We start from the raw sequence: 57,671 nt of genomic DNA, 5'->3' as shown, positions 1-57,671 counted from the left end.
GCCCAATCCTGCATCATAGGCGCTGAATTTCAGGGCGATGCCCCGTGCCGCCGCTTTCCTTTGGCGGGAAGGGGCGGCAAGGTGATCCGCAGGGAACAGGGACTGCGGGACACTCATGGCGATCACGGCAAGTATCTATCACCTCACGCATTACCGCTACGACCGTCCGGTGCTCCTGGGTCCGCAGGTGATCCGCCTGCGCCCGGCGCCGCACAGCCGGACGCGGGTGATCTCGCATTCGCTGAAGGTCGCGCCCGGTGGGCATTTCGTCAATCACCAGCAAGACCCCTTCGGCAACTGGATGGCGCGGTTCGTCTTCCCCGAGCCGGTGACCGAGTTCAAGATCGAGGTCGACCTGGTGGCCGACATGACGGTCTACAATCCCTTCGACTTCTTCGTCGAGGATACCGCCGAGCACTGGCCCTTCGAATACGCGCCCGATCTCAAGAGAGACCTCGAGGCCTATCTCAAGCCCGACCCGGTCGGGCCGGAACTGGCGGCCTTCCTCAAGACGGTACCGCGCGACAAGGTGCGCTCGGTCGATTTCGTGGTGAACCTGAACGCCAAGATCTCGGGCCATGTGAACTATACCATCCGGATGGAGCCGGGGGTTCAGACGCCCGAGGAGACGCTGTCGCTGCAAAGCGGGTCCTGTCGGGATTCGAGCTGGCTGCTGGTGCAGGCGCTGCGCCACTTCGGCTTCGCGGCGCGGTTTGTCTCGGGCTATCTGATCCAGCTGAAACCCGACCTCAAGTCGCTCGACGGGCCCTCGGGCACGGATGTCGACTTCACCGACCTGCACGCCTGGGCCGAGGTCTATCTGCCGGGGGCGGGCTGGATCGGGCTGGACCCGACCTCCGGCCTCCTGACCGGCGAGAGCCATATCCCGCTGGCGGCGACGCCGCATTACCGCAGCGCCGCGCCGATCTCGGGCGGGTTCTCGGCGGCGGGCACGCCCGAGGTGCAATTCGCCTTCGACATGAAGGTCTCGCGGGTGGCCGAACATCCGCGCATCACCAAGCCGTTCAGCGACGAGGCCTGGGAACAGCTGAACGCCCTCGGGGCGAAGGTCGACAAGGCGCTGGAAGAGGGCGACGTGCGGCTGACGATGGGCGGCGAGCCGACCTTTGTCTCGATCGACGACTTCGAATCCGACGAGTGGAACACCGCCGCCGTCGGACCGACCAAGCGGGTGCTGGCCGACAAGCTGATCCGCCGCCTGCGCAACCGTTTCGCGCCGGGCGGTTTCCTGCATTACGGGCAGGGCAAGTGGTATCCTGGCGAGACGCTGCCAAGGTGGACCTTCTCGCTCTACTGGCGCGACGACGGGCAGCCGGTCTGGCAGAACCCCGAGCTGATCGCCGACGAGGGCGAGGAATTCGGCGCCGACAAGGAGCAGGCGCAGGAGCTATTGCGCGAGATCGCGGCCGAACTGGATGTGCCCGAGGACAATATCTTCCCGGCCTTCGAAGATCCGGCGGAGTGGCTGGTGAAGGAAGCCAACCTGCCCGAGAACGTGACGCCGGATAACTCCAAGCTGAAGGACCCCGAGGAGCGGCACCGGCTTGCCACCGTCTTCAACCGGGGCCTGACCGAGCCGGTGGGCTTCGTGCTGCCGGTGCAGCCCTGGCAATCGGGTCGGGGCAAGCGCAAGTGGCTGTCGGAACGCTGGAAGCTGCGGCGGGGCAAGATGTTCCTCGTTCCCGGCGACAGCCCGGTCGGCTATCGTCTGCCACTGGGGAGCCTCTCCTACCTGACACCGGCGCAATTCCCCTACATCAATCCTGCCGACCCGACCGAGGAACGCCCCAAGCTGGCCGATCCCGAACCGCTGGACGAGTTGCGCAAGAGCCAGCCGCTGGCGAGCTTCACCGCCGCGACCCCGGTGCAGGACGTGGTGGGCCAGAGCCTGGACGAGATCGACGGCTATGTGCGCACCGCGCTGACGGTGGAACCGCGCGAGGGGCGGCTCTGCATCTTCATGCCGCCGGTGCCCGAGCTCGAGGACTACCTCGACCTGCTGCGCGCCGCCGAGAGCGCGGCGCTGCGGCTGGGGCTGAAGGTGCATGTCGAGGGCTACCAGCCGCCGCATGACCCGCGCCTGAACGTGATCCGTGTGGCCCCCGATCCGGGCGTGATCGAGGTGAACATCCACCCGGCGAAGAACTGGCAGGACTGCGTCGATATCACCACCGCCGTCTACGAGGAGGCCCGCCAGTCGCGGCTGGGCGCCGACAAGTTCATGATCGACGGCAAGCATTGCGGCACCGGCGGCGGCAACCATGTCGTCGTTGGCGGCGCCAATACCAACGACAGCCCCTTCCTGCGCCGCCCTGACCTGCTCAAGAGCCTGATCCTGCACTGGAACCGGCACCCCTCGCTCTCCTACCTCTTCTCGGGCCTGTTCATCGGCCCGACCAGCCAGGCGCCACGGATCGACGAGGCGCGGCATGACAGCCTCTACGAGATGGAGATCGCGCTGGCGCAGATTCCGGCGCCGGGGCAGGGGCAGCAGCCCTTCCCCTGGCTGGTCGACCGGCTGCTGCGGAACATGCTGACCGACGTGACCGGCAACACCCACCGGGCCGAGATCTGCATCGACAAGCTCTACTCGCCCGAAGGGCCGACCGGGCGGCTGGGGCTGGTGGAGTTCCGCGGCTTCGAGATGCCGCCCGACGCGCGGATGAGCCTGGCGCAGCAGTTGCTGCTGCGGGCGCTGATCGCGCGGTTCTGGAAGACCCCGGCGCAGGGCGACCTGACCCGCTGGGGCACCGCGCTGCATGACCGCTTCATGTTGCAGCACTACGTCTGGGAGGATTTCCGCGACGTGCTCGCCGACCTGCGCCACCACGGCTTTCCGATGCAGGAGGAATGGTTCGTCGCCCAGGGCGAGTTCCGCTTCCCCTTCTGCGGCGAGGTCGAGGCCGAGGGCACCAAGCTCGAACTGCGCCAGGCGCTGGAGCCCTGGCACGTGCTGGGCGAGACCGGTGCCATCGGCGGCACGGTGCGCTATACCGACAGTTCGACCGAGCGCTTGCAGGTCAAGCTGAAGGCCGCCGAGCCAGGGCGCTATGACGTGCTCTGCAATGGCCGCCGGGTGCCGCTGCGCGACATCGGCGGCGGCGAGGCGGTGGCGGGCGTGCGCTACAAGGCCTGGCAGGCGGCCTCGGCGATGCATCCGGTGGTGCCGGTCGACGCGCCGCTGACCTTCGACATCTTCGACACCTGGTCGGGAATGCCGATCAGCGGCTGCGTCTACCACGTCGCGCATCCGGGCGGGCGCAACTACGACACCTTCCCGGTCAACAACAACGAGGCCGAGGCCCGCCGCCTTGCACGCTTCGAGCCGCATGGCTATCGTCCCGGAACCCAGTATTCCGTCCGGGCCGAGCGGATCCATCGGGAATTCCCGATGACGCTCGACCTTCGGCGGCACGCCGGGGTCTGAACAGGGGATGGAGCCAGCCATGGCGGGTCAGGATGTCCCTTCGGCCTCGGGCCGGGGGCTGGCGGGATATATGCCGCTGCCGGGGGTGCAGGACGAATACCTAGACGCCCAGGGGGCCATCCGTCCGCTCTGGTCGCAGCTTGCCGCGCACCTCGGCGGCCTCGGTCCCGAGGACCTGGCGCGCCATATCGCGCGGGCCGACCAGTATCTGCTCGATAGCGGGGTCTTCTTCCGCCAGTACGGCGGCGGCCTGTCGGTCGAACGGCCCTGGCCGCTGAGCCATGTGCCGGTGCTGATCGGCGAGGCCGACTGGGACGAGATCAGCACTGCCCTGGTGCAGCGGGCCGACCTGCTCGAAGCGGTGATGGCCGACCTCTACGGGCCGAACGCGCTGGTCGCGGCGGGCAAGCTGCCGGCCGAACTGGTGGCGGCGAACCCGGAATGGCTGCGCCCGATGGTCGGCGTGCGGCCGCGCTCGGGCAAATACCTGCATTTCCTGGCCTTCGAACTGGGGCGCGGGCCGGATGGCAAATGGTGGGTGCTGGCCGACCGGGCGCAGGCGCCCTCGGGCGCGGGCTATGCGCTGGAGAACCGTGTTGCCACGGCGCGGGCCTTCTCCGAGCATTACGCGCAGGAGCATGTACAGCGCCTCGCCGGTTTCTTCCGCGAGTTCCGCGATGCGCTGATGGCCAGTCGGCACGATGCCGAAAGCCGGGTCGCGATCCTGACGCCGGGGCCGCTGAACGACACCTACTTCGAACACGCCTATATCGCGCGCTACCTCGGCTTCAACCTGGTGCAGGGCGAGGATCTGACGGTCGTCGACGGCCACCTGATGCTGCGCACCGTCTCGGGGCTGCGCCCGGTCGAGGTGCTGTGGCGGCGGCTGGATTCGGCCTGGGCCGATCCGCTGGAACTCGACCACCGCAGCCAGCTCGGCACGCCGGGGATGATCTCGGCGCTGCGGGCGGGCGGCTTCGAGATGGTGAACGCGCTGGGGTCGGGGGTGCTGGAGACGCGGGCGCTGATGGCCTTCCTGCCCAAGCTGGCGCCCCACCTTCTCGGCGCGCCGCTGAAGATGAACAATATCGCCACCTGGTGGTGCGGCGATGCCAAGGCGCGGGCGGCGGTGCTGGGTGCGCCCGAACGGATGCTGCTCAGCAATGCCTTCGCCACGGGGATGCCCTTCGATTCCGCCGGGCCGGAACCCGAGCGGGCAGGGGATATGCCCCCCGACGCGCTGGCCGAACGGATCGCCCGCGAGAGCGGCGCGCTGGTGGCGCAGGAGGCGGTGACGCTTTCGACCACGCCGGCGGTGGTCGAGGGGCGGTTCGAGCCGCGGCCGATGTCGCTGCGGGTCTTCCTTGCACGCACGCCGGAGGGCTGGCAGGTGATGCCGGGCGGCTTCGCACGGATCGGCAGCAGCCCGGACCCGGCGGCCATCGCCATGCAGCGCGGCGGCAGCGCGGCGGATGTCTGGGTCGTCAGCCCCGAACCCGTGCCCACGCCCAGCCTCGCCGGTCCCGACAGCGCGCGCGACCGCCGCGCCACGCCGGGGGCGCTCCCCTCGCGGTCTGCCGACAACCTGTTCTGGCTTGGCCGCTACATCGAACGGACCGAGAGCATGGTGCGCCTGCTGCGCGCCTGCCACGTGCGTCAGGCCGAGGCGGGCGCGGCGGCGCAACCCCTGCTCGACGCGGCGGCGCCGCTGCTGAAAGGGATGGGGCTGGACCCGAAGGAGGGCATCCCGCAGGGCCTGCTCGACACTCTGGGCGCGGCGATCTCCAGCGCGGGCAAGGTGCGCGACCGCTTCTCGCCCGACGCCTGGTCGGCGCTGGCCGATATCGACAAGACCGCGCGACGGATGGCGCGCAACGTGACGCCCGGCGACGATGCCGCGCGGGCGCTGAGCGCGCTGCTGCGCAAGCTCGCCGGGATCACCGGCCTCGTGCACGAGAACATGTATCGCTTTGCCGGCTGGCGCTTTCTCACCATCGGGCGGCAGCACGAGCGGGCGATGAACATGGCGCGGATGCTCGAAGTGCTGACCGACCCCGAGCTGCCGCCCGGCGCGCTCGACATGGCGATCGAGGTGGGCGACAGCGTGCTGACCCACCGCCGCCGCTTCAGCGTCGCTGCCTCGCGTGAGACGGTGATCGAATTGCTGGCGCTCGACGCGCTGAACCCGCGCTCGCTGCGGCACCAGGTGGACGAGCTGCGCGAGCAGATCGACATGCTGCCCCATGCCAACGAACACGGCGCGCTGTCGCCGCTGGCGCGCGCGGCGCTGCGGCTTTATGCCGATTTTGCCACCGCCGACCCGGAAACGCTGGGCCCGGCGGAACTCGCCGACCTGGGCGCGCGTATCGCTGCGCTTTCCGACCTGATGACCGAGGCCTATTTCCGCTGATGCGCTACCGCCTGACCATGTCGATCCGCTACGCCTTCGACCGGCCCTCGGGCGACGGTCGGCAGCTGCTGCGGATCTGCCCGGCGCGGCTACCCGGTGTGCAGCAGGTGACCTCCTGCGAGGTGACGGTCACCCCCAGACCCGCCGAGCGGCGCAGCTTCACCGATTTCTTCGGCACCGAGGTGATCGAGCTGGCCTTCCCCTCGGGGCTGAGCGAGGTTCGTTTCGACCTCGCCGCCGAGGTGCGTCGCGAGATGCGGCAGGCCGGGTTCGACCAGTCGGCGCCGCTGGCGGCGCTGCCGGCCGAGATCGCCTCGGTACGCGACCTCGACGCGCAGTCGCCGCATCACTTCCTCGCGCCCTCGCCACGGGTGCCGGTGGTGCCCGAGATATCCAGCTTCGCCGCCGCCGCAGTGGCGGGCGCGGCTTCGGTGCGCGAGGCGGTGCAAAGGCTGGGCGAGGCGCTGCACGAGGCGATGACCTTCGATGCCAAGGCCACCAGCGTCGACACCCCCATCGCCGAGGCCTTTGCCGGCCGGCAGGGGGTTTGCCAGGACATGTCACAAATCATGATTGCCGGCCTGCGAAGTCTGGGCATCCCGGCGGCCTATGTCGCGGGCTTCCTGCGCACCGAACCGCCGCCGGGCCAGCCCCGGCTCGCCGGTGCCGATGCGATGCACGCCTGGGTCCGGGCGTGGACCGGCGGGCTGGCCGGTTGGGTCGAATACGACCCGACCAACGCCTGTTTCGTCGATTCCGACCATGTAACTGTGGGCTATGGCCGCGATTACTCGGATATCGCCCCGGTCACAGGGATGCTGCGCTTCTTCGGCGCGCAGAGCGGATCGCACAGCGTCGACATCATCGAAATCTGACCCGCCCGGAATAATTAACGCCAGATAACAGGATTGCCGCCACGGCAGCCGATCTTGTTACAAAACTGTCATGGAATCTTTGCATAAGCATCACGGAAGGTGACTACCCAGCCCCCGAGGCCGACGAACGGCCCAACAGACATTCAGGAGCAAACCATGTCCCCCATCAAGACCTCCGTCTCGGCCCTGGCCCTGCTGGCGATCTCCGCCACTGCCGGCGCTGCCCGCGATCAGGTTCAGGTTGCAGGATCCTCCACGGTTCTTCCCTATGCCGCCATCGTGGCCGAAGCCTTCGGCGAGAACTTCGACTTCCCGACGCCGGTTGTCGAATCGGGCGGTTCGGGCGCTGGCCGCAAGAAGCTCTGCGAGGGCGTCGGCGAGAACACCATCGACATCGCCAACTCCTCGTCGCGCATCAAGCAGTCGGACATCGACCTCTGCGCCCAGAACGGCGTGACCGAGATCCAGGAAGTCCGCATCGGCTATGACGGGATCGTCTTCGCCTCGGACATCAACGGCGCCGAATTCGCCTTCACCCCGGCCGATTGGCACCAGGCGCTGGCCGCCAAGGTCGTCAAGGACGGCGCGCTGATCGACAACCCCTACAAGAACTGGAACGAGATCCGCGCCGACCTGCCGGCGCAGCCGATCCTCGCCTTCATCCCCGGCACCAAGCACGGCACCCGTGAAGTCTTCGACGAGAAGGTCCTCCACGCCGGCTGCAAGGCCGACGGCACGCTGGAAGCCCTGAAGGCTTCGGGCGACGAGAAGGCCGACAAGTCCTGCATGGCGCTGCGCACCGACGGCGTGTCGGTCGATATCGACGGCGACTACACCGAGACCCTGGCCCGCGTGGACGCCAACAAGAACGGCATCGGCGTCTTCGGCCTGTCGTTCTACCAGAACAACACCGACAAGCTGCGCGTCGCCACCATGGACGGCGTGGTCCCCTCGGTCGAGACCATCGCCAAGGGTGAATACCCGGTGTCGCGCCCGCTGTATTTCTACGTGAAGAACGCCCACCTGGACGTGATCCCCGGCCTGCAGGAATACATCGAGTTCTTCGTCTCGGACGACATGGCAGGCCCCGATGGCCCGCTGGCCGCCTATGGCCTCGTGTCGGACCCGGAACTTGCCAAGACCCAGGAAATGGTTGCCAACCGGACCCCGATGGGCCCGCTCAGCAACTGATCTGAGACCAACGGCGGGCGGCGCATCGGCGCCGCCCGTCCCTGCATTGCAATGACGGATTTCCCATGAGCGTTGGACTTATCGCGCTGATCGTGTTGGGCATGGCGGTTGTCGGCTATGTCATCGGACGGTCCCGGTCCCTTTCGCTGGCCGCGTCCCAGGACCGACGCCTGCATTCGCTGCCCTCCTACTACGGTCAGGCGGTGGCCCTGTTCACCGCGGTGCCCGCACTCCTGGTGCTGGGCGCCTGGCTTTTCGTGCAGCCCATCGTCGTCGAGACCCGCGTCAGCGAGATGATCCCCGAGAGCGCGATCCCCGAAGGCGGCGCGCTTAGCCTGGTGATGGCCGATGTCCGCCGGATCGCCGGCGGGCTCGATGCGCTGATGACCAGCGCCGGGCTGAGCGAAGGCGACCTGGCACGGATGAGCGCCGAGACCACCAACCTGCGCGAACGGCTGGGCGGCGTCGGCGTGGCGCTGGGGTCGGACGTCTCGGCTCCGGTCTTCGAGGCCGCCAAGGCGATGCGCGCGGCCAACAACGCCGGATCGCTGGCAATGACCATCGCGGTCCTTGCGCTGGCGCTGGTCGCGGGCGGCTACATGCTGAGCCGCGTCTCGCCCGACATGCGCGCCCGCAACATCAGCGAGACCTTCGTCAAGGCGCTGCTGATCGGCGCCTCGACCGTGGCGATCCTGACCACCGCCGGCATCGTGCTCTCGCTGCTGAGCGAGACGATCAACTTCTTCCGGATGTATCCGGCGACCGAGTTCTTCTTCTCCACCGTCTGGAACCCGCAGTTCCGCGGCGGTTCCGAGCTGGGCATCATCCCGCTGCTCTGGGGCACCTTCTATGTCAGCTTCGTCGCGCTGCTCTTCGCGGTGCCGATCGGGCTGATGATCGCCATCTACCTCTCGGAATACGCCAGCAAGACCGTGCGCTCGCTGGCCAAGCCGGCGATCGAGGTGCTGGCCGGCATTCCGACCATCGTCTACGGTCTCTTCGCCCTGATTACCGTCGGTCCGCTGCTGCGCGACTGGCTGGCCCAGCCGCTGGGCCTGGGCAACTCCTCGTCGTCGGTGCTGACCGCGGGGCTGGTCATGGGCATCATGCTGATCCCCTTCGTCTCCTCGCTGTCAGATGACATCATCAACGCCGTGCCGCAGTCGCTGCGCGACGGTTCCTACGGGCTCGGCGCGACCCAGTCCGAGACCATCCGCCAAGTGATCCTGCCCGCGGCGCTGCCCGGCGTCGTCGGCGCGGTGCTGCTGGCCGCGAGCCGCGCCATCGGCGAGACCATGATCGTGGTCATGGGGGCAGGGGCGGCGGCCAAGCTCAGCCTCAACCCGCTCGAGGCGATGACCACCGTCACCGTCAAGATCGTCAGCCAGCTGACCGGCGATACCGAGTTCGCCAGCCCCGAGACGCTGGTGGCCTTCGCGCTCGGCCTGACGCTCTTCACCTTTACCCTGGGCCTGAACATCGTTGCGCTGGTGATCGTGCGCAAATACCGGGAGCAGTACGAATGACCGACCTCACCGCTTCTCCTGCCAATGCCGCCGCGCCGCGCCCCTCGTCGCTGCTGACCCTCGACGCGCGCACCAAGCGGCGCAACGCCGCCGAGGCCCGCTTCCGCATGATGGGGGCCATCGCCGTCGCCATCGCCGTGCTGGCGCTGGTCGGTCTGCTGGTCTCGATCTTGGGCAATGGCCTTTCGTCCTTCCGCCAGACCCATGTGACGCTCGAGGTCTTCCTCGACCCCGCCAAGCTCGACAAGGCCGGCGACCGCGACCCGGCGAAGATCGCCAAGGTCACGACCTTCGGCTATGCGCCGCTGATCCAGGCGGCGATGCAGACGGCCATCGAGAAGGCCGGCGCAACCACCGAGGGCGTCAATGCCAAGCAGGCCGCCGGGCTGATCTCGGACGAGGCCGCCGCGACCCTGCGCCGCTTCGTCATGGCCCACCCCGAGCGGATCGGCGAGACGCTGAGCTTCCCGATGCTGGCCAACGGCCGGGTCGATGGCTACTTCAAGGGCCGCGTCACCATGGAAAGCGCCGCGCTCGACCGCAACATCTCGCCCGAGCAGCTCCAGCTGGCCGACAAGCTGCGCGCCGCCGGCGTGATCGAGATGAAGTTCAACTGGGGCCTGTTCACCGCGCCCGACGCCTCGGACACCCGGCCCGAGGCCGCCGGTCTGGGCGTCGCCATTCTCGGCTCGGCCTACATGATGCTGATCGTGCTGGTGCTGGCGCTGCCAATCGGCGTGGCCGCCTCGATCTACCTCGAGGAATTCGCGCCGAAGAACCGCTGGACCGACCTGATCGAGGTGAACATCTCGAACCTCGCCGCGGTGCCCTCCATCGTCTTCGGTATCCTCGGCCTCGCGGTCTTCATCAACTTCGTCGGCCTGCCGCAATCGGCGCCCATCGTCGGCGGCCTGGTTCTGACGCTGATGACCCTGCCGACCATCATCATCGCCACCCGCGCGGCGTTGAAGGCGGTGCCGCCCTCCATCCGCGATGCGGCACTGGGCGTCGGCGCCTCGAAGATGCAGTCGATCATGCACCACGTGCTGCCGCTGGCCGCGCCCGGCATCCTGACCGGCACGATCATCGGCCTGGCCCAGGCGCTTGGCGAGACCGCGCCGCTGCTGCTGATCGGCATGGTCGCCTTCGTCCGCGAATACCCGGGCGCGCCGCCTGAGGGCTTCTTCGACCCGGCCTCGGCGCTGCCGGTGCAGGTCTACAACTGGACCCAGCGCGGCGATCCGGCCTTTATCGAACGGGCCTCCGGAGCGATCATCGTGCTGCTGATCTTCCTGATGGCCATGAACATCATCGCGATCATTCTGCGTCGCCGTTTCGAGCGTCGGTGGTAGGAAAGGACATGAACATGTATGACAGCCCCGAGAGAGAGGCCAAGTTGGACCAGAAAGCCACCAAGATCTCCGCGCGGAACGTGCAGGTCTATTACGGTGAGACGCACGCCCTGAAGGATGTGAGCGTCGACATCCAGGACAAGACCGTGACTGCCTTCATCGGTCCGTCGGGCTGCGGCAAGTCGACCTTCCTGCGCTGCATCAACCGGATGAACGACACCATCGACAGCTGCCGCGTCGAGGGCACGATACTGCTGGAAGGCGAGGACATCTACGACCGCCGTGTCGATCCGGTGCAGCTGCGCGCCAAGGTCGGCATGGTGTTCCAGAAGCCGAACCCCTTCCCGAAGTCGATCTATGACAACGTCGCCTATGGCCCTCGCATCCACGGCCTGGCCCGCAACAAGGCCGAGCTTGACGATATCGTCGAGCGTGCGCTGCGCCGCGGGGCGATCTGGAACGAGGTGAAGGACCGCCTGCAATCACCGGGCACCGGCCTCTCGGGCGGCCAGCAGCAGCGTCTCTGCATCGCCCGCGCCGTGGCGACCGAGCCGGAAGTGCTGCTGATGGACGAACCCTGTTCGGCGCTCGACCCGATCGCCACCGCCCAGGTCGAGGAGCTGATCGACGAGCTGCGCCAGGACTATTCGGTGGTGATCGTCACCCACTCGATGCAGCAGGCCGCACGGGTCAGTCAGAAGACCGCCTTCTTCCACCTCGGCAACCTGGTCGAATTCGGCGACACCGACCAGATCTTCACCCGCCCGCAGGACAGCCGGACCGAAAGCTACATCACGGGACGTATCGGATGAGTGCCATGAACGACAAACATATCCTTTCCTCCTTCGACCGCGACCTGGAGAGCATCCAGGCCAACGTGATGAAGATGGGCGGCCTGGTCGAGGCGGCGCTGGCCAATGCCGCGGCCGCGCTGGAGAACCGCGACGTCGAGCTGGCCGAACAGGTCCGCGCCGGCGACAAGGCCATCGACGCGCTGGACGTGACGGTCAAGACCGAGGCCGCGCGGCTGATCGCCCTGCGCGCGCCCACCGCCATCGACCTGCGGCTGGTGCTGGCCGTGATGGAGATCAGTTCGCACCTGGAACGCTGCGGCGACTATGCCAAGAACATCGCCAAGCGCACGTTGACCGTGACCGGCGGCACCGAGATCGAGGGCGCGCATGGCGCGCTGCGGCGGATGTCGCGCTATGTCGAAGAGATGATGAAGGACGCGCTCGACGCCTATATCCAGCGCGACGTCGCCAAGTCGCAGGAGGTCATCGCACGCGATGCCGAGGCGGACCAGATCTACAACACGCTGTTCCGCTCGCTGCTCACCCACATGATGGAGGACCCGCGCAATATCGCCGTGGGGATGCAGCTGCACTTCATCGCCAAGAACATCGAGCGGGTGGGCGACCACGCCACCAATATCGCCGAACAGACCATCTACATGGTCACCGGCGAACTGCCCGACGATGACCGGCCCAAGCAGGACCGGACCTCGCTGACCCTGCAGGAAGGCCCGATCCAGTGAGTGACATGCAGCCTTCGGTGCTGGTCGTCGAGGACGAACCGGCCCAGGCCGAGATGCTGACCTACAACCTCGAAAGCGAGGGGTTCCGGGTGATCCGCGCGGCGGACGGTTCCGAGGCCTTGCTGCTGGTCGAGGAGGAGGCGCCCGACCTGATCCTGCTCGACTGGATGCTGCCGGGCACCTCGGGGATCGAGGTCTGCCGGCGGATCAAGCTGCGGCCGGCCTCGCGGCTGACCCCGGTCATCATGATCTCGGCCCGTTCCGAGGAACTCGACAAGGTGCGCGGGCTCGAAACCGGGGCCGACGACTATGTGACCAAGCCCTATTCGGTGATCGAACTGATGGCGCGGGTCAAGTCGCAGCTGCGCCGCTCGCGTCCCGCCACGGTGGGCGAGCGGCTGGTCTTCGAGGATATCCTGCTCGATTCCGAGGCCCACAAGGTGTTCCGCGGCGAACGCGAGCTGAAGCTCGGGCCGATCGAATTCCGGCTGCTTTCGACCTTCATGGAAAAACCGGGCCGGGTGTGGAGCCGCGAGCAGCTGCTCGACCGGGTCTGGGGCCGCGACATCTATGTCGACACCCGCACCGTCGACGTCCATATCGGCCGCCTGCGCAAGGCGCTTGGCCGCCACGGCGGGTCGGATGCGATCCGCACCGTGCGGGGATCGGGCTACGCGCTGGGGTGATCCCGCGCTGTCACAAAGCTGTCGTCCAGGCTTCATCAACCTATTGCGTTCACGGCCTATCGAGTCGCCATCATGACCACGGAGACTTGAAGCCATGACCGACATTGATCACAGCCGACTGAGCGCGGACGCCTGGGACGAACTGCACGACCCGCGCCCGATGGAAACCGAATTCGACCGCGTGGTCGCCTCGGCGCTCACGCGCCGCGGTTTCCTGTCCGGCGTGATCGCGCTGGGGTCGGCCGCCGGAGCGATGGGCGGCCTGCTGGGCGGCACCGCCGCCCGCGCCATGACCGCGCCGCGCTTTGCCTTCGAGGGCATCGCCGCCACCACCGACGCCACCGTGCACGTGCCGGAAGGCTATGAGTGGAAGACGCTGGTGCGCTGGGGCGACGCGCTCTTCGGCGACGCCGCCGCCTTCGATCCGGTCGAGGGCGTGGCGCTCTCCAGCTCCGACCGCGTGTTCGGCGAGAACACCGACGGCATGGAGAGCTTCCTTGTCGACGGGCATCAGCTGCTCGCCGTGAACAGCGAATACACCAACAACGAGATCAACCTGCCGGGTCGCCATGCCGAGGGCAAGGCCGCCAGCGCCGAGGATGCGCAGCTGCTGCGCAACCTGCAGGGCGTGACAGTGATGGAAGTCGCCGAAACCGCCGAGGGCTGGCAGGTCGTGGTCGACAGCCCGTTCAACCGCCGCATCACCCAGGACACCGAGATCCGCCTCGCCGGTCCGGTTGCCGGCCATGCGCTGGTGCAGACCAACTCCGACCCCTCGGGCATGACCGCGCGCGGCACCTTCAACAACTGCGGTTCCGGCAAGACGCCCTGGGGCACCTACCTGACCTGCGAGGAGAACTTCAACGGCTACTTCGGCGCGACGGCGGCTGATTTTGCCCAGACGCCCGAGCAGAAGCGCTATGGCATCGGTGCCGAGGGGCGTTACGGCTATGAACTCTTCGCGCCGCGCTTCGACCTCTCGACCGACCCGAACGAGCCGAACACCCAGGGCTGGGTGGTCGAGATCGACCCGGCCGACCCGACTTCGGTGCCGGTCAAGCGCACCGCGCTCGGCCGCTTCAAGCACGAGAACGCCGAGGTGGTGCTGGCCCCCGACGGGCGCGTGGTGGTCTACATGGGCGACGACGAGCGCGGCGAGTTCATCTATCGCTTTGTCTCGGATGCGCCCTATGTGCCGGGTGCCGACACTTCGGAATTGCTCGATATTGGAACGCTTTACGTTGCGAAATTCAACGATGACGGCAAGGGCGAATGGATCGCGCTGACGCCCGAGGCCACCGGCATGAGCATCGAGGAGATCCTGGTCCTCAGCCGCGTTGCCGGCTCCAGGGTCGGGGCGACCACAATGGACCGCCCCGAGTGGATCTCGGTCAACCCGGTCAAGCCCGAGGCCTATTGCGCGCTCACCAACAACACCCGGCGCGGCGTCAAGCCGAATGCAGCTGGCGACGAGACGCCGGTGGGCGGCCCGAACCCGCGCGAGAAGAACCAGTACGGCCAGATCGTGCGCTGGTATCCCGAGGGCGGCGACCATGCCGCCGATGCCTTCGGCTGGGATCTTTACGTGATGGCGGGCAACCCGGCCAAGCACTCCGACAGCTATGCCGGTTCGCGCAATGTCACCGCCGGGAACATGTTCAACTCGCCCGACGGGATGGCCTTTGACAGCACTGGCATCCTCTGGATCCAGACCGACGGCGACGACAGCAACGAGGGCGACTTCGAGGGGCAGGGCAACAATCAGATGCTCGCCGGCGATCCCGCCACCGGCGAGATCCGCCGCTTCCTGACCGCGCCCAAAGGGGCGGAGGTGACGGGGCTCTGCTGGTCGGCCGACCTCAAGACGATGTTCGTCGGCATCCAGCACCCCGACGCGCCCTTCCCGGACGGCGAGGGCATCCTGCCGCGCTCGGCCATCATCGCGGTGAAGCGGGCCGACGACGCACCGGTCGGCTGATCGGTTCCGACATGACACAGGCGGGCGGCGCGTAATTCGCCGCCCGTTTAACCATCAGATTGCCCGGTCGGGACGCGCTGTGCAATCTATTGGTGTTTATCGGTAATTCAATTCTCCTCATGGGTCGGCTGGCGCCCGCGATCACGGCCTAAATCGCTTGATCGGTCGCCCGCGTCGGGCAAGACTGGCTGCGAACCGCAGGCCCGCTGCAATTTCTGCCTGCCGTCCTTTGAATTTTTGTGACCAACGTGGGATTCGTTATAGCCAAATTTTACCTTTTGTCGAACGAGACCGTCCTTGACGGCGCCAGCGCGTTCGACGTTCTGGACCGCCAGATCGTCACGGGATCTGCCACAAATGTGGCATCCATCGAAGCCGTATATCCACGGGTACGCGGCGTGATTTCGCCGGAAAGCGAGTGGTATTCGCTGCTGATCACCGGCGCCGTCGAGTTTGTCGTTTTTACTGATCCGTTGCAGTTCCGGACCTATGTGGAAATGCTGGAAAACGCCGGAAATCTTGACGGACTGGTCAGCCATGAGGTGTCCGATGTCGATACTATTCGCGCGGTGGATGCGGGACTTCTGGAAGCCGTGCCAGTCACCTATGGGCCCGATATCATCCGTGGAACCCTTGGCGCAGACCTCATCGACGCGCTGGGGGGCGACGACAGGGTCTTTGGCCGGAAAGGGAACGATACCCTGCTTGGGAACTTGGGCGACGACCTGCTGTTCGGGAACGATGGCCGCGATACACTGAGAGGCGGCGCGGGCGACGATACGCTGTCCGGTGGCCGGGGCAACGACCTCCTGGTGGGCGGCACCGGGATCGACACGGCGGATTTTTCGGGAGATGCGGGGGTTTCTGTCGACCTCGCCATCAGGTCAAGACAGAACACTGGCCTGGGAGCGGACCGGCTGCTGGGGATCGAGAACCTGATAGGCGGAAGTGCCGACGACTTTGTCTTCGGCAACAGGATCGCCAACGAGGTTTCCGGCGGCGCCGGAGATGACATCATCGGCGGCAGGGGCGGAAACGATTTGCTTCTCGGCGATGGCGGAAACGACACGATTTCGGGCGGCCGGGGCGATGACGAGATCCTGGGAGGGCCCGGCGGCGACAGCCTGTCCGGCGATTCAGGGAACGACGACCTGAGCGGCGGCACCGGAAACGACATTCTGAAAGGGGGCGGCGGGAATGACGATTTGCACGGAGAAGACGGCGGAGACAGGCTTTTCGGAGGTGCCGGCAACGATAAGCTGATAGGCGGCTCCGGCAACGATGTCCTCGTCGGCGGCGCCGGAAATGACTGGATTGAAGGCGGCGATGGCAATGATCGGTTGACGGGCGGCCCTGGAGCCGATCGCTTCGATTTCCTGAGCTACATCGGTGACAAGACGGCGGAACGCGACGTCATCACCGATTTCGAACTCGGAGTAGACCACATCAGCCTCTTCTTCAGTGCTTCGGTTCTTACGATCCAGGGTGAAACGGACGCGGTAATCACGTTAGATGGGCTGAATTTCGAACTTACGGTTCTCGGTGTCAGCGCAGCCGATCTCATGGCGATCTTGTGATCTTCCGGCCTCCTCGATTGATCCAGAGGACGGGGCCTACTTCAACTGGCTGTCCTTCGACCCACGCCGGTTGATGCCGCCCCGCGTAACGAAGCGGGCATCGCGTTCCTGCTGGCAGTCGAGGCAGAGCTTGACGCCGGGGAGCGCGATGCGGCGGGCCTCGGGAATCTCTTCCTCGCATTCGGCGCAATGGGTCAGGCTTTCGCCGACCAGCGCGCGGCGGATCTGGAGCCGCTTCAGCTCGTCCTCGATCGAGGCTTCGATCTGTTCGTTGACCGCGCCGTCCTTTGCCCAGCCACCTGCCATGGCGCCCTCCCGCTTGCAGCCCGCAGGATAGCGCACGAGCCGATCAGGGCAAGGGGCGGGCCTCAGCGGTTGCCGGAACCGCCAAAGCGCGCCGCATCCGCCGCCGCACGGCGGATGGCGTTGGACTTGTGGACCGTTTCCTGGAACTCGGCCTCGGGGTCGCTGTCATAGACAACGCCGCCGCCGGCCTGGATATAGAGCTTCTGGTCCTGCACCACGGCGGTGCGTAGCGCGATGCACATGTCCATGTCGCCGCCGGCGCTGAAATAGCCCACGCCGCCGCCATAGACGCCGCGCTTCTCGGGTTCCAGCTCGTCGATGATCTCCATCGCCCGCACCTTGGGCGCGCCCGAGACGGTGCCCGCCGGCATCCCTGCAAAGAAGGCGTCGATGGCGTCCTTGTCCTCGTGCAGCTCGCCCACCACGTTCGAGACGATGTGCATGACGTGGCTGTAGCGCTCGATGATGAACTGCTCGGTCGGGCGCACGGTGCCGATCTTGGCGACCCGGCCGACGTCGTTGCGCCCCAAGTCGAGCAGCATCAGGTGTTCGGCGCGTTCCTTCTGGTCGGCCAGCAGCTCGACCTCCAGCGCGCGGTCCTGCTCGGGCGTCGCGCCACGCGGGCGGGTGCCTGCGATCGGACGGATCGTCACCTCGCGCCCGAAGACCCGGACGAGGATCTCGGGGCTGGCGCCGATCACCTGGAAGCCGCCGAAATTGAAATAGAACATGAAGGGCGAGGGGTTGGTCCGCCGCAGCGAGCGATAGAGCGCGAAGGGCGGCTCGCGGAATTCGGCGGTCCAGCGCTGCGAGGGCACCACCTGGAAGATGTCTCCGGCGCGGATGTATTCCTTGGCCTTCTCCACGGCGGCCATATAGCCCTCGCGGGTGAAGTTCGACACCGGCGCGCCCGGTTCGTGCGCATCGCCGAGATCGCGGGTTTCCGAGGGCATCGCGCGTTCGAGGTCGCGCACCGCGTCCATCACCCGTTCGGCCGCCTGGGCATAGGCCGCGCGCGGCGAGAGGCCGTCATGCACCCAGGCCGGCGAGACCACGGTGACCTCGCCCTTGACCCCGTCCAGCACCGCCACCACCGAGGGGCGCAGCATCACGGCGTCGGGCATCCCCAGCGGGTCGGGGTTGATGTGGGGCAGGTGCTCGACCAGGCGTACCATGTCATAGCCGAGATAGCCGAAGAGACCGGCGGCCGCCTGCGGCAGGTCGGCGGGCAGGTCGATGCGGCTCTCGGCGATCAGGCTGCGCAGCGCGTCGAGAGGGTTGCCCGGCATCGCCTCGAAGGCATCCGGGTCGAAGCGGGCCGAACGGTTCAGCTCCGATTTCTCGCCCCGGCAACGCCAGATCAGGTCCGGCTTCGTCCCGATGATCGAATAGCGTCCGCGCACCTCGCCGCCAGTCACCGATTCCAGCATGAAGGCGTCCTTCTGGGCGCCGGTCAGCTTGAGCATCAGCGAAACCGGCGTGTCGAGATCGGCCGCCAGACGGGTATAGACCACCTGGTTCCGCCCGGCCTCGTAGGCGCGGGCGAAGGTTTCGTAATCGGGAACAAGGGCCATTGACGTCGCCTAGTTGAAGCTGCCGAGCACCGCGCCAAGCGCGCGTTCGTCGATACGGGGACGGGCGCGCAGCTGCACGTCCTGGGCGAAGGCGGCAAACAGCGCCTGGGCCAGCGCCTGGCTCTGCTGTTCCGAGACCGACTGCTTGAGCATGGTGATCTCGGCTGAGTCCTCGGCGGGCAGGATGTCGTCGAGGCGCACCACCACGATCCCGGCATCGCCCGGAACCACCCGCACGTCACCCTTGGCCATCTCGAAGACCTGGGTCAGCAGGTCGCGCGGCGCGCCTTCGATGAAGGCGGTGCGGGTCAGCCCGGTTTCACTGGTCGGGGTCAGTCCGGCGGCGGCGAAATCGCCCGAGGTGGCAAGCTCGGCCACGGCCTTCTCTGCCTGCGCTTCGAGCGCTGCTCTGGTCTGTTCACGGGTCCAGTCGGCGACCACCTCGTCGCGGGCCTCGTCGAAGGTCTCGACGCGGGGCGCCTCGACCTGGTCGAGCCGCAGCGCGAAGATGCCGCCATCGTCGAGGAATTTCACCTCGGGGAAGGCGCCCTCGGTGGCCTCGGCAGCCGCTTTGTCGAATTCGGCATAGGCGGCGATGCCGTCCTTGCTGCCGGCGGTCCAGTCAATGCTGCCGAGCTGCAGGCCCTTGTCCTTGGACACGTCCTCCAGCGTCGCGCCACCGGCCAGCATGTCCTCGATGCCCTGAACCTCGGCCTCGATCATCCGGCGGGCCTGGCTGCCCGCGAGTTCCTCGCGCAGCTCGTCCTTGACCTCGTCCAGCGAGGTGCTGGTCGCCTCAAGACGGCCGTTCACGCGGAACAGCGCCGGGCCGAGATCGGAGGGCAGCGGGCCGACAACGTCGCCCACCTCTGCGGCGAAGATCGCCTCGCCAGCGCTACCGAGATCGCCGATGGTCATGTCGCCGAGGTCGATGTCGTCCATCTTCAGCCCACGGTCGGCCACCAGCTGTTCGAAGGTGGTGCCACCTGCCTCGAGCTGGGCCTTGGCGGTATTGGCGGCCTTGTCATCGGCAAAGACCAGACGTTCGACCAGCCGCCGCTCGGGCTGTTCGTATTCGGCCTTGTTCTTGTCGTAGAGCGCCTGGATCGCGGCGTCGTCGACCTGCACCTTGTCCAGCATCGTCGCCGGGGTGAGTTCGATATAGCTGATCTTGCGCGTCTCGGGCCGCATGAAACGGTCCTTGTGCGCCTCGTAATGGGCACTCAGCTGCTCTTCGGTCGGCTCGGCCAGCGGTTCGGCCAGCGCGTTCTCGTCCAGCAGCGCCCAGGTGAAGCTGCGGCGCGCGCCGATATAGGCGATCATCGCATCGGTCAGCGCGTCGGGCATCTTGACGCCCGAAGTGATGGCGCCCTGCAGCAGACTGCGGGTGCTGTCCTGGCGCAGGTCCTGTTCGAAACCGGCTTCCTTCATGTTCGCCCGCTCCAGCGCGAACTTGTAGGCTTCGCGGTCGAACTTGCCGTCGATCCCCTGGAAGGCGGGGATGCGCATGATTTCCTTCTGCAGGTTCTCGTCGCCCACCGACAGCCCCAGCGTCGAGGCCTCGTTGTCGAGCGCGGCGAGCGTCACCAGCTGGCTCAGCACCTGCTGGTCGAGACCCATGGCGCGGGCCTGGCTCATCTGCAGCGCCTGGCCGGTCTGGGCCTCGATCTCGCGCATCTGGCGCTGCAGCGCGCGGGCATAGGTGTCGACGTCGATCGTCTGGTCGCCGACGTGCCCGACGGTGCGGACGGTGCCGGTCAGATTGGTCGCACCGAACCCGGCCAGGCCGATGATCAGCAGGCCCATGATGATCCAGACGACTGTATTCCCCAAACTCTTGACGCGCGCGGCCATTTTGCCCCCTTGCTGGCGGTGGTCTGCCTTTCGATTGCGCCTCTGTCTATCCGCCCGCCCGAAGGGGGGCAAGCTCAGATGGCCAGTGCGGCAAGACGCTCGAACATCAGCCCGATCCCGGCCCGGTCGAGGTTGGCGAAGGCGATGCGCAGCTGGCGCTCGCCGGCCGGGTCGCCTTCGGGCACGAACATCGTCGCCGGCAGCAACAGGACACCGGCCTCGCGCACCAGCTGGCGCGCCAGCGCGTCCGAGCCGATGGCATAGGGATGCTCGACATAGGCGAAATAGGCGCCAAGCCCGAGCAGCTTCCAGCCCTTGGCCGCCAGCACCGGGAAGCCTTCCTCGATGGCGGCGCGGCGGTCGAGGATCTCGGCCCGCTCGCCCGCCAGCCACTGGCCGAGGTTCCGCATCCCCCAGAGCGCGGCGTGCTGGCCGATCTGGTTGGGGCAGATGGTGACGCTGTCGATGAACTTCTCGACCTCGCCGATCATCTCGACCGAGGCGATCATCGCGCCGACCCGGTGGCCGGTGAGGCGGAAGGCCTTGGAGAAGGAATAGAGGTCGATCAGCGTTTCGGGCCAGTCGGGATCGGTGAAGAGATCATGCGCCGCGCCGCTGCGGGCGTCGAAGTCGCGGTAGGTCTCGTCCAGGATCAGCTTGATGCCGTGCGTCTTGGCCAGCTCGTAGAAGGCACGCACCAGTTCGGCGGGGTATTCGACGCCTGCAGGATTGTTAGGCGAAACCAATGCAATGGCGCGCGTTCTTGAGGTGATGAGCGAAGCGGCGGTGGCCACGTCCGGCAGCATGTCGGTGCCGGTGGCCAGCGGCACGGCTTCGACACCGCTCATGTCCAGCCACATCTTGTGATTGAAATACCAGGGGGTTGGCAGGATGACTTCATCCCCTTCGCCAGTCAGCGCGCTGATCGCGGCGGCAAAGGCCTGGTTGCAGCCCGAGGTGATGGCCACCTGCGCCGGGGTCACGGTGCCGCCGTAATGCGCCGACCACTGCGCCGCGATCTCGGCGCGCAGTTCGGGCAGGCCAAGGTCGGGGCCGTAGAGGTGCACCGAATCGTCGTTCAGCGCGATATCGGCCATGATCTGCCGCAGCTCGGTCGGCGGCGCCGCAGCCGGTGCGGCCTGACTCACGTTGATGAGCGGGCGCTCGGGCGGGAAGGTCACGCCATCGAGCCAGCGCCGGGCAGCGATGATCGGCGGGGCGAAGGTGGCCTTGGTGCGGGTCAGGGACATGTCGTGGGCTCCGTCAGACTGACGGGACGCTATAGCGCGCGTGCGGCGAGGAAAAGGGGCGCCGCAGCGCCCCTCCGAAAGTCTGGGTCCTGGGTCAGTCCCGCCCGCGGTAGGGCTCGACGTATTGCAGGGCCATGTCCCAGGGGAAGAAGATCCAGGTGTCCTGGCTCACCCCGGTGATGAAGGTATCGACCTGCGGCTCGCCCGCCGGCTTGGCATAGACCGTGGCGAAATGCGCCTTGGGATAGAGCTTGCGCACCAGTTCCAGCGTCTTGCCGCTGTCGACGAGGTCGTCGACCACCAGGATGCCGGTGCCGTCACCCATCATCTCGGGGTCGGGGCGCTTCAGCACGCGGGCCTCGGCCTGGGTCTGGTTGTTGTAGGACTTCACGCTGATCGTATCGACGGTGCGAATATCGAGCTCGCGCGCCACGATCATCGCCGGGGCCATGCCGCCGCGGGTGATGGCGACGACAGCTCTCCAGGCGCCGTCATCCGGCCCCTTGCCATCGAGCCGCCAGGCCAGCGCGCGGGAGTCGCGGTGGATCTGGTCCCAGCTGACGTGAAACCCTTTCTCGTGCGGCAGGCGGTCTTTCATGGCGCTCTCCATCTAATCGGTGGGCGTCTGTTTAGCGCGCGAAAAGAGGCAAGGGAAGCTTGGGCGCGTCTGGCGCGGTCCGCCAGACGCTGGGTCAAGTCGGGGCTGGCGGATCAGCCCTTGGCGATGTCGGGCGCGTCCACCGCCTTCATGCCGACGACATGATAGCCAGCGTCGACATGCAGCACCTCACCGGTCACGCCCGAGCCGAGGTCGGACAGCAGGTAGAGCGCCGAGTTGCCGACATCCTCGATCGTCACGTTGCGCCGCAGCGGCGAGTTGTACTCGTTCCACTTCATGATGTAGCGGAAGTCGCCGATGCCGCTGGCGGCCAGCGTCTTGATCGGGCCGGCGCTGATCGCGTTGACGCGGATGCCGTCCTTGCCGAGATCCTCGGCGAGATAGCGCACCGAGGCCTCGAGCGCGGCCTTGGCCACGCCCATCACGTTGTAATGCGGCATGACCCGCTCGGCGCCGTAATAGGTCAGCGTCAGGGCCGAACCGCCGGGCTTCATCATCTTCTCGGCGCGCTGCACCACCGAAGTGAAGCTGAACACCGAGATATCCATGGTCATGCGGAAGTTGTCGCGGCTGGTATCGACGTAGCGGCCACGCAGCTCGTTCTTGTCGGAAAAGCCGATGGCGTGCACGACAAAGTCGAGACCGTCCCAGCGTTCGGCCAGACCGGCGAAGAGCGCATCGACCGAGCCTTCGTCCGAGACGTCGCAGGGCAGGACGATGTCGCTGCCCAGTTCCGCGGCCAGCGGGTCGACCCGCTTTTTCAGGGCGTCGCCCTGGTAGGAGAAGGCGAGTTCGGCCCCGGCGTTGGCGCAAGCCTTGGCGATTCCCCAGGCGATCGACTTGTCATTCGCCAGCCCCATGATCAGCCCGCGCTTGCCGGCCATCAGTTTTTGCGACATTTATGTCCCCTCGAATAGGCTGTTTGCAAACCTAGTAGGCGAATGGCAAAGGTGCTTCAAGAGTGCCAACCTGCCGTTGCGTGAGGCGTGGCGCCAGGTCGATGCGGGCAGGCAACAGGACAAGGGTGGCAGAATGAGCGACCGGGATGGAATTTTCGCGGGCGACGACCCCTTCGTGATCGCACGGCGCTGGCTGGGCGAGGCGACCAAGGCCGAAATCAACGACCCCAACGCCATCGCGCTCTCGACGGTCGATCCCGACGGGCTGCCCAACGTGCGCATGGTGCTGCTGAAGGAGATCGAGGACTCGGCCTTCGTCTTCTACACCAACTACGAAAGCGCCAAGGCGGGCGAGTTGGACAGCGCCGGCAAGGCCGCCTTTGTCATGCACTGGAAATCGCTGCGCCGGCAGGTGCGGGTGCGCGGAACCGTCACCCGCGAGGACGGGCCGCAGGCGGATGAATATTACAACTCGCGCTCCTTGCAGAGCCGGCTGGGCGCCTGGGCCTCGCGCCAGTCGCGCCCGCTCTCCAGCCGCGCATCGCTGATGGCCGAGGTGGCCAAGGTGACGGCGCGCCACGGCATCAGCCCCTCGCGTCCGCCGTTCTGGGGCGGCTATCGCATCGTACCGGTCGAGATCGAGTTCTGGGCCGATGGCGCCTTCCGGCTGCACGACCGTTTCGTCTGGCGCCGCAGCGGGCCCGACGCGCCCTGGGAAACCACCCGTCTCAATCCGTGACTTCGACGACACGCGGCGCAAGGAGTAGGGCAGGGACGCCCGAGTTCAAGCGGTTGTTCTTCAATTTGACTATCCTTGACCGCATTTTGCGTGTTAAATCATGAAACAGAAACGTGATGGGTGCTGTTTTTGGCTGACGATCTAAACAATATGCACCACGTGCGGGGCCAGGTTAAATGGTTCGACCCCGCGAAAGGGTTTGGCTTCGTCATATCCGACGAAGGCGGGCCCGACATCCTGTTGCATGTTAACGTTTTACGGAACTTCGGCCAGAGCTCGGTTGCCGACGGTGCCCGTATCGAGGTCATCACCCACCGCACCGAACGTGGCGTGCAGGCGGTCGAGGTCATCTCGATCACGCCGCCCGAGCGTGCCGACTCACCCGTGCTCACCGATTTCGCCGATATGGACATGGACGCCCTGCGCCAGCGGCCGCTGGAACCGGCGCGGGTGAAGTGGTTCGACAAGGGTAAGGGCTTCGGCTTTGCCAATGTCTTCGGCCGCCCCGAGGACGTCTTCCTGCACATCGAAGTGCTGCGCCAGTCGGGCCTGGCCGACCTGCAGCCGGGCGAGGCCCTGGCGATGCGGGTGATCGAGGGCAAGCGCGGCCGCATGGCCGCCGAGGTCCATGCCTGGGAAGTGGCCACCCAGAAATCGGTCGAGATCAAGGTCGAACCGGCCTCGGCTCCCGAGCAGAGCCCGACGCCGGCCAACCCTGTCGCCGCCGACCAGGACTGATCCTCATGCGTTCCTGCCTTGCCGCCCTCGCGCTCTGCGTCTTGGGCACGGCCGCCCAGGCCGGCGAGTGCCGCGACGATTCGGTCTGGATCAAGGGACCGAAGGGCGAGACCCGTTTCACCGTCGAAATCGCCGATGACGTCGAAGAGCGCGCCCGTGGCCTGATGTATCGCGAGTCGATGCCGCGCGGGGCGGGGATGCTCTTCGTCTACGAATACCCGCAGACCACCGCCTTCTGGATGAAGAACACGCTGATCCCGCTCGACATGATCTTCACCGACGTGACCGGCAAGGTGACCCGTGTCCACCACGACGCCATTCCGGGCGATCTCACCGCCATCGAGGGCGGCGACAAGGTCTTTGCGGTGCTCGAAATCAACGGCGGCCTGGCAAAACGCTATGGCATCGCCCCCGGCAGCGTGATGCGTCACCCGGTTTTTGCACCGGGACCGGCCGCCTGGCCCTGTTAGGGCTTTTCAAACCCCGATCACGCGGTTAGAGGTGCGCTCGGTCCGGGGCGTGGCGCAGCCTGGTAGCGCACCTGTTTTGGGTACAGGGGGTCGCGAGTTCGAATCCCGCCGCCCCGACCACTCCTTCCTTCAGCGAGAGATTCGCCCCGCAAGGGGCCGCTTTGCCCCTGTCTGGCCAGGACCCACCATATATGGTGTGGCGATTTTCGGCGGCCCACGCGATCCTGCGGTTGCCCATAGGGGATTTTGTAGCATGTCGGCCACATGGTCGGGCAGGGGACCGAGGCCCTCGGCAGCCTGCGGAAAACTCGTGCATATCTCGGGATAGCTGGCCTTGGAGCCAAAAGCGCCGGCGCCGGAAAAGGCAGAAATATTGGGGATTTGCCCCCCGGCTGCCGGGCCACTGAAATGCGCCCGATTTATACACCCTTGTGCAGGAATCGTAGCTCCTCGGGCAGGCGAATCCTCGGGCTTGTGGGTCAAGCAAAAAGAATCCCGACATAGGGTAAAAAACCCGTTGACCGTTGGGTGCGCATTACGCCAGATTGTGTAGGCCAAGTCACCTGCCACTAAATATGGTAAAGCAAACCAGAGGCGGCGACAGGGCGCGGGACGGGTCAACCAAACCACAATTGCACGCATCAGCGCGTGCCCATGCAGCTTCGCCTCCGGGTGGCGACGGGAAGTCTCGTCACCCCGCGGGAGAGCTATGCGGTTCGGATCGGAAGGCGCCATCCCTTCGGGAAGCAGGCCGGGCAACGGCCGACAGCATGAGGCAGCACGATGAAGATCGAACGCAAATTCACCAGCGCCGGCAAGGACGCCTACGCTGATCTGGAATTCGGCCTCGCGACCTCCGAGATCCGCAACCCGGATGGCAAGGTCGTGTTCCGACTGGAGAATATCGAGATCCCCGCTGGCTGGACCCAGGTCGCCGGCGACGTCATCGCGCAGAAATACTTCCGCAAGGCCGGCGTGCCCTCGCGGCTGAAGAAGGTCGCCGAGAAGGACGTGCCCGAGTTCCTCTGGCGCTCGGTCGCCGATGAAGGCGCCGAGATGGGCGGCGAAACCTCGTCCAAGCAGGTCTTCGACCGGCTCGCCGGCGCCTGGGCCTACTGGGGCTGGAAGGGCGGCTATTTCACCACCGAAGAGGACGCCCGCGCCTATTACGACGAGATGCGCTACATGCTGGCCACCCAGATGGCCGCGCCGAACTCGCCGCAGTGGTTCAACACCGGCCTGCACTGGGCCTATGGCATCGACGGTCCGGCACAGGGCCACTATTACGTCGACCACGCCACCGGCAAGCTGACCAAGTCGAAATCCTCCTACGAGCACCCGCAGCCCCACGCCTGCTTCATCCAGGGCGTGCAGGACGACCTGGTGAACGAGGGCGGCATCATGGACCTCTGGGTCCGCGAGGCGCGCCTGTTCAAGTATGGCTCGGGCACCGGCACCAACTTCTCGCACCTCCGGGGCGAGGGCGAGCGGCTTTCGGGCGGCGGCAAGTCCTCGGGCCTGATGGGCTTTCTCAAGATCGGCGACCGCGCGGCGGGCGCCATCAAATCGGGCGGGACAACCCGTCGGGCAGCGAAGATGGTGATCGTCGACGCCGATCACCCGGATATCGAAGACTTCATCAACTGGAAGGTCATCGAAGAGCAGAAAGTGGCGAGCATCGTCGCCGGCTCGAAGATGCACGAGCAGAAGCTGAACGCGCTCTTCGCCGCGATCAAGGCATGGGACGGCAGCGCCGACGACGCCTATGACCCGGCCAGGAACGAGGCGCTGAAGAAGGCGATCCGCGACGCCAAGAAGGGCGCCATCCCGGAAACCTACGTCAAGCGCGTGCTGGACTACGCCAAGCAGGGCCACACCAGCATCGAGTTTCCGACCTATGACACCGACTGGGACAGCGAAGCCTACAACTCGGTCTCGGGCCAGAACTCGAACAACTCGATCCGCGTCACCAACGCCTTCCTGAAGGCGGTGGAGAAGGACGCCGACTGGCAGCTCATCAACCGCGTCGATGGCAAGGTCTCCAAGACCGTCAAGGCCCGCGCCCTCTGGGAGCAGGTCGGCCACGCCGCCTGGGCCTGCGCCGATCCGGGCATCCAGTATCACGACACCGTCAACGAGTGGCACACCTGCCCGGCAGACGGCCCGATCCGGGGCTCGAACCCCTGCTCGGAATACATGTTCCTCGACGACACCGCCTGCAACCTGGCCTCGATGAACCTGCTGACCTTCCTCAAGGACGGCCAGTTCCAGGCGGCCGACTACATGCACGCGGCGCGGCTCTGGACCGTGACGCTGGAAATCAGCGTGATGATGGCGCAGTTCCCCTCGAAGGAAATTGCCCAGCTCTCCTACGACTTCCGCACCCTCGGCCTTGGCTATGCCAATATCGGCGGCCTGCTGATGAACCTCGGGATCGGCTATGACAGCGACGAGGGCCGCGCGCTCTGCGGTGCGCTGACCGCGATCATGACCGGCGTGGCCTATGCCACCTCGGCCGAGATGGCGGGCGAGCTCGGCGCCTTCGCCGGCTACAAGAAGAACGCCGACCACATGCTGCGGGTGATCCGCAACCACCGCAACGCGGCCTATGGCGCGACGGACGGCTACGAGGCGCTCTCGGTCAAGCCGGTGCCGCTGGACCACGCCAACTGCCCCGACTCGCGGCTGGTCGACCTGGCCATGTCGGCCTGGGACGAGGCGCTGAAACTGGGCGAGAAGCACGGCTTCCGCAACGCCCAGGCCACCGTGATCGCCCCCACCGGCACCATCGGCCTGGTGATGGACTGCGACACCACCGGCATCGAGCCCGACTTCGCCCTGGTGAAGTTCAAGAAGCTCGCCGGCGGCGGTTACTTCAAGATCATCAACCGCTCGGTGCCCGCGGCGCTCGAGAACCTCGGCTACTCCTCGGCCCAGATCGAGGAGATCGTCTCCTACGCGGTCGGCCACGGCTCCATCGGCAACGCGCCGGGGATCAACCACACCACGCTGGCCGGCCACGGCTTCGGCCCGGCCGAGCTCGCCAAGGTCGAGCAGGCGCTGGAATCGGCCTTCGACATCCGCTTCGTCTTCAACCAGTGGACGCTGGGCGAGGAGTTCTGCAAGGGCGTGCTGGGCATCCCGGCCGAGAAGCTGAACGACCCGACCTTCGACCTGCTGAAGTCGCTGGGCTTCACCCGCAAGGACGTCGAGGCCGCCAACGACCACGTCTGCGGGACGATGACGCTGGAAGGCGCGCCGCACCTGAAGAAAGAGCACTACCACATCTTCGACTGCGCCAACGTCTGCGGCAAGAAGGGCACGCGCTATCTCTCGGTGAACAGCCACATCCACATGATGGCCGCGGCGCAGAGCTTCATCTCGGGCGCGATCTCGAAGACCATCAACATGCCGAACTCGGCCACCATCGAGGACTGCCAGAAGGCCTACGAACTCAGCTGGTCGCTCGGCATCAAGGCCAACGCGCTCTACCGTGACGGCTCCAAGCTGAGCCAGCCGCTCGCCTCGGCCCTGGTCGAGGATGACGAGGAGGCCGCCGAGATCCTGGAATCCGGGAGCCAGCAGGAAAAGGCCGTGGTCCTCGCCGAGAAGATCGTCGAGAAGATCATCGTCAAGGAGATCGTCAAGAGCCACCGCGAGAAGATGCCGCAGCGGCGCAAGGGCTATACCCAGAAGGCAATCGTCGGCGGCCACAAGGTCTACCTGCGCACCGGCGAATACGAGAACGGCACGCTGGGCGAGATCTTCATCGACATGCACAAGGAAGGCGCCGGCTTCCGTGCGATGATGAACAACTTCGCCATCGCCGTCTCGGTCGGCCTGCAATACGGGGTGCCGCTGGAGGAATTCGTCGACGCCTTCACCTTCACCAAGTTCGAACCGGCCGGCATGGTGCAGGGCAACGACAGCATCAAGAACGCGACCTCGATCCTCGACTATGTGTTCCGCGAGCTGGCGGTGAGCTACCTCGACCGCACCGACCTGGCCCACGTCAAGCCGCAGGGCGCCTCTTTCGACGACATCGGTCGTGGCGAGGAAGAGGGCGTGTCGAACCTCTCCGAGCTGTCGGACAACGCCGCCTCGCGCTCGCTTGAAGTGCTCAAGCAGATCAGCTCGACCGGCTACCTGCGCAAGCGTCTGCCCCAGGAACTGGCGGTGCTGCGCGGCGGTCGCGCCACCGGCTTCGGCGGCGGCGACGCCAGCGCGGCGCTCCAGACCCTGGTCCCCGAGACCGGCGCGGCGATGATCTCGACCACCACCACGGCCATGGCCAGCGGCACCGTCTCGCTCGACGCCCGCACCAAGGCCAAGATGCAGGGCTACGAGGGCGAGGCCTGCGGCGAATGCGGCAACTACACGCTGGTGCGCAACGGCACCTGCATGAAGTGCAATACCTGCGGCGGAACGAGCGGCTGCAGCTGACAACGAACACCGCGCCCCGCAAGGGCGCGGCAGGGGTCACGGGCTGTCTCGCAGCCGGCCCGGACCCCGACGAGATGGTGATGGGACGTCCCGGTTCCGTCATCCTACCGGGGCAGGACATCGCGGATCCCCATGGTCCGTCCCTGTCCGGCCTCACGGAAGGTCTTCGGGCCTTTCGTGGAACACGGGGCGGGTGCGCTCGCTCCCGACGACGTTCAGGCCGCAGGCAGAAAACACGGGCGGTAAACTATTGAGCCTGAACGGCGAAACTTACGGAGGGCCTCGGCCCTCCGTTTTTATTTGGCGATGGCCCACGCCGCGCGGCATTAGCGTTTGCCTGCTGGCGTCATTGCCTCCAAGCTTCCCGCTACAGATTCGTATTTTTCACGGGGATCAGATAATTGGCCATTACAGTTTCATTGCCCGCCAGCGGGCCCTACAGTTTCGACGACCTCTTCGGCGTCATCGACTTCATTACGACCGAAGGCACGGTCATTCCGGGGGCGTCCGCGACCTCCTTCAGCCTCTCGGGCAGCTATGGCGGCGCCCTCGTCACCGTGACGGTGAACGGCACGGGGTTCAGCTATACCCAGTATCAGGGCATTCCATACGTCAACGGCGGCGTCGTCAGCACCATCGACGTGAGCTCCGGCCTCGGCAGCTTCTCCTTCACGAATGTCAACGTCGACATGGCGACCTTCTCGCCCATCATCATTTCGGATCTGCTCGAGAGCCAGCCCGCGGCGATCGAGACCTTCCTGCTGCTGCGGGACTGGGACATCACCCTCGGCAATGCCAGGGACGTGGCCTGGAGCGATACGCTGGTCGGCGACGGCGTGGCCTTCAACCCGAGGGGCAATGACACGATCCATGCCGGTGGCGGCAATGACAGGATCTTCCTCGGCGATGGCAATGACACCGCCTTCGGTGGTCGGGGCAAGGACAAGCTTGCCGGCGGCAACGGCAATGACGAGCTGCGCGGCGAACAGGGGGCGGACATCCTGCTTGGCGGGGCCGGATTCGATATCCTGATCGGCGGCATCGGAGACGACCGGCTGTCGGGCGGCCGTGGCGCCGACAAGTTCGTCTTCTTCAACAGGGGCGGTGACGACACCATCACCGACTTCAACACCAACCTCAAAGGCGAGAAGATCGACCTGTCCGGTGTCACCCGGATCACCGGTCTGTTCGATCTGCGGAACAACCACGCGACACAGGTGGGGGCCGACGTGGTGATAGACGATCATGCCGGCACCACGATCACCCTGCTGAACACCGACCTGGCAGACCTGGGCCGGGGCGATTTCATCTTCTGAACCGCGGGCGGGGCCGGCCGGTCCGCCGGTCCCGCCGTTGGCTCATCCCGGCAGGTGAATGCGGAACGCCGCCCGGATCGCCGCGTCGGTGACCGGGTCGAACCGCGCGCGGGCCCGTTCGCGCAGGATCTGCTCCTTGCGCGCGGTGGCCTTCTCGATCAGGTCCGGCTTGCCCTTCTCGTCCCATTCCTTGGGCGAGGTGCGGTCGGCGAGGTGGGGATAGATGTAATCGGTCTGCATCCGCGCCAGCGTCTGGTCGGAGCCGAGGAAATGCCCCGGCCCGCCAAGGCAGGTCGCCCGGATCGTCTCGACCGAGAGCGAGTCCTCGTCCACCTCGATCCCGCGCACGCAGCGCAGCGCTTGGCCGATCAGGTCGTCGCCCAGGATCAGCGATTCGTGGCAGAAGCCGAGCAGCGAAGCGTGCATCCCGGCCGCCTCGTAGATCATGTTCAGGCCCGACAGCCCCGCCATGACGTTTGAGATCGCCTGCTCCCAGCCGGCCTGCATGTCGGGCAGCTTGGCATCGGCGATGCCTGCCGCCGCGCCGCCGGGGATGCCGTAATAGCGGTGCATCTGCGCGCAGCCTGCTGTCAGCAGCGCCTGTTCGCCCGACCCGCCCGACATGGCGCCGGTGCGCAGGTCGGAAACGAAGGGCCAGGTGCCGAAGATCGCCGGATGCCCCGGCTTCACCGCGTTGACATAGACCAACCCGGCCAGGCATTCCGCCACCGCCTGCACGATGGCGCCGGCGATCGGGGCAGGGGCGGTGGCCCCGGCCTGACCGGCGCTCAGCAGCAGGATCGGCATCCCGCCCTCGATCAGCTTCTCCATCACGATGCAGGCTTCGGTGGCGAATTTCATCGGCGGCACGACGAAGCAGTTGGAATTGCTGACGAAGGGCCGCGCTCGCCACTTCTCCTCGCCCCCCGCGATCAGGTGCAAGAGCTTCAGCCCGTCCTCGACAAAGGCCGGCTCGGTGAAGGAGACCCCGACGTGCTTCTTCGTTCCCGAACAGCAGGCGTAGATGGTGTTGAGGTCCATCTCGCGATTGTCGGGGATGTCGCGGCAGACCATCGGACGCTGAACAAAGTGGATGTTGTCGAGCACGTCGCAGATCCGCGCCGCGTCGTGCAGGTCCTGCACGGTGCATTCGCGGTAACGCCGGCCTTCGACATCGACCATATGCACCGCCGCGCCCGCCGTGCCGTAATGCACCCGGGTGCCCGACAACTCCAGGTCATGCGCCGGGTCGCGGCCGAAGAGCGCGATCTCGCGGTTGGCCCGCGCCAGCGTGTCCTCGACCAGCGCGCGGGGAAAGCGGATGCGGCGATCCTCGCTCAGCACCGCGCCGGCGCCGGTCAGGTGGCGGATGCCACTCTCGGGGGTATCGGCGAGGCCGATCTGTTCCAGCACGTCCAGCGCGGCCTGGTGGATGCGCGCCATCTGCGCTTCGGTCAGCGGGTTGTAGGTGCCGCCGGCCAGCCCCGCGCGCACCGGGCGCAGGTGCTCGGCCAGCGGGGCGGCGCGGGCGGCACGGCGCGCGGCGCGCCCGCCGCTGCGGACGGAAGTGGAAACTTTGACGGAATCGTTCATGACGGACTCGCGATGTCAGGAGAAGGGGGAATTCGGCACGGCGCTAGCCGCGCGGTGCCCCGCGTGCGGCACGTCCCCGCTGCGCCCCGATGGTGCGCACGACCAGGCTGATCTTGCTCAACTCGCCCTGCATCACGCCTCCCGACGATGCGCTCCAGTTTCAGCGCGGGCGCGGCGGCGTCTGTCCTGTTTGCGGCGCGGTGTCGGTTTCGAGCCGCCGGCTCACCATTTCCCCGAGGCCCCGCCGCCGCCCGAGCTGCCGCCGCCGAAACTGCCGCCCGAGGAACTGTCCGACCGGTCCCTGGACTCGCGCGCAATGGTGTAGAGCGCGGTGGCGACATGGCCGCAATGCGGGCAGGTCACGGTGCGGCGCCCTTCGCCGGAGGTGACGGTGCTGGCGCGTTTCAGCACCTCGTTGCGCACCGTCACGCCGCGCTGGCCGCAGTTCTCGCAGCTGCGGAACCGCGCGAGGATCGGCGACAGCCAGACCCGCGAGAACATCAGCGCCACCATCCCGCCGAATAGCGCCATGCCCCAGCCGGTCCCGTTGCCCTCGCCCGAGGGTGCAGCGGTGCCGCCCTGGAAAGGCAGCGCGATGGTCTCGATCACGTCGCTGACGCCGGTGGCGATGCCGCCGGGATAGTCATAGCTCCTGAAGGCCGGGAGGAAGCTGCGGTCGACCAGGTCCTCGGCCGCGCCGTCCCAGTCGCGGCCATAGGCCTTGCCCAGCTCGATCCGCATCGCCCGGTCCTGGCGCAGCACCAGCACGAGGATGCCGTCGTTGCGCGCGCTGTCGCCGATGCCCCAGCGGTCGAAGATGCCGGTGGCGAATTCCTCCAGCGACAGGTTCGGCTGAAAATCGCGCTGCGACTTGAGCGTCAGCACGGTCATCTCGATGCCGGTATCGGTCTTCAGCTGCTCCAGCTGCGCCCGCAGCGCCGCCTCGCTCTCGTCGGGCAGGATCCCGGCTTGGTCGTTCACGAAGGGGTTGTCATAGGTCGGCCAGATATCCGCCGCCGCCGGTCCGGCGAACAGGGTCAACACCAGCACAAGCCGCATCAGGAAGGGCATGGAAACACCTCGAAAGTCATTGATCAGGCGCGGCGCGCCCCGGAAAACCCGCCAGCGGGCGCAATGTATGCCCGCCTCCTGCCCGCCATCATGCGCGCGGCCGTGCGCCTTGGCAAAGGATTTACGCCGCCTGCGCCCGCCGGGCCGTATAGGCGCAAAGCCGTTCCAGCGCCGCGCCAAAGGCCTTGTCCTCGATGGTCATGGCCACGCGGATATGCCCCGCCGCAGCCCGGCCAAAGCTTTCGCCCGGCATCACCGCGATGCCCTCCTCCTCGAGCAGGGCAAAGGCAAAGGCCAGCCCGTTCATCCCCGTCGCGCGGATGTCGAGCATCAGATACATCGCCCCGCCCGAGGGGATCAGCCCCACCGTGTTCTGCCGCCCGAGGATCTCGCGCGCCAGCGCGCGCCGCCGCCGGAAGGGCGCGGCGATCTGCTCCTCCAGCCCGGCCCCCAGCGCGAAAAGCGCGGCGTCCTGGATGAAGCCCGGCACGCCGTAGGTCGTCACCGTCGAGAGCGCGATCAGGTTCGAGATGGCCTCGGCCGGTCCGACGATCCAACCGATGCGCGAGCCGGTCATCGCGTGGCTCTTCGACATCGAGCCGACCACCAGCACCCGCTCGGACATGCCGGGCAGGGCGCGCGGGCTCAGGTGCGCGCCTTCCCAGACCTGGGTGTCATAGACCTCGTCCGAGATCAGCCAGAGGTCGCGGTCACGGCAGACGGCGGCGATGCCCTCCATCGTCGCACGGTCATAGACTGCCCCGGTCGGGTTGTTGGGCGAGTTGATGAGCAGCGAACTGGCGCCCTCGGCCGCCGCGTCGATTACCTCGGGGCGGGGCAGAAAACCGTTCTCGGCCCGCGCGGCAACCGGCACCGGCACTGCTCCGACCGAGCGGATGGTGCCGGGGTAGGTGGCGTAATAGGGGTCGATGAACAGCGCCCGCGCACCCTCGGCGCAGGCCGCGTGGTGGGTCATGAACAGCGCCGCCTGGCCGCCCGGCGTTATCAGCACATTGTCGCGCGTGGTCGGCACCCCGCTCTGCGCGCTGACCCGCGCCGCCACCGCATCGCGCAGGGCCGGGATGCCCGGCACCGAGGCATAGCCGGTGTGCCCGCCCCGCGCCGAGGCGTCCATCGCGCCGAGGATGCTCGGGTCGGTGCGCACGTCATGCTCGCCGATGGTCAGCTCGATCACACTCTGCCCGGCCGCGATCATCTGGCGGGCGCGGTAGAACACCTCCCACCCGTCCGAGCCGCCGCCGTTCAGGTTGGTGAGACGAGGGGACAGGCGCATGACAGATCTCCGACAGAATGCCGGGCGCATCCAGTCCGAGCGGCGGGGGAATGTCAACCGCGCGGCGGCAGCGATCCCTGCACCTTCTTCGTCAGCCCCGACCGGATCGTGTCATAGGCCACTTCCAGCCGGTGGCGCAGCTCCTCCTCGGCGGTGCCCCAGGGCAGGTTCACCCAGCTGCGGTGGAAATAGGGCGCCTTCACGCCGACGCCTGCCTCGATCAGCATCTGGGCGGTTTCGGCGTCGGGCGTCTTGACCGAGACGCCCGGCAGCACCGCGCCGATGCAGGCGAACATCTTGCCGCCGACCTTCCAGGCATCATGGCCTCCGCCCCAGGGGTCCGAGACTTCGGCGCCGGGGAATGTGGAACAGATGGCATTGACGATATCACGGTTCATGGCGCGAGGCTGGCAGAGCCGCGCCGCGCATGCAAGACGCTTGATCGGGCGTCGATCCGGGCGTAAGGAGGGGCCATGAAAGCAACCTGCATCATTATTTGCTGCATTATTCCCTGCTGATCACCAGCGGGCCGGTTTCTTTCGTTTTCTCTCCTGAAACAAGTTGCTAAGCCCGCGCCAGCGCCGATGTGCGAGGACTTGGACCATGACGACGATCAGACTGCATAACACCCGGACCCGGTCGAAAGAGGAATTCATTCCAATCGACCCAGACAACGTGCGCATGTATGTCTGCGGGCCCACGGTCTATGACCGCGCCCACCTCGGCAACGCGCGGCCCGTGGTGGTCTTCGACGTGCTCTACCGGCTGCTCAAGCAGGTCTATGGCGCCGGGCACGTCACCTACGTGCGCAACATCACCGACGTCGAGGACAAGATCATCGACCGAGCCGCCGAGCGCGGCATCGCCATCGACGAGCTGACCCGCACCACCACGGACTGGTTCCACCAGGACATGGCGGCGCTTGGGGTCGATTATTCCGCCGATGCTGGCTTCCGCGAGCCGAAGGCCACCGAGCATATCGGCGGCATGATAGCGATGATCGAGGACCTGATCGCCAACGGCAACGCCTATGCCGCCGAGGGCCACGTTCTGTTCCGCGTCCGCTCCTATGCCGATTACGGCAAGCTCTCGGGCCGCTCGGTCGACGACATGATCGCCGGCGCGCGGGTCGAGGTGGCGCCCTACAAGGAGGACCCAATGGACTTTGTCCTCTGGAAACCCTCCAGCGACGACCAGCCCGGCTGGGACAGCCCCTGGGGGCGTGGCCGCCCCGGCTGGCACATCGAATGTTCGGCGATGTCGCTGGCGCTGCTCGGCGAGAGCTTCGACATCCATGGCGGCGGCATCGACCTGCAGTTCCCGCACCACGAGAACGAGATCGCGCAAAGCTGCTGCGCTCACCCCAGGGGCCAGTTCGCCCGTTACTGGCTGCACAATGAGATGCTCCAGGTCGAGGGCAAGAAGATGTCGAAATCGCTCGGCAACTTCTTCACCGTGCGCGACCTGCTGGACCAGGGCGTGCCGGGCGAGGTGATCCGCTTCGTCTTCCTGTCGACGCATTACCGCAAGCCGATGGACTGGACCGAGGCCAAGGCCGCCGGTGCGCGCCGCACCCTGCGCAAGTGGTATGAGCAGACCACCGATGACACCGGCGCGGGCGAGGTCGATCCGGCGATCCTGCGGGCGCTGTCGAATGACCTCAACACCCATGAGGCCATCGCCACGCTGCACGATCTGTCGACGCGGGGCGAGAGTGCCGCGCTGGCCGCGAGCCTGCGCTTCCTCGGCCTGCTGGGCGAGAGCGCACCCGAATGGGCTGCCGAGTCGCCGGTGGATGCTGGCACTACCGCGCTGATCGAACAACTGCTCGCAGCCCGCGCCGAAGCCCGCAAGTCGCGCGACTTCGCCCGCGCCGACGCGCTGCGCGACGGTATCGCTGCGGCGGGGGTCATCGTGATGGATTCGGCCTCGGGCAGCACCTGGGATCTTGGTCCCGACTTCGATCTGGCCAAGCTGGAGGCGCTGAAATGACCCGCGAACGCCTCTCCCTCTATGACACCACGCTGCGCGACGGGCAGCAGACCCAGGGCGTGCAGTTCTCGACCCAGGACAAGGTGCGCATCGCCACCGCGCTCGATGGCCTCGGGATCGACTATATCGAGGGCGGCTGGCCTGGGGCGAACCCCACCGATTCGGCCTTCTTCGAGGCTGCGCCCAGGACCCGCGCCACCATGACCGCCTTCGGCATGACCAAGCGCGCCGGCCGTTCCGCCGACAACGACGAGGTGCTGGCGGCGGTGATGAACGCCAATACCCAGGCGGTCTGCCTCGTCGGCAAGTCGCATGACTACCACGTCGAGACCGCGCTTGGCATCACGCTGCCCGAGAACACCGAGAACATCCGCGCCTCGATCACCCATATCGTGGCCAAGGGCCGCGAGGCGCTCTTCGACGCCGAGCATTTCTTCGACGGCTACAAGGCCAACCCTTCCTATGCGCTGGAAGCGGTGAAGGCCGCGCATGAGGCCGGTGCGCGCTGGGTGGTGCTCTGCGACACCAACGGCGGCACGCTGCCGCATGAGATCGCCGAGATCGTCCGCGCGGTGATCGCCGCCGGCATCCCGGGCGACCGGCTCGGCATCCATTGCCACAACGACACCGAGAACGCGGTTGCGGGTTCGCTCGCGGCGGTCGATGCCGGCGTGCGCCAGATCCAGGGCACGCTGAACGGCCTCGGCGAGCGGTGCGGCAACGCCAACCTCACCTCGCTGATACCGACGCTGCTGCTGAAGGAACCCTACCGCAGCCAGTTCGACACCGGCATCCCCGAGGAGAAACTCAAGGGCCTGCTCAAGATCTCGCGCCTGCTGGACGAGATCCTGAACCGCGTGCCGATGCGCCAGGCGCCCTATGTTGGTGCCTCGGCCTTCGCGCACAAGGCGGGGCTGCATGCCTCGGCGATCCTCAAGGACCCCAGCACCTATGAACATGTCGACCCCTCGGTGGTCGGCAATACCCGCATCATCCCGATGTCGAACCAGGCGGGGCAGTCAAACCTGCGCCAGCGCCTCGCCGATGCCGGGATCGAGGTGCCCAAGGACGACCCGCGCCTGTCGCGAATCCTCGAACGGGTGAAGGAGCGCGAGGACGAGGGCTATGCCTACGACTCCGCCCAGGCGAGCTTCGAGCTGCTGGCGCGCGAGGAACTGGGGCTGCTGCCCGATTATTTCGAGGTAGAACGCTACCGCGTGATCTCGGAGCGCCGCCGCAACGCCAAGGGTCAGGTGGTGGTGGAATCCGAGGCGGTGGTGACGGTCCAGCTCCGCGATGGGTCCAAGCGCACCGGCTACTTCAAGAACGAGCACCCGCAGGACCTGCATGACGACGGCCCGGTCAACGCGCTTTGGCAGGCGCTGAAAACAGACCTCGGCCCCTATCAGGAGCTGATCGAGGACGTCCGCCTGACCGACTTCAAGGTGCGCATCACCAATGGCGGCACCGAGGCGGTCACGCGGGTCATCATCGACTTCCAGGATTCGCAGGCCAGCCGCTGGTCGACGGTCGGGGTCTCGCCGAACATCGTCGACGCCAGCTTCCAGGCGCTCTCGGATGCGATGCGCTGGAAACTGGCGCGCGATTGCGAGGTCTGAGCCGGGCCATGGCCTTTGATGCCGATCTGAACGCCTGCGCGGCGCTGGTGCAGAAGGCCGACCCCGACCGCTTTCTCGCGGTCATGGCTGCGCCGGTGGCGGCGCGGCGCGTGCTCTTCCCGCTCTACGCGATGAACGTCGAGGTCGCCCGCGCGCCCTGGGTCACGACCGAGGAGATGATCGCAGAGATGCGCTTGCAATGGTGGCGCGACGCGCTTGGCGAAATCGCCGGCGGCGGCAAGGTGCGCCGCCACGAGGTGGTGACGCCGCTGGCGGCCGCCATCTCGCCGGAGATTGCTAGGGCATTGGATGAGTTGGTCTCTGCAAGGCGTTGGGATATATACAAAGATCCCTTCGAGGATGCCGCCGACTTCGCCCGCCACATCGACCGCACCTCGGGTGCGCTGCTCTGGGCGGCGGCCTCTTCGATGGGCGCGGCGGAGGAGGGCGTGGTGCGTGATTTCGGCTATGCCGCCGGGGTGGCGAACTGGCTGCGGGCGGTGCCGGAACTGGCGGCGCGTAGGCGGGTGCCCTTGCTCGATGGCACCCCCGAAGGTCTGCGCGCGCTGGCCCGCGATGCGCTGGCCCGGCTGCACCGCGCCCGCGCCAAGCGCGGCGCGGTTTCGCGCGAGGCGGCGCCCGCACTGCTCGCCGGCTGGCAGGCCGGCGCCGTGCTCGCCCTGGCCGAGGCCGAACCGCACCGCGTGGCCGAGGGGCGCCTCGGGCGCAGTGCATTTGCCAATCGTGTCTCGCTTGCCCTGCGCGCCGCGACCGGCCGCTGGTAGTCGCGCTCAGGCGGTCGGCAGCTTCGCCCCGTCACGCCCGTTGGGATAGACCAGCCCCGCCGAGATCACCAGCTTGGCCGCGTCTTCCAGCGTCATGTCTAGCTCGATCACGTCCTCTTCGGGGAAGTAGAGCAGGAAGCCCGAAGTCGGGTTCGGCGTGGTGGGGATGAAGACCCCCATCAGCCGCCCTCCGGTTTCCGCCCGGGCCGAGATCTCGCCCTTGGCCGGCACCGAGATGAAGCCGATGGCCCAGATCCCCTTGCGCGGGTATTGCACCAGGCAGGCCTTCTCGAAGCTGCGTTCGCCCTGGGCGAAGACGGTTTCCGAGATCTGCTTGATGCCGTTGTAGATCGAGCGCACCACCGGCATCCGGTCCACCAGGCTCTCGGCGAAGCGGATCAGCGAGCGGCCGATCAGCCCCTTGGCGATCCAGCCGATGATGATGGTGAAGAAGAAGAAGAAGATGACGCCGACACCGCGCAGGTTGATGCCGATGTAATGCTCAGGCCGGAAGGTCGAGGGGATCAGCGGCAGCACCACGCTGTCGATCCAGCCGGCGACGGCCCAGACCAGCCAGATGGTCAGGCCGACCGGGGCGATCACCACGAGGCCGGTCAGGAAGGAGGCGCGGAGGCCGGCGAAGAGGCCGGATTTGCGGGGATGGGGGTCTTGATCGAAAGGCGTATTCATGGGCGTCCTGCACCGGGGTCGACGCCGAACCTAGGTGCTCGGCACGCGTATCACAATGGGCCGCGCGCGGGCGGAGGCGTCCCGGCGTCGATATTCACCAGCGCCGCCGCGATTTTCGCCGCCAGCCGGGCATTGTTGCGCACCAGCGCGATGTTGGCGGTCAGCGAGCGCCCGTCGGTCGCCTCGAAGATCGCGCTCAGCAGGAAGGGGGTCAGCGCCTTGCCGGTGATGCCCTTGCGGTCGGCCGCGCGCTGCGCGGCGAGGATCACCGGGGCCAGTTCCTCGGCGGCGATCTCGTCACCCTCGGGAATCGGGTTGGCGACCAGCTGGCCGCCCGGCAGCCCCAGCGCGCCGCGGAGACGATGCGCGCGTGCGATCGGTTCCGGCGCGTTCATCCGCAACGGCGCGGGATGGGCCGAGGTCGCCGACCAGAAGGCCGGGAAACTGTCCTGCCGGTAGGCGATCACCGGCACGCCGAGCGTTTCCAGAACCTCCAGTGTCTTGGGGATGTCGAGAATCGCCTTGGCGCCGGCGGCCACCACCGTCACCGGGGTCTGGGCCAGTTCCTGCAGGTCGGCCGAGACGTCGAAGCTCAGCTCGGCGCCGCGATGCACGCCGCCGATACCGCCGGTGGCAAAGACCTCGATGCCTGCATAGCGCGCCGCGATCATCGTCGCCGCCACCGTGGTCGATCCGGTGCCGCCGGTCGCAAGGCAGGCAGCCAGGTCGGCGCGGCTCAGTTTGGCGACGTTGCGCGCCTGGCCGAGGCGCTGCAATTGGCCGTTCTCCAAGCCGATATGCAGCACGCCTTCCAGCACCGCGATGGTCGCTGGCACCGCGCCGCCGGCACGGATGTCGCCCTCGACCTTGCGCGCCACCTCGACGTTCTGCGGCCAGGGCATCCCGTGGGTGATGATGGTGCTTTCCAGCGCCACCACCGGCTTGCCCTCGGCGCGCGCGGCCTTCACCTCCTGCGAATATGACAGCTCGATCATGACGGCATCTCTCCCGAAACGTAACGCGCTGCCGCCTGCAGCGCCTCTTCCAGGGCCGCCGCGCGTCCGGCGCCGGCCCGTTCGGCGGCGATATGCGCCGCCATGAATGTGTCGCCGGCCCCGGTCACCCGGGTCACCAGCACCTGCGGCGGCACCGCGCTGTGGCAGGCGTCGCAATCCGCCTCGGTCGCCGCGCGCCCGCCGTCGGTCACCAGCACCCGCCTGGCGCCGCGCGCCAGCAGACCGGCGGCGGCGCGCTCGGTATCGGCGAACTCGCTCTGGCACAGGATCCCGGCCTCTTCGAGGTTGACGTAGAGCGTCGCCCGGCCATGGGCCACGAAGGGCTGCAACCGCTCGGCCTTGCCGGGCGAGGCCGGGGCGACCCGCAGGTCCGCCGCCGAGAAGGCCGGGCTCGCCGCGATGGTTTCCAGCAGCGCCCGCGTGAGGTTGCCGTCCAGCGCGATGCATCCCGCATAGGGCGCGCCGGCATGGCCGAGCGGCCCGGTTGTCAGCGGCCGCAGGATCTTGTCGCCCGCCGCCTCCAGGGAATGCGCGTCGGCAATGGCGGCGATCAGCCCGTTCGCCCCCTCGACCGCCATGTAGCGGTCGGTCGGCAGGTCGTCGGAACGGTAGAGATGCGCCGTCTCCATCCCGAGGCCCCGGCAGGCGGCCACCAGTTCATCGCCCTCGGGGTCGCGGCCGATGGCGCTGAGGAGCACCGGGCGCAGCCCGAAGCGCGCCAGGGTCATCGCGATGTTCATGGCGACGCCGCCCGGCAGGCGGGTGATCCGGCCGGGCACGTCCGAGCCCTGCCGCATGTGGCTGGCCGACCGCCCGATGATGTCCCACAGGACGCTGCCGATGCAGAGGATCTCGCTCATGCCGGACTTGTGCGCTCAATTTCGGCGCCGTGCAAGCCGATGCGCGGGCAGCGGGGCAGGGCCTTCGGGCCGCGCGCCTTCGGTCGGCGGTGCATTGGGGGCGCTGCCCCCGCCGCGCGTGCCGCGCGGCCCCCCCGGAGATATTTTTGAAGAAGAGAAATCAGGGGTCAGGCGAAGGGATCCACCGGATAGCCGACACCTGCGAGGTAGAGTCCTTGCGGCGGGCAGACCGGGCCGCAGGCGGCGCGGTCGCGCGCCTCGAGCGCGGCCTTCACGTCGTCGGGGCTCCAGGCCCCGGCGCCGACGCGTTCCAGCGTGCCGACGAAGCTGCGCACCTGGTTGTGCAGGAAGGAGCGTGCGCGCACGTCGAACTGCACCTCCGGGCCGGAGCGGCCCTCGACCGCGCGCACCTCCAGCAGGTCCAGCGTCTTGAGCGGGCTTGCCGCCTGGCAGATCGACGAGCGGAAGGTGGTGAAATCGTGCCGTCCGACCAGATGCGCCGCCGCCGCCTGCATGGCCCTGACGTCGAGCGAGTTCTTCACCTGCCAGACCAGCCCCGCGTCATGCGTCGCCGGGGCGCGCCGCATCAGCAGGCGGAAGATATAGCGCCGTTCCAGCGCCGAGAAACGGGCGTGCCAGGCGTCATCGACCAGCGCGCAGTCGACAATCGCCACCGGGTTCGGCTTGAGGTGATGGTTCAGCGCCTCGGAAAGGCGGAACGGCTCCCAGTCGCGCTCCATGTCGCAATGCGCGACCTGAGCAAGGCCATGCACCCCGGCATCGGTGCGCCCGGCGGCGGCGATGGTATGGGCGCGCGGTTCCAGCCGGGCCAGAGCCGCCTCGATCGCGCCCTGGACCGAGGGCAGGTCGGCCTGACGCTGCCACCCTGCGAAGGGCGCGCCGTGATATTCGACCTTGAGAGCATAGCGGGGCATGGCGTCTGGTAGCGTGGCGGCCGGGGCGGGGCAAGGGTGGCGCGTCGGCGCAAAGGCGCGCCTCTGCCTTATTCCCTTTCCCTGCCGCGCTGCCTTGCCTATCTTGAAGGGCAGGCAGATGGGGCAGGGCTTCCAAGCGTGGTGATTTCGACGATAGCCGACGGCGTGGTGCGTTCCGCCGACCGTCTGGGCGACCTTGTGACCGGCCGCGCCTTCGAGCCGGTGCTGCGCATCGGCGTGACCGGGCTGGCGCGGGCCGGCAAGACCGTCTTCATCACCTCGCTGATTGCCAACCTGATCGACCGGGGCCGGATGAGCGGACTTGCCGCCGCGCAGGAGGGGCGGATCGTTGCCGCCTACCTGCAGCCGCAGCCCGACGATACCGTGCCGCGCTTCGACTACGAGAGCCACATCGCCGCGCTGACCGGGGCCAACCCGCATTGGCCCGAGAGCACCCGCACCATCTCGGAGCTGCGGCTCTCGCTCAAGGTGCGCCCGACCGGGCTGCTGGCCGGGTTGCAGGGGCCGCGGACGCTGCATCTCGACATCGTGGATTATCCGGGCGAATGGCTGCTCGACCTGGGGCTGCTCGAGAAATCCTTTGCCGACTGGTCGGCCGCAACGCTGAAGAAGCTGCAAACCCGGCCCGAGGCGACCGCCTTCCTGGCGCAGCTGAGGGCCGAGGATCCCGACGCCAAGCTGGAGGAGCCCCGCGCCCAGGCGCTGGCCGCCGCCTTCACCGACTACCTGCACGAGGCCCGCAGGGCCGGCTGGTCCGACCTCGCGCCGGGGCGCTTCCTGCTGCCCGGCGAACTCGCCGGTTCGCCGGTGCTGACCTTCGCGCCGCTGCCGCCGACGCAGGCGCCACGCGGCAGCCTTTCCCGCGAGATGGAACGCCGTTTCGAGGCCTACAAGGCGCAGGTGGTGCAGCCCTTCTTCCGCGACCACTTTGCCCGGATCGACCGGCAGGTGGTGCTGGTCGACGTGCTGGGCACGCTGCATCGCGGCCCCGAGGCGGTGGCCGACATGCGCGCAACCCTGGCCGAGACGCTGAGCGCCTTCCGCCCCGGCCGCACCGCCTTCCTGACCCGGTTGCTCGGCGGGCGGCGGGTCGAGAAGATCCTCTTCGCCGCCACCAAGGCCGACCATTTGCACCACAGTCAGCACGCGCGGCTCACCCACCTGATCGAGGCACTGGTGAAGCAGGCCTCGGAGCGTGCCCGTTTTGCCGGGGCCGAGACCGGCGCGCTGGCCATCGCCGCGCTGCGCGCCACCACCGAGGAAGAGCGCGACCATGGCGGCGAGGTGCTGAAGATGGTGCGCGGCCGGCTGCTGAAGGACGACAAGCAGGCGGCCTTCTACCCGGGCGACCTGCCCGAGGATCCTTCGCATGTCCTCGCGGGCGAGGGTCTGGGGGATTTCCAGGCGATGGCCTTCGCGCCCGCGCCGATGACCCTGCGCCCCGGCGACGGCCCGCCGCACATCCGCCTCGACCGCGCGGCGCAGTTCCTGATCGGAGACCGGCTGTGAGACTCGCCCTGCGCCCGGCAGGCCCCGCGGATGCCTTTGCGATGGGCGACATCCTCTGGCATTTCCAGCACCAGCACGACTGGATGCCCGAACTCTACAGCCTTGCCGAATGCGTGACCTTCTGCCGCGCGATGATCGAGCGCGGCTGGTGCACCATCGCCGAGCTTGCCGGCGAGGTCGGCGGCTTTCTGGCCCGCGACGCCGAGGAGATCTGCGCGCTCTACATCGCCGATCCGGCGAAGGGGCGCGGGGCAGGGCGGCTGCTGGTGGAGCACGCCAAGGCGCGCAGCGACCGGCTGGAGCTTCGCTGTGTCGAGCCCAACCTCGCCGCGCGCGGCTTCTACGCGGCGCAGGGCTTCGTCGAAGCAGGCACTGCGCCCAGGGGCGAGGACAACCTGCCCGCCATCACCTATGTCTGGCCGAAGGAGGGCAAAGCATGACCCGCGGCCCGGTGCTGATCGATGTCGACGAGGCGGCGGATGTCGCCAATGCGCCGCCGGTGCCCGAGACCGTGCAATCGCTGCCCGAGGCGCGGGGCGAGGCCATGGCCATGGCCGCCCGGCTTGCGGCGCGGCCGCCCTCGCGACTGGCGCGCTGGTTCTGGGGGCTGGCCGGGGCGGCGCTTGGCGCTGTGATCTCGGTCGCGGCCTGGGACTTCGTGCTCTCGCTGCTCGACCGGATGCCGCTGCTGGGCTGGATCGTCACCGCGATCCTTGTCGCGCTGCTGTTCGTGGCGCTGCTGATAATGCTGCGCGAACTGGTGGCGATCTCGCGCCTGGGCCGCATCGACAAGCTGCGCCGCGCCGCCGATGCCGCGCTGGCGGGCAACGACCTCGTGGCCGCCCGCGACGTGGCGCGCCGGCTTGTCGCCTTCTACGGCCACCGCCCCGAAACCAGCTGGGGCCGCGACCGCCTGTCGGCGCGGATGGAGGAGCAGTTCGATGCCTCTGCCGTGCTGCAACTGGCCGAGGCCGAGCTGCTGGCCCCGCTCGACGCTGCCGCCACCCGCGAGGTCGAGGCCGCCGCGCGCCAGGTGGCCACCGTCACCGCGCTAGTGCCGCTGGCGCTGGCTGATGTGCTGACCGCGCTCACCGCCTCGCTGCGGATGATCCGCCGCATCGCCGAGATCTACGGCGGCCGGTCCGGCCTGATCGGCAGCTGGCGGCTGACCCGCGCGGTCTTTACCCATCTCGTCGCCACCGGCGCGGTGGCGGTGGGCGATGACCTGCTGGAGCCGGTGCTGGGCGGCTCGCTGCTGACCAAGCTCTCGCGCCGCTTCGGCGAGGGGCTGGTGAACGGCGCGCTCTCGGCGCGGGTCGGGGTCGCGGCCATCGAGGTCTGCCGCCCGCTCGCCTTCAGCGAGGGCCGCCGCCCCTCGGTCCGCGGCATCGTCCGCCGGGCGTTGACGGGGCTGTTCGGGAAGAGCGAGGGGTAGGGGGCGTCCTTCCATACGCCCAATCCCCGCGCCACCCCGCCCGGAATCAAGCCATGGGCGCCGGGCGAGCGCCGGCCCGTCCCGGCGGGCTGGCGCTTTGTCGACGACAGGCGACGCTCAGGGATTGTCCGGATTTGGCCGGGATAAAGCGCCGACCTCGATCGTAGCAGCGCCATCCCACGGGCCGGCGCTCGCCCGGTGCTACGCAACTCGAAGAGTAGGCGCTCTCACCCGCAGGGGCATCGCAGGAGCATAGCCGCTCCCCCAATCCCCGCGCCACCCGCCCGGAATCAAGCCGAAGGCGCCGGGCGAGCGCCGGCCCGCCCCGACGGGCTGGCGCTTTGTCACCGGCGCACTGCGCTCGGAGGTCACACGGTCTTGGCAGGCATTAAGCGCCCGCCACAGAGCTTGCAGCGCCATCCGACGGGCCGGCGCTCGCCCGGCTTGGCCTTACCCCCGCCCACGATAGGGCGGCACGCCCTGGTCGGGGATCCAGACGCCCTCGGGCACCGGCCCGGTCTGGTAGAAGACGTCGATCGGCATCCCACCGCGCGGATACCAGTATCCGCCGATGCGCAGCCACCGGGGCGCCAGCAGGTCCACCAGCCGGCGCGCGACCATCACCGTGCAGTCCTCGTGGAAGGCGCCGTGGTTGCGGAACGAGCCGAGGAACAGCTTCAGCGACTTGCTCTCGACCAGCCAGCCTTCGGGCACGTAGTCGATCACCAGATGCGCGAAATCGGGCTGTCCGGTCATCGGGCAGAGCGAGGTGAACTCGGGCGCGGTGAAGCGGACGCAATAGGCGTGTTCGCCTTGCGTGTTCTCGACCCGTTCGAGCACGGCCTCCTCGGGGCTGGCGGGCAGGGTGCTTGCGCCGCCCAGTTGGGTCAGGCCGGAATACTTGCTGTCTGTCATGGCATCGCTCTCCTGGATGGGCGGGCTCATATCCGATCCGCGGGCCCGGGCAAAGGGCCGCGCCTTGACCACTTTACCACCTCGGGCCCTTGCGCCTATAAGCGCCGCATGACCAGGTGTTTCCGCATTCCCCGGCGAATTACGAACCCGGCGCCCTGAGACAGGAAGCGCCGGGCGAAGGTGTCCGAGCATCGCACCGACCTGAGACATCCAGACCGATTATCCGAAGGACGCCGCCATGTGCGCCGAGACCGTTGACTACAAAGACACGCTGAACCTGCCCAAGACCGATTTCCCGATGCGCGCGGGACTGCCCAAGCGCGAGCCCGAATGGCTTGCCCGGTGGGAGCGGATCGGCGTCTATGACAAGCTGCGCGACACTGCCGGCGATCGTCCGCCCTTCACGCTGCACGACGGCCCTCCCTATGCCAACGGCAACCTCCATATCGGCCACGCGCTGAACAAGACGATCAAGGACATGATCGTCCGCTCGCACCAGATGATGGGCTTTGAAAGCCGCTACATCCCCGGCTGGGACTGCCACGGCCTGCCGATCGAATGGAAGATCGAGGAGAAATACCGCGAGAAGGGGCAGGACAAGGACGATGTCGACGTAGTCGACTTCCGCCAGGAATGCCGCAAGTTCGCCGAAAGCTGGGTCGATATTCAGCGCGCCGAGTTCAAGCGGCTGGGCGTCACCGGCAACTGGGCCAACCCCTACCTCACGATGGATTTCCACGCCGAGCGGGTGATCGCCGAGGAGTTCCAGAAGTTCCTGATGAACGGCACGCTCTATCTCGGCTCCAAGCCGGTGATGTGGTCGCCGGTGGAACAGACCGCGCTGGCAGAGGCCGAGGTCGAGTATCACGACAAGGAAAGCCCGACCGTCTGGGTGAAGTTCCGGGTCGCGGAAAGCGGTGGCGAACTCGCCGGCGCCTATGTCGTGATCTGGACCACCACGCCCTGGACCATGCCCTCGAACAAGGGCGTCGTCTTCGGCGAGAAGATCGCCTACGGCCTCTACGAGGTCACCGGCACGCCGGATGAATGCTGGGCCAATGTCGGTGACCGCTACATCCTCGCCGATGAACGCGCCGCCGACGTGATGAACCGCGCCCGGCTGGACGACAGCATGTATCGGCGTTTGTCGGATGTATCGATCGATGATCTTTGGCATGTAAAGTTGGAACACCCGCTCGCCGGGGCCGAGGGCGGCAACGGCGAATGGGACGACCCGCGCGACTTCCGCGCCGCCGACTTCGTCACCGATGAGGAAGGCACCGGCTTTGTCCACTGCGCGCCGAGCCACGGGATGGAGGAATTCGAGCTTTACCGCGACCTCGGGATGCTCGAGCAGGTCATCACCTACAACGTGATGGAAGACGGCTCGTTCCGGGCCGACCTGCCGTTCTTCGGCGGCAAGCACATCCTTGCGGCCAAGGCCAAGAAGGGCGATTGGGAGGGCGACGCCAACGCCGCAGTCATCGCCAAGCTGATCGAAGTTGGCGGACTGCTGGCCCGTGGCAAGATCAAGCACAGCTACCCGCATTCCTGGCGCTCCAAGGCGCCGGTGATCTACCGCAACACGCCGCAATGGTTCGCCGCCATCGACCGCCCCTGCAACGACGGGCAGGACACCTATGGCAAGACCATCCGCGAACGCGCGCTGACCAGCATCGACCAGCTGGTGAAATGGACGCCGCAGACCGGGCGCAACCGGCTCTACTCGATGATCGAGGTGCGGCCCGATTGGGTGCTCTCGCGCCAACGCGCCTGGGGCGTGCCGCTGACCTGCTTCACCAAGAAGGACGCGTTGCCGACCGATCCGGACTTCCTGCTGCGCGACCCCAAGGTGAATGCCCGCATCCTCGAGGCCTTCGAGGCCGAAGGGGCGGATGCCTGGTACAAGCCGGGCGCCAAGGAACGCTTCCTCGGCAACGACCATGACGCCGACGCCTATATCCAGGTCTTCGACATCCTCGACGTCTGGTTCGATTCCGGCTCGACCCATGCCTTCGTGCTGCGCGACCGCCCGGATGGAACCAAGGACGGCATCGCCGACGTCTACATGGAAGGCACCGACCAGCACCGCGGCTGGTTCCACTCGTCGATGCTGCAGGCCTGCGGCACCATCGGCCGTGCGCCCTATCGCAACGTGGTGACCCATGGTTTCACGCTCGACGAGAAGGGCAACAAGATGTCCAAGTCGCTGGGCAACATCATTGCCCCGCAGAAGATCGTCGACGAATACGGCGCCGATATCCTGCGGCTCTGGGTGGCGCAGACCGACTATACCGCCGACCAGCGCATCGGGCCCGAGATCCTGAAGGGCGTCTCCGACAGCTATCGCCGCCTGCGCAACACCATGCGCTACATGCTCGGATCGCTGAACGACTTCACCGAGGCCGACCGGGTTGCACCCGCCGACATGCCCGAGCTGGAACGCTGGGTGCTGCACCGCCTTGCCGAGCTCGACGCGACGGTGCGCGAGGGCTATGCCAAGTTCGACTTCCAGGGCGTGTTCAGCGCAGTGTTCAACTTTGCCACGGTGGACCTCTCGGCCTTCTACTTCGACATCCGCAAGGACGCGCTCTACTGCGACGGCGACACGCCGCGCCGCCGGGCCGCCCGAACGGTGCTCGACCTGCTGTTCCACCGCCTGACCACCTGGCTGGCCCCGATCCTGGTCTTCACCATGGAAGAGGTCTGGCTCGAACGGTTCCCCGGCGAGGACAGCTCGGTTCACCTGGTCGACATGCCCGCCACCCCGGCGGAATGGCGCGACGAGGCGCTGGCGCAGAAATGGTCGGCGATCCGCCGCGTGCGCCGCGTCGTCACCGCGGCGCTGGAGGTGCAGCGCACGGACAAGGTGATCGGCGCCTCGCTCGAGGCCGCGCCGACCGTGCATGTCGAGGATGCCGCGACGCTTGCCGCCCTCAAGACGGCCAGCTTCGACGATATCTGCATCACCTCCGGCATCCAGCTCACCGCCGACCCGAGCCCGTCCGAGGCCTTCCGCCTGCCCGAGATCGAGGGCGTTGGCGTGGTCTTCGAAAAGGCCGAGGGCGACAAGTGCCAGCGCTGCTGGAAGATCCTGCCCGACGTCGGCAACCATGCGCACCCGGGCGTCTGCGCCCGCTGCAACAGCGCGCTGGGTTAAGGTTGTGCCGGCGTCCCGAAAGGGGCGCCGGCTACCTTCAATCGACCGAAAACGCGCAACCCGGCCCGCTATGGTTGTAAGTTTGACGTTGTTTTCCTGAATCGTTTGCACTCGGCATCAACATGCCCTTATCCTTGGGCCAGTAACGCCGGCGGTTTACCTGTTCGTGCTCCCGATACTTTTCCCTTCCACCGCTGAGAGTCGCCTTGCTTCGCCGCCAGTCCCCGAATTTCGACAAGACCTCCTTCCTCGGCGGCCCCAGCGAGATGGCGGCGCGCATCCGCGCCTTCGACTGGACGGATCATCCCCTCGGCCCTCCGGACAGCTGGCCCGAGGCGCTGCGCGCGGCGCTCGGCATCGCGCTGAACTCGGCCTTTCCGACCTGCATCTACTGGGGCTCCGAGCTGCGGCTGCTCTACAACGACAGCTGGTCGGCGATCCCCGGCCCGCGCCACCCCGGCTGCCTCGGCGAACCGGCGGCCGAGGTCTGGTCGGACATCTGGCACATCATCGAGCCGCAGTTCCTGCAGGCGATCACCACCGGGCAGGGCGTCTTCCTGCAGGACCAGATGCTGCCGATGCGCCGCTTCGGGGTCGAGGAAGAGACCTACTGGACCTACAACTTTACCCCCATCCTGCTCGATGACGGCTCGATCGGCGGCATCTTCAACTCGGGCCACGAGACCACCCGCCAGGTGCTCCAGCAGCGCTCGACCCAGCTGCTGCTGGAACTGAGCGACGTCTTCCGCACCGTGCCGCGGGTCGAGGAAGTCCGGGCCCAAGCGCTCGACCTGCTGGGCCGGCACCTCGCCGCCGACCGCGTCGGCCTGCGCGCCTGGACCGACAAGGGGCCGACCCCCTCCTTCGCGATCATCGACCAATGGGTCGCCGAGGGCGTGGCGCGGATATCCGAGACCGACAGCTACCCGAGCGGCGCCGAGGACTTCTGGAACGACATCCTCGATGGCCATGTCATCCGTCTCGACGGCTCCGACCCGAACCGCAGCAACGTCGCGCCCGACATCCTCAAGGCGCTCGGCTGCGAGGCCGCCCTGGCGGTGCCATGGGTCGAGGAGGGGGTGACGACCTCGATCCTCTTCGTCCACTCCCGCCGCGCCCGGCACTGGACCGATCTGGAGATCGAGACCGTCGAGGCCGTCCTCGGCCGCATGATGAACCTCATCGAACGCGCCCGCGCCGCCGAGCGCGAGCGGCTGATGAACCGCGAGATCAACCACCGCTCGCGCAACCTGCTATCGGTGGTGCTGGCGATGGTCCGTCTCGCGCGGGTCGAGGCGCCCGACGTCATGCGCAACAAGCTGATGGACCGCATCGCCGCCCTGTCACGGAACAACTCGCTGATCTCCGAACAAAGCTGGCAGCCGGTGACGCTGACCCAGCTGATGAACCAGGAGTTCTCGCCCTACGCCAGCGCCGAACGGCGGCTGTTCACCCTGAACGGGCCCGACGTGGTGCTGACCTCGGATGCCTCGCAGGCGATGGGGATGGTCCTCCACGAACTGGTGACCAACGCCGCCAAATACGGCGCGTTAAAGGGGGACGGCGGCCATGTCGAGGTCGACTGGACCCTGTCCGACGACCGCCGGCTGCGTATCAACTGGGTCGAAACCTCCTGCGAGCATATCACCGGCGACGGCCTGTCCGACCCTGGCTTCGGCTCCAAGCTGATGCAGCTGATGATCGAGCGTCAGCTTGCGGGCAGCATGACCCGGCGGCTGGATTCGACCGGGCTCACCTGCATCATCGACGTCCCCTGGGAGGATGCCCGCGACCTGGGCCAGGGCGCGGCCGGCTGAGAGCCTGCGCGGTCAGCTGCCCTCGACCGGGATCATCGTGCCCTGCAGCGCGGCGACGTGCCGCCGCTTGCCCTCGGCCTCGGCCCAGACGTCGGCCGCCACGATCACCAGCCGGCGGCCGGGCTTCAGCACCCGGCCCTCGGCCACCAGCCGCCCCATGCCGGGCGACATCAGGTTGATCTTCATCTCGACCGTCAGCACATCGACATCCGCCGGCATGACCGTCAGCGCCGCATAGCCCGCCGCCGTATCGCCGAGGGCAAAGATCAGACCGGCGTGCGAATATCCGGCCTGCTGGCGAAAGCCGTCGCTGACCGGCGCCGCGATGGTGACGCGGCCTTCCTCGACCGAGACCAGCTCGGCACCAGCCGTCGTCATCATCGTCTGCCGCGCAAAGCTGTCGCGGATACGGCTCTCGTTCTGATTCACGGCCGGTCCTCAGTCCCAGCAGCTCACGAGCACGGTCATGCCATCGGCCAGGCGGTTCAGCTCGTCCGGGCTGATCGCGCCCCGGTCGCTGCTGTCCTGCGGCGTGACGCCGACCGAGGCGAGCAGCGCGCGCAGCGCGGTGGCGTCGGTGGCGAGGCTCACGTTCTCGGGCAGCACCCGGTTTCCGGTGGGCGCCGGCAGCAGCATCCCCACGACGCCGCCGCTGATGTCGATCACCGGCCCGCCGGCATCGCCGGGCAGGCTTGCCAGCGCCAGGCGCTGCTGTTCGGCCTCGCCGTTCAGCCCCTTGACGTCGGCCAGCGTGCCGAAGGTCAGCGTCGGCCCGCCAAGCACGCCCTCGTAGGAGTAGCCCGACACGGCGATCTCGGACTGCAGCCGAAGCGTGTCCTCGCGCAGCTTGGCCACAGCAATCGGCGCCAGCGGGTCGGTCGGGCGCAGCACGGCCACGCCCAGGCCCTCGTCCGTGGCAACAACCTCGGCGCGGTGGTCCTGCTCGACGGTGATCCGGCTGCACTGCTGCACCGCCTCGATGGTGGTGACGATGGTGCCCTTCGGGTCGATGTAGAAGCCCGAGCGCGAGACCTTCGGACGGCGCACCTCGAGCCCCGAGACGAGGTCGATATGCTGCTCGCTGTCGGCACCGGCGGCCGGGTCTAGCACGCCGGGAACGCGTGCAAAGCTCGACTTCATCGCGGTCAGCACCCGCTCACGGCGCTCTTCGTCGCCCGTCGGCCAGATCAGGGTAAAGCCCTTGATCTCGCCGCCCTCGAGCGTGGCCTCGGTGTAGGAGACGAAATCGCGCCCGCGGCCTTCCAGGGTGAAGCTGTCGCCCGATTTCGAGCGCGGGCCTTCCAGCGGCACGATCTCCAGCGTCTGCATGATGTCGTAGAGACCGTAGAGCGTGTTGCGATCACCCGGCTGCGAGATCAGCAGCACCCGCACGCCCAGCGAGCCGGTGGAATCGTAATGCGCAAACGGCGGTTCATAGCGCGAGAAGGCGACCTCGGCGGCGGGAATGTCCATCCGGATGCCGGCCTGCGCGTCGGTGTGCGATGCCATGCCGACGCTGAGGATCGGCGCATTGTACTGATCCATCAGCATCTTGCGCTGCATCGTGGTCAGCACGCCGGTCGGCTCCAGCCCGTTGAACGACTGCCATTCACCCATCGAGCGGCGGGTGCCGGCACCGAAGGCCCCGTCGATGGACGAGTTGTAGAACCCGGCCGACGCCAACGCGACCTGCAGTGCCTTGCGCTCTTCCGCGCTCAGCGCGGCCTCGGTGCGGCGTGCCTCGGCGGGGCTTTCGGTGTCGACCATGGGCGCCGGAGCAGGGGCCGGGGGGGCGACCACCACCGCTGTCTCGACCTGCGGCTGCGGGGCGGGGGTCTCGGCGACCGGGGCCACCGGGGTCTCTTCGACCGCGACCGGCGCCGCGCTCTCGGCCACCGGCGCTGTGGCCGGCGCCTGCGTCAGCGCATTGGCCCCGACGGGCCAGTATTGCTGCCCGAAATTGCGGCTGAAGGCGATGAAGGAATCCTGCGGGATCTGCTGCTGCGCCCGGTAGACCTCTAGCACCCGTTCGGCGTCGGCGCGGGTATAGGGGCCAAGGACGATGCCATACCAGCTTCCCCCCAGCGCGAAGCCGTTCACGTCGGCCAGCACGCCAGAGTAGAGTTGCGCGCGCTCCTGCGCGACGCGAAGCGAAGGATGCGCCTCGATCTGCACCCAGACGGTGTCGTCACTGGTCTGTGCGGCGGCACTGGTCGCGGTCAGGGTCAAAAGGACCATGATCGCGGCAAACAGGTTTTTCATCGTTCGTCCCGTAAATCTCGTTGCATGAACTCGGGGGGCAGATAATCAGGAAAGCTGTGCAAAGGCCATGCCTTTCGGGGCCATTTTCACGCCCTGTTGCGCCTGTGACCGCATGGCGTTGACCGCACCGGACGGTGCGCATAGGAAGGAGCCGCGCAGGGCCGGGGCCCGGCGTTCAGGTGGTGCAGGACGAAGACGATGAACCAGACCCAAGGCGCTCCGCGCTCTTTCCAGGAAATCATCCTGCGGTTGCAGGCTTACTGGGCGTCGAAGGGCTGCGCCGTGCTGCAGCCCTATGACATGGAAGTGGGCGCCGGTACCTTCCACCCGGCCACCACGCTGCGCTCGCTCGGCAGCGCGCCCTGGGCCGCCGCCTACGTGCAGCCCTCGCGCCGCCCGACCGACGGGCGCTATGGCGAGAACCCCAACCGGCTGCAGCATTATTACCAGTACCAGGTGCTGATCAAACCCAGCCCGCCGGACCTTCAGGCGCTCTATCTCGGCAGCCTCGAGGCCATCGGCATCGACATGGGCCTGCACGACATCCGCTTTGTCGAGGACGACTGGGAATCGCCCACGCTCGGCGCCTGGGGGCTGGGCTGGGAGGTCTGGTGTGACGGCATGGAAGTCAGCCAGTTCACCTATTTCCAGCAGGTCGGCGGCCATGACTGCGCGCCGGTCTCGGGCGAGCTGACCTATGGCCTTGAACGCCTTGCCATGTATGTACTCGGGATCGAGCACGTGATGGACATGCCGTTCAATGACCCGCAGTCGCCGATCCCGCTGAGCTATGGCGACGTCTTCAAGCAGACCGAAGAGGAATACGCCCGCTGGAACTTCGACGTGGCCAATACCGATGTGCTGCTCAAGCACTTCGAGGAGGCCGAGGCCGAGTGCCGCGCGATCCTCGACCAGCCGGCGGACGACCCCAAGACCGGCAAGCGCATCGTCATGGCGCACCCGGCCTATGACCAGTGCATCAAGGCCAGTCACATCTTCAACCTGCTCGACGCCCGCGGCGTGATCTCGGTGACCGAACGTCAGGCCTATATCGGCCGGGTCCGGGCGCTGGCCAAGCAATGCGCCGATGCATTCGTGACCACCAAGGCAGGCGGATACGCGGCGTGAACGGAAAGGTCATCGGAACCGTGCTGATCCTGTCCGGAGCCATCGCGGGTGCAGCGCTCTACTACCTTCAGGTCTATGGCTATTACCACGAGGTAAAGGCCGTGGCCGGCGAGGACGTGACCCTCGTCAGCCTCAGCAGCGGGGAACCCGAGCCGATCCTCTACGACAACTTCCAGGCCATCGACGCCGACAGCTCACCGATCCGGTACCGGGCCTGCTTCACCACCACGATGACCCAGGCCACGCTGAGCGAAACCTACGTCGCCGCCGAGAAACCGCAGCCGCGCAATGCGCCCGGCTGGTTCGATTGCTTCGACGCCGAGAAGATCGGCGAGGAACTGGCGAACGGCACCGCCATCGCCTTCCTCGGCCACAAGAACATCCACTACGGGGTCGACCGGATCGTCGCCATCACCAGCGATGGGCGCGGCTATGTCTGGAACGACCTGAACAATTGCGGCGAAAAGGCCTATGACGGCACCCAGGTGGGCGAAGACTGCCCGCCGCGTCCCGAGACCGGCCAGTAACCCCGCCATCCGCCAGCCTGAGCGAAAGACACGCCGATGCCCGACCTTCTGATCGAACTCTTCTCCGAGGAAATCCCCGCCCGGATGCAGGCGCGCGCCGCCGAGGATCTGCGCGCGAAGGTCACCGAGGGGCTGGTGCAGGCCGGTCTGACCTATTCCGGCGCCGCGGCCTTTGCCACGCCCCGCCGCCTGGCGCTGACGGTGCAGGGTCTTCCCGCCGCCTCGCCGGCGCTGAAGGACGAACGCCGCGGGCCGAGGGCCGATGCGCCCGAGAAGGCTATCGAGGGCTTCCTGAAAAGCACCGGCCTGACCCGCGACCAGCTCGAAGAGCGCGAGACGCCGAAGGGTACCATGCTCTTCGCCGTGATCGACAAGCCCGGCCGCGCCGCGCCCGAGATCGTTGCCGAGGTGCTGGCGGATACGATCCGCACCTTCCCCTGGCCCAAGTCGATGCGCTGGGGCAACGGTTCCCTGCGCTGGGTGCGCCCGCTGCAGTCGATCCTCTGCATCCTCACCGATGAGGGCGGCGCCGAGGTGGTTCCGATGGAGATCGAGGGCATCGCCGCAGGCAACACCACGGAAGGCCACCGCTTCATGGCGCCGGGGCGTTTTCCGGTATCCTCCTTCGAGGATTACATCGCGAAGCTCAAGCGCAACCACGTGATCCTGAACGCCACCGAGCGCGCCGATCACATCTGGCACGACGCCCAGAACCTGGCCTTCGCCGCCGGGCTGGAAGTGGTCGAGGACAAGGGTCTGCTGGCCGAGGTCGCTGGGCTGGTCGAATGGCCGGTGGTGCTGATGGGCCCTATCGGCGAGGACTTCCTGCACCTGCCGGCCGAGGTGCTGCAGACCTCGATGCGCGAGCATCAGAAGTTCTTCTCGGTGAAGAACCCCAAGACGGATCGCATCGAACGCTTCATCACCGTGGCCAACCGCGAGACCGCCGACAATGGCGCAACCGTGCTGGCGGGCAACCGCCGCGTGCTCTCGGCCCGCCTGTCGGATGCGCGCTTCTTCTGGGAGAATGACCTGCGGGTCGCCAAGGCGGGCATGGGCGAATGGCTCGACAGCCTCGCCAATGTGACCTTCCACAACAAGCTCGGCTCGCAGGCCGAACGCATCGCCCGCATCGCCGCGCTTGCGCGCGAGCTGGCGCCGATGGTGGGCGCGGATGCCGGCAAGGCCGAAACCGCCGCGCGGCTGGCCAAGGCCGATCTCTCCTCGGACATGGTCGGGGAATTCCCGGAACTTCAAGGCGTTATGGGGCGCTATTACATCGAGGCCTCGGGCGGCGACGCCGAGGTTGCGGCGGCGGCGCAGCAACATTACTCGCCGCTCGGCCCCTCCGACGACGTGCCGACCGCGCCGGTTTCGGTCGCCGTGGCGCTGGCCGACAAGCTTGATACGCTGACCGGCTTCTGGGCCATCGACGAGAAGCCGACGGGCAGCAAGGACCCCTTCGCGCTGCGCCGTGCAGCGCTGGGGGTGATCCGCCTGGTGCTGACCAACGGGCTGACCCTGCACCTCGACCGGCTGATCGACGCGCAACTGCTGCGCCACGACATCGAAGTGCATTCGGGCGAAGAAGCCGAGCTGCGCGACGAGCTGCTCCGCGAAATCGCGCAGCACGGCGTCTTCGGCGCGGCGACCAAGGCGCTGATCGAGACCCTCGGCGAAAACGCACCGGCCTGGCTGGAAAAGATCACCGGGCATGTGCCGGATACCAGCGACGACCTGCTGGCCTTCCTGCACGACCGCCTCAAGGTCTACCTGCGCGACCAGGGCATCCGCCACGACATCATCGACGCCTGCCTCGCCATGCCGGGCAACGACGACCTGACCCTGCTGGTCAAGCGCGCCGAGGCGCTGAACGGGGTGCTGAAGACCGAGGAGGGCGTGAACCTGCTGCAGGGCTTCAAGCGCGCCAACAACATCCTGACCCAGGCGGAAACCGCCGACGGGGTGGAATATTCCTTCGGCGCCGACCGCAAGCTGGCCCAGGTGCCGGAGGAGACCGCTCTGTTCGACGCGCTCGACGCCGCCGAGAAGGCGATCCGACCGGCGCTCGATCAGCAGGACTTCCCTGCGGCGGTGGCGGCCATGGCGGCCCTGCGCGCTCCGGTCGATGCCTTCTTCGAAGCGGTCAAGATCAACGACGATTCGCCCGTGATCCGCCGCAACCGGCTGAACCTGCTGAGCCAGATCCGCAAGACCTGCACCTCGGTCGCCGACCTCACCCGCGTCGAAGGCT

General features: G+C 67.3%; 44 protein-coding genes and 1 tRNA gene (1 of these 45 cut by a window edge). 28 read left to right on the top strand and 17 right to left on the bottom strand.

The window, feature by feature from the left end; translation table 11 throughout:
- Positions 1-115 precede the first annotated feature (115 nt).
- The 11 genes from IE266_RS13110 to IE266_RS27190 all read left to right on the top strand — a co-directional run bounded on the left by IE266_RS13110 (position 116) and on the right by IE266_RS27190 (position 16,580).
- Positions 116-3,448, top strand: a complete 3,333-nt coding sequence (locus tag IE266_RS13110) for a transglutaminase family protein (protein ID WP_189680547.1) — start codon at positions 116-118, stop codon at positions 3,446-3,448.
- Between the two features lie 19 nt (positions 3,449-3,467).
- Positions 3,468-5,858, top strand: coding sequence for a circularly permuted type 2 ATP-grasp protein (locus tag IE266_RS13105; protein ID WP_189680546.1), 2,391 nt, complete (start codon positions 3,468-3,470; stop codon positions 5,856-5,858).
- A complete protein-coding gene (locus tag IE266_RS13100; RefSeq protein WP_189680545.1) occupies positions 5,858-6,733 on the top strand; it encodes a transglutaminase family protein in 876 nt (291 codons plus the stop codon). Before IE266_RS13105 ends, IE266_RS13100 begins: the two co-directional genes overlap by 1 nt.
- Before the next feature lie 156 nt (positions 6,734-6,889).
- Positions 6,890-7,924 (top strand): substrate-binding domain-containing protein, encoded by a 1,035-nt coding sequence (locus IE266_RS13095; RefSeq protein WP_189680544.1) that lies wholly within the window; start codon positions 6,890-6,892, stop codon positions 7,922-7,924.
- A 65-nt stretch (positions 7,925-7,989) separates the two neighbouring features.
- Positions 7,990-9,450, top strand: coding sequence for a phosphate ABC transporter permease subunit PstC (gene pstC, locus IE266_RS13090; RefSeq protein WP_189680543.1), 1,461 nt, complete (start codon positions 7,990-7,992; stop codon positions 9,448-9,450).
- The gene (gene pstA / locus IE266_RS13085) at positions 9,447-10,802 is read left to right on the top strand and encodes a phosphate ABC transporter permease PstA (RefSeq protein WP_189680542.1); all 1,356 of its coding nucleotides are present in this window, start codon (positions 9,447-9,449) and stop codon (positions 10,800-10,802) included. The genes pstC and pstA overlap by 4 nt, the downstream gene beginning before the upstream one ends.
- 14 nt (positions 10,803-10,816) lie before the next feature.
- Entirely contained in the window at positions 10,817-11,614 is a 798-nt protein-coding gene (pstB, locus tag IE266_RS13080) for a phosphate ABC transporter ATP-binding protein PstB (protein WP_189680585.1), read from the top strand.
- Between the two features lie 5 nt (positions 11,615-11,619).
- Positions 11,620-12,339, top strand: coding sequence for a phosphate signaling complex protein PhoU (gene phoU, locus IE266_RS13075; protein ID WP_189680541.1), 720 nt, complete (start codon positions 11,620-11,622; stop codon positions 12,337-12,339).
- 5 nt (positions 12,340-12,344) lie between these two features.
- Positions 12,345-13,025, top strand: coding sequence for a phosphate regulon transcriptional regulator PhoB (phoB, locus tag IE266_RS13070; protein ID WP_373310576.1), 681 nt, complete (start codon positions 12,345-12,347; stop codon positions 13,023-13,025).
- A 94-nt stretch (positions 13,026-13,119) separates the two neighbouring features.
- Positions 13,120-15,003, top strand: a complete 1,884-nt coding sequence (locus IE266_RS13065; RefSeq protein ID WP_189680539.1) for a PhoX family protein — start codon at positions 13,120-13,122, stop codon at positions 15,001-15,003.
- A 239-nt stretch (positions 15,004-15,242) separates the two neighbouring features.
- Positions 15,243-16,580, top strand: coding sequence for a calcium-binding protein (locus IE266_RS27190; protein WP_189680538.1), 1,338 nt, complete (start codon positions 15,243-15,245; stop codon positions 16,578-16,580).
- Between the two features lie 36 nt (positions 16,581-16,616).
- On the opposite strand, the gene IE266_RS13055 is transcribed toward IE266_RS27190, so the two are convergent.
- The 6 genes from IE266_RS13055 to fabI form a co-directional block, all read right to left on the bottom strand.
- Complete coding sequence (locus tag IE266_RS13055) at positions 16,617-16,886, bottom strand: DksA/TraR family C4-type zinc finger protein (RefSeq protein WP_189680537.1); 270 nt, start codon at positions 16,884-16,886, stop codon at positions 16,617-16,619.
- A 62-nt stretch (positions 16,887-16,948) separates the two neighbouring features.
- On the bottom strand, positions 16,949-18,460 hold the full coding sequence (gene trpE, locus IE266_RS13050; protein WP_189680536.1) for an anthranilate synthase component I: 1,512 nt from the start codon (positions 18,458-18,460) through the stop codon (positions 16,949-16,951).
- Between the two features lie 9 nt (positions 18,461-18,469).
- The gene (locus tag IE266_RS13045) at positions 18,470-20,314 is read right to left on the bottom strand and encodes a peptidyl-prolyl cis-trans isomerase (RefSeq protein ID WP_189680535.1); all 1,845 of its coding nucleotides are present in this window, start codon (positions 20,312-20,314) and stop codon (positions 18,470-18,472) included.
- 74 nt (positions 20,315-20,388) lie between these two features.
- Positions 20,389-21,564 carry an aminotransferase gene (locus IE266_RS13040; RefSeq protein WP_189680534.1) on the bottom strand — a complete coding sequence of 392 codons (1,176 nt, stop codon included), beginning with the start codon at positions 21,562-21,564 and terminating at the stop codon, positions 20,389-20,391.
- A 94-nt stretch (positions 21,565-21,658) separates the two neighbouring features.
- Complete coding sequence (gpt, locus tag IE266_RS13035) at positions 21,659-22,162, bottom strand: xanthine phosphoribosyltransferase (RefSeq protein ID WP_189680533.1); 504 nt, start codon at positions 22,160-22,162, stop codon at positions 21,659-21,661.
- 113 nt (positions 22,163-22,275) lie between these two features.
- Complete coding sequence (gene fabI, locus IE266_RS13030) at positions 22,276-23,082, bottom strand: enoyl-ACP reductase FabI (RefSeq protein WP_189680532.1); 807 nt, start codon at positions 23,080-23,082, stop codon at positions 22,276-22,278.
- Positions 23,083-23,215: 133 nt separating this feature from the next.
- On the opposite strand from fabI, the gene pdxH reads away from it, so the two are divergent.
- The 6 genes from pdxH to IE266_RS13000 all read left to right on the top strand — a co-directional run bounded on the left by pdxH (position 23,216) and on the right by IE266_RS13000 (position 30,788).
- Entirely contained in the window at positions 23,216-23,821 is a 606-nt protein-coding gene (gene pdxH / locus IE266_RS13025; protein ID WP_189680531.1) for a pyridoxamine 5'-phosphate oxidase, read from the top strand.
- A gap of 129 nt (positions 23,822-23,950) precedes the next feature.
- A complete protein-coding gene (locus IE266_RS13020; protein ID WP_189680530.1) occupies positions 23,951-24,559 on the top strand; it encodes a cold-shock protein in 609 nt (202 codons plus the stop codon).
- Positions 24,560-24,564: 5 nt separating this feature from the next.
- On the top strand, positions 24,565-25,029 hold the full coding sequence (locus IE266_RS13015) for a DUF192 domain-containing protein (protein WP_189680529.1): 465 nt from the start codon (positions 24,565-24,567) through the stop codon (positions 25,027-25,029).
- 43 nt (positions 25,030-25,072) lie between these two features.
- Positions 25,073-25,149, top strand: a tRNA-Pro gene (locus IE266_RS13010).
- 663 nt (positions 25,150-25,812) lie between these two features.
- Positions 25,813-29,472: a vitamin B12-dependent ribonucleotide reductase gene (locus IE266_RS13005; RefSeq protein WP_189680528.1), complete on the top strand. Its 3,660-nt coding sequence runs from the start codon at positions 25,813-25,815 to the stop codon at positions 29,470-29,472.
- 401 nt (positions 29,473-29,873) lie between these two features.
- A complete protein-coding gene (locus IE266_RS13000) occupies positions 29,874-30,788 on the top strand; it encodes a calcium-binding protein (RefSeq protein WP_189680527.1) in 915 nt (304 codons plus the stop codon).
- A 42-nt stretch (positions 30,789-30,830) separates the two neighbouring features.
- Here IE266_RS13000 and IE266_RS12995 read toward each other — a convergent pair whose 3' ends face one another.
- The 4 genes from IE266_RS12995 to IE266_RS12980 all read right to left on the bottom strand — a co-directional run bounded on the left by IE266_RS12995 (position 30,831) and on the right by IE266_RS12980 (position 35,144).
- Complete coding sequence (locus tag IE266_RS12995; protein WP_189680526.1) at positions 30,831-32,381, bottom strand: trimethylamine methyltransferase family protein; 1,551 nt, start codon at positions 32,379-32,381, stop codon at positions 30,831-30,833.
- Positions 32,382-32,603: 222 nt separating this feature from the next.
- Entirely contained in the window at positions 32,604-33,452 is an 849-nt protein-coding gene (locus tag IE266_RS12990; RefSeq protein ID WP_189680525.1) for a TPM domain-containing protein, read from the bottom strand.
- Between the two features lie 121 nt (positions 33,453-33,573).
- Positions 33,574-34,746: a pyridoxal phosphate-dependent aminotransferase gene (locus IE266_RS12985; RefSeq protein WP_189680524.1), complete on the bottom strand. Its 1,173-nt coding sequence runs from the start codon at positions 34,744-34,746 to the stop codon at positions 33,574-33,576.
- Between the two features lie 53 nt (positions 34,747-34,799).
- The gene (locus tag IE266_RS12980; RefSeq protein ID WP_189680523.1) at positions 34,800-35,144 is read right to left on the bottom strand and encodes an MmcQ/YjbR family DNA-binding protein; all 345 of its coding nucleotides are present in this window, start codon (positions 35,142-35,144) and stop codon (positions 34,800-34,802) included.
- A 205-nt stretch (positions 35,145-35,349) separates the two neighbouring features.
- Between IE266_RS12980 and cysS the strand changes: the two genes are divergently transcribed.
- The 3 genes from cysS to IE266_RS12965 are packed head-to-tail and all read left to right on the top strand — an operon-like array spanning position 35,350 to position 39,142.
- Positions 35,350-36,738, top strand: coding sequence for a cysteine--tRNA ligase (cysS, locus tag IE266_RS12975; protein ID WP_189680522.1), 1,389 nt, complete (start codon positions 35,350-35,352; stop codon positions 36,736-36,738).
- Positions 36,735-38,357, top strand: a complete 1,623-nt coding sequence (gene cimA, locus IE266_RS12970; RefSeq protein ID WP_189680521.1) for a citramalate synthase — start codon at positions 36,735-36,737, stop codon at positions 38,355-38,357. Before cysS ends, cimA begins: the two co-directional genes overlap by 4 nt.
- Before the next feature lie 8 nt (positions 38,358-38,365).
- On the top strand, positions 38,366-39,142 hold the full coding sequence (locus IE266_RS12965) for a squalene/phytoene synthase family protein (protein WP_189680520.1): 777 nt from the start codon (positions 38,366-38,368) through the stop codon (positions 39,140-39,142).
- A 6-nt stretch (positions 39,143-39,148) separates the two neighbouring features.
- Here the strand turns inward: IE266_RS12965 and IE266_RS12960 are convergent, their stop codons facing one another.
- The 4 genes from IE266_RS12960 to truA form a co-directional block, all read right to left on the bottom strand.
- Entirely contained in the window at positions 39,149-39,832 is a 684-nt protein-coding gene (locus IE266_RS12960; RefSeq protein ID WP_189680519.1) for a DUF502 domain-containing protein, read from the bottom strand.
- A 50-nt stretch (positions 39,833-39,882) separates the two neighbouring features.
- Entirely contained in the window at positions 39,883-40,827 is a 945-nt protein-coding gene (locus IE266_RS12955; protein ID WP_189680518.1) for a pseudouridine-5'-phosphate glycosidase, read from the bottom strand.
- Complete coding sequence (locus IE266_RS12950) at positions 40,824-41,708, bottom strand: PfkB family carbohydrate kinase (protein ID WP_189680517.1); 885 nt, start codon at positions 41,706-41,708, stop codon at positions 40,824-40,826. The genes IE266_RS12955 and IE266_RS12950 overlap by 4 nt, the downstream gene beginning before the upstream one ends.
- 167 nt (positions 41,709-41,875) lie before the next feature.
- Complete coding sequence (gene truA, locus IE266_RS12945) at positions 41,876-42,643, bottom strand: tRNA pseudouridine(38-40) synthase TruA (protein WP_189680516.1); 768 nt, start codon at positions 42,641-42,643, stop codon at positions 41,876-41,878.
- Between the two features lie 138 nt (positions 42,644-42,781).
- Between truA and IE266_RS12940 the strand changes: the two genes are divergently transcribed.
- The 3 genes from IE266_RS12940 to IE266_RS12930 are packed head-to-tail and all read left to right on the top strand — an operon-like array spanning position 42,782 to position 45,608.
- Positions 42,782-44,173: a YcjX family GTP-binding protein gene (locus IE266_RS12940; RefSeq protein ID WP_189680515.1), complete on the top strand. Its 1,392-nt coding sequence runs from the start codon at positions 42,782-42,784 to the stop codon at positions 44,171-44,173.
- Positions 44,170-44,613: a GNAT family N-acetyltransferase gene (locus IE266_RS12935; RefSeq protein WP_189680514.1), complete on the top strand. Its 444-nt coding sequence runs from the start codon at positions 44,170-44,172 to the stop codon at positions 44,611-44,613. Before IE266_RS12940 ends, IE266_RS12935 begins: the two co-directional genes overlap by 4 nt.
- The gene (locus IE266_RS12930; protein ID WP_189680513.1) at positions 44,610-45,608 is read left to right on the top strand and encodes a YcjF family protein; all 999 of its coding nucleotides are present in this window, start codon (positions 44,610-44,612) and stop codon (positions 45,606-45,608) included. The genes IE266_RS12935 and IE266_RS12930 overlap by 4 nt, the downstream gene beginning before the upstream one ends.
- A 450-nt stretch (positions 45,609-46,058) precedes the next feature.
- Here IE266_RS12930 and queF read toward each other — a convergent pair whose 3' ends face one another.
- The gene (queF, locus tag IE266_RS12925) at positions 46,059-46,523 is read right to left on the bottom strand and encodes a preQ(1) synthase (RefSeq protein WP_189680512.1); all 465 of its coding nucleotides are present in this window, start codon (positions 46,521-46,523) and stop codon (positions 46,059-46,061) included.
- Positions 46,524-46,761: 238 nt separating this feature from the next.
- On the opposite strand from queF, the gene ileS reads away from it, so the two are divergent.
- Both ileS and IE266_RS12915 read left to right on the top strand, forming a co-directional pair.
- Positions 46,762-49,683 (top strand): isoleucine--tRNA ligase, encoded by a 2,922-nt coding sequence (ileS, locus tag IE266_RS12920; protein WP_189680511.1) that lies wholly within the window; start codon positions 46,762-46,764, stop codon positions 49,681-49,683.
- A 206-nt stretch (positions 49,684-49,889) separates the two neighbouring features.
- Positions 49,890-51,500, top strand: a complete 1,611-nt coding sequence (locus tag IE266_RS12915; protein ID WP_229864089.1) for a sensor histidine kinase — start codon at positions 49,890-49,892, stop codon at positions 51,498-51,500.
- A gap of 12 nt (positions 51,501-51,512) precedes the next feature.
- Here IE266_RS12915 and IE266_RS12910 read toward each other — a convergent pair whose 3' ends face one another.
- Complete coding sequence (locus tag IE266_RS12910) at positions 51,513-51,929, bottom strand: PaaI family thioesterase (RefSeq protein ID WP_229864088.1); 417 nt, start codon at positions 51,927-51,929, stop codon at positions 51,513-51,515.
- A 9-nt stretch (positions 51,930-51,938) separates the two neighbouring features.
- The gene (locus tag IE266_RS12905; RefSeq protein WP_189680510.1) at positions 51,939-53,762 is read right to left on the bottom strand and encodes a serine protease; all 1,824 of its coding nucleotides are present in this window, start codon (positions 53,760-53,762) and stop codon (positions 51,939-51,941) included.
- Positions 53,763-53,960: 198 nt separating this feature from the next.
- On the opposite strand from IE266_RS12905, the gene IE266_RS12900 reads away from it, so the two are divergent.
- The 3 genes in view from IE266_RS12900 to glyS are tightly spaced (at most 36 nt apart) and all read left to right on the top strand, a layout consistent with a single transcriptional unit that may run on beyond the window.
- The gene (locus tag IE266_RS12900) at positions 53,961-54,890 is read left to right on the top strand and encodes a glycine--tRNA ligase subunit alpha (protein ID WP_189680509.1); all 930 of its coding nucleotides are present in this window, start codon (positions 53,961-53,963) and stop codon (positions 54,888-54,890) included.
- On the top strand, positions 54,887-55,417 hold the full coding sequence (locus IE266_RS12895; protein WP_189680508.1) for a DUF6446 family protein: 531 nt from the start codon (positions 54,887-54,889) through the stop codon (positions 55,415-55,417). The genes IE266_RS12900 and IE266_RS12895 overlap by 4 nt, the downstream gene beginning before the upstream one ends.
- Before the next feature lie 36 nt (positions 55,418-55,453).
- Positions 55,454-57,671, top strand: partial view of a glycine--tRNA ligase subunit beta gene (glyS, locus tag IE266_RS12890; protein WP_189680507.1) — the 5' portion only. 2 nt of this gene lie beyond the right edge of the window; 2,218 of the gene's 2,220 nt are visible here — the first part of the coding sequence; its start codon is at positions 55,454-55,456; only part of the stop codon is in view: it crosses the right edge, with 1 base visible at position 57,671.

It is taken from the genome of Seohaeicola zhoushanensis (assembly GCF_014656415.1).
Lineage (GTDB): Bacteria > Pseudomonadota > Alphaproteobacteria > Rhodobacterales > Rhodobacteraceae > Seohaeicola_A > Seohaeicola_A zhoushanensis.
Note: the sequence above shows the minus strand (reverse complement) of the source record. Positions and strands in the feature narration are given on the sequence as shown.

What these genes read in the sequence shown, in the direction of transcription:
- cimA (WP_189680521.1), top strand. Translation starts at nt 36,735, where the DNA reads ATGACCCGCGAACGCCTCTCCCTCTATGACACCACGCTGCGCGACGGG.
- IE266_RS13040 (WP_189680534.1), bottom strand. Translation starts at nt 21,564, where the DNA reads ATGTCCCTGACCCGCACCAAGGCCACCTTCGCCCCGCCGATCATCGCT.
- IE266_RS13110 (WP_189680547.1), top strand. Translation starts at nt 116, where the DNA reads ATGGCGATCACGGCAAGTATCTATCACCTCACGCATTACCGCTACGAC.
- IE266_RS13005 (WP_189680528.1), top strand. Translation starts at nt 25,813, where the DNA reads ATGAAGATCGAACGCAAATTCACCAGCGCCGGCAAGGACGCCTACGCT.
- fabI (WP_189680532.1), bottom strand. Translation starts at nt 23,082, where the DNA reads ATGTCGCAAAAACTGATGGCCGGCAAGCGCGGGCTGATCATGGGGCTG.
- gpt (WP_189680533.1), bottom strand. Translation starts at nt 22,162, where the DNA reads ATGAAAGACCGCCTGCCGCACGAGAAAGGGTTTCACGTCAGCTGGGAC.
- cysS (WP_189680522.1), top strand. Translation starts at nt 35,350, where the DNA reads ATGACGACGATCAGACTGCATAACACCCGGACCCGGTCGAAAGAGGAA.
- ileS (WP_189680511.1), top strand. Translation starts at nt 46,762, where the DNA reads ATGTGCGCCGAGACCGTTGACTACAAAGACACGCTGAACCTGCCCAAG.
- queF (WP_189680512.1), bottom strand. Translation starts at nt 46,523, where the DNA reads ATGACAGACAGCAAGTATTCCGGCCTGACCCAACTGGGCGGCGCAAGC.
- IE266_RS13095 (WP_189680544.1), top strand. Translation starts at nt 6,890, where the DNA reads ATGTCCCCCATCAAGACCTCCGTCTCGGCCCTGGCCCTGCTGGCGATC.
- IE266_RS13105 (WP_189680546.1), top strand. Translation starts at nt 3,468, where the DNA reads ATGGCGGGTCAGGATGTCCCTTCGGCCTCGGGCCGGGGGCTGGCGGGA.
- IE266_RS12955 (WP_189680518.1), bottom strand. Translation starts at nt 40,827, where the DNA reads ATGATCGAGCTGTCATATTCGCAGGAGGTGAAGGCCGCGCGCGCCGAG.
- IE266_RS12930 (WP_189680513.1), top strand. Translation starts at nt 44,610, where the DNA reads ATGACCCGCGGCCCGGTGCTGATCGATGTCGACGAGGCGGCGGATGTC.
- IE266_RS12965 (WP_189680520.1), top strand. Translation starts at nt 38,366, where the DNA reads ATGGCCTTTGATGCCGATCTGAACGCCTGCGCGGCGCTGGTGCAGAAG.
- IE266_RS12905 (WP_189680510.1), bottom strand. Translation starts at nt 53,762, where the DNA reads ATGAAAAACCTGTTTGCCGCGATCATGGTCCTTTTGACCCTGACCGCG.
- pstB (WP_189680585.1), top strand. Translation starts at nt 10,817, where the DNA reads ATGTATGACAGCCCCGAGAGAGAGGCCAAGTTGGACCAGAAAGCCACC.
- pstA (WP_189680542.1), top strand. Translation starts at nt 9,447, where the DNA reads ATGACCGACCTCACCGCTTCTCCTGCCAATGCCGCCGCGCCGCGCCCC.
- IE266_RS12960 (WP_189680519.1), bottom strand. Translation starts at nt 39,832, where the DNA reads ATGAATACGCCTTTCGATCAAGACCCCCATCCCCGCAAATCCGGCCTC.
- IE266_RS12990 (WP_189680525.1), bottom strand. Translation starts at nt 33,452, where the DNA reads ATGCCCTTCCTGATGCGGCTTGTGCTGGTGTTGACCCTGTTCGCCGGA.
- IE266_RS13065 (WP_189680539.1), top strand. Translation starts at nt 13,120, where the DNA reads ATGACCGACATTGATCACAGCCGACTGAGCGCGGACGCCTGGGACGAA.
- IE266_RS13055 (WP_189680537.1), bottom strand. Translation starts at nt 16,886, where the DNA reads ATGGCAGGTGGCTGGGCAAAGGACGGCGCGGTCAACGAACAGATCGAA.
- IE266_RS13045 (WP_189680535.1), bottom strand. Translation starts at nt 20,314, where the DNA reads ATGGCCGCGCGCGTCAAGAGTTTGGGGAATACAGTCGTCTGGATCATC.
- phoU (WP_189680541.1), top strand. Translation starts at nt 11,620, where the DNA reads ATGAACGACAAACATATCCTTTCCTCCTTCGACCGCGACCTGGAGAGC.
- IE266_RS13100 (WP_189680545.1), top strand. Translation starts at nt 5,858, where the DNA reads ATGCGCTACCGCCTGACCATGTCGATCCGCTACGCCTTCGACCGGCCC.
- IE266_RS12995 (WP_189680526.1), bottom strand. Translation starts at nt 32,381, where the DNA reads ATGAACGATTCCGTCAAAGTTTCCACTTCCGTCCGCAGCGGCGGGCGC.
- pdxH (WP_189680531.1), top strand. Translation starts at nt 23,216, where the DNA reads ATGAGCGACCGGGATGGAATTTTCGCGGGCGACGACCCCTTCGTGATC.
- truA (WP_189680516.1), bottom strand. Translation starts at nt 42,643, where the DNA reads ATGCCCCGCTATGCTCTCAAGGTCGAATATCACGGCGCGCCCTTCGCA.
- trpE (WP_189680536.1), bottom strand. Translation starts at nt 18,460, where the DNA reads ATGGCCCTTGTTCCCGATTACGAAACCTTCGCCCGCGCCTACGAGGCC.
- IE266_RS12980 (WP_189680523.1), bottom strand. Translation starts at nt 35,144, where the DNA reads ATGAACCGTGATATCGTCAATGCCATCTGTTCCACATTCCCCGGCGCC.
- phoB (WP_373310576.1), top strand. Translation starts at nt 12,345, where the DNA reads ATGCAGCCTTCGGTGCTGGTCGTCGAGGACGAACCGGCCCAGGCCGAG.
- IE266_RS13015 (WP_189680529.1), top strand. Translation starts at nt 24,565, where the DNA reads ATGCGTTCCTGCCTTGCCGCCCTCGCGCTCTGCGTCTTGGGCACGGCC.
- IE266_RS12950 (WP_189680517.1), bottom strand. Translation starts at nt 41,708, where the DNA reads ATGAGCGAGATCCTCTGCATCGGCAGCGTCCTGTGGGACATCATCGGG.
- IE266_RS12985 (WP_189680524.1), bottom strand. Translation starts at nt 34,746, where the DNA reads ATGCGCCTGTCCCCTCGTCTCACCAACCTGAACGGCGGCGGCTCGGAC.
- pstC (WP_189680543.1), top strand. Translation starts at nt 7,990, where the DNA reads ATGAGCGTTGGACTTATCGCGCTGATCGTGTTGGGCATGGCGGTTGTC.
- IE266_RS12900 (WP_189680509.1), top strand. Translation starts at nt 53,961, where the DNA reads ATGAACCAGACCCAAGGCGCTCCGCGCTCTTTCCAGGAAATCATCCTG.